Consider the following 55,175-nt stretch of genomic DNA (forward strand, 5'->3'; position numbering starts at 1 on the left):
GCTCGATCGCGTCCCTGACGATCTGGGCGGGGGCGTAGAAGCCCATAGGCTGCGAATTGAGGAGCGCCGCGCAGAACACGTCCGGGTGCCTGCATTTGAGCCAGGCCGAGGCGTAGGCGATCAGCGCGAAAGAGGCCGCGTGGCTTTCCGGAAATCCGTAACTGCCGAAGCCTTCTAGCTGCTTGAACATTCGTTCGGCGAAGTCGCGATCGTAGCCGTTGGCGACCATTCCCTCGATGAGCTTGGTCCTGAACGAACTGACGCCGCCCGTGTGCTTGAAGGTCGCCATGGACTTGCGGAGCAAGTCGGCCTCACCCGGCGTGAAGCCGGCGCATTCGATGGCGACGCGCATCGCCTGTTCCTGGAAGAGCGGCACGCCCAAGGTCTTTCCCAGCACTTTCTCCAGCTCGGGCTTGGGATAATGGACCGGCTCGAGGCCTTCGCGGCGCCGGAGATAGGGATGCACCATGTCGCCCTGGATCGGGCCGGGCCGCACGATCGCGACCTGCACGATGAGGTCGTAATAGGTCCGGGGCTCGAGGCGCGGCAGCATCGACATCTGCGCACGAGATTCGATCTGGAAGGTGCCGAGCGTGTCAGCGCGGCGGATCATCGCATAGGTTTGTGGATCCTCGGCCGGGATGGTCGCGAGATCGAGATTGATGCCCTTGTGGTCGGCGAGCATGTCGAGGCCGCGCTTCATGCAGCTCAACATCCCCAAGGCGAGGACGTCGACCTTCATCATACGGAGCGCGTCGATATCGTCCTTGTCCCATTCGATCACTTGCCGCGCGTCCATTGCGGCTGGCTCGATCGGCGCCAGTTCGTCGAGCCTATCATGCGTCAGGACGAACCCGCCGGGATGCTGCGACAGGTGACGAGGCGCACCCATGAGCTGGCGCGCGAGATCGAGCGCCAAGCATAGACGCCGGTCGCCGAGGTTGAGGTTCAGACCCTCGACATGCTTCTGCTCGACGCCTTCCTCGGACCAGCCCCAGACCTGCGAGGAGAGCGTTCCGATCAGATCCTCGGGAAGGCCCAGCGCCTTGCCGACGTCGCGCAGCGCGCCCTTGGTGCGATAGCGGATGACTGTCGAGCAGAGGGCGGCATGGTCGCGGCCGTAGGTGTCGAACACCCATTGCATGACGATCTCACGCCGCTCATGCTCGAAATCGACGTCGATATCGGGCGGCTCGCGTCTCTCCTCCGAGACGAATCGCTCGAACAGCAGGTCGTTGCGGCCGGGGTCGATCGAGGTGATGCCTAGGACGTAGCAGACCGCTGAGTTGGCGGCGGACCCGCGCCCCTGGCAAAGGATATCCTTCGAGCGGGCAAAGCGAACGATCGAGTTGACCGTCAGGAAGTACGGCGCATAGCCGAGCTTCTCGATCAGCAGCAGCTCATGGAGGAGCGTCGCGCGCACATTGTCGGGAAGCCCCTCGGGATAGCGTCGGGCCGCGGCCTCCCAGGTCAGCTTCTCCAGCGTTTCCTGTGGCGTCAGCACGGGATCGTCGCGTTCCTCGGGATATTGATAGGCCAGTTCGTCGAGCGAGAAGCGGCAACGGTCGGCGATCTCGATCGTGCGCGCGAGCGCTTCCGGATAGCGACCGAACAGGCGATGCATCTCCTCGGGCGGCTTCAAGTAGCGATCGGCGTGGCGCTCGCGCCGATCGCCGAGCGCATCGATCGTGACATTGTGGCGGATACAGGTGACGACATCCTGCAGCATGCGCCGGCTGGGTTCGTGGAACAGGACGTCATTGGTGACGACAGTCGGCACACGCGACTGCGCGGCCAGGTTCGACAGCTCATGGAGCCGCAACTGATCGTTCGGGCGGCGGCGCAGCGTCAGCGCCATGTAGGACCGGTCGCCGAACGCCTTGCGCAGGCGCCGCAGGCGGAGGCCGCACTCGTCGTCGGCGTGGTCCGGCACGAGGACTGCGATCAGCCCTTCACCATAAGCGACGAGATCGCTCCATTCGAGCTGGCACTTGCCCTTGCCGGCGCGGCCCTTGCCGAGCGACAGTAGCCGGCAGAGCCGTGAATAGGATGGCCGGTCGGTCGGATAGATGAGGACCGAAATGCCGCCGGCGAGATCCAGACGACATCCGACGACGAGGCGCACGCCCGTCACCTTCGCCGCCTCATGGGCGCGCACGACGCCGGCCAGCGAGTTGCGGTCGACCACGGCCAGCGCCTCGACGCCGAGCAGCGCGGCTTGCGAGAACAGCTCCTCGGCCGAGGAGGCGCCGCGCAAGAAGGAGAAATGCGAGGTGACCTGCAATTCGGCGTAGCGCGGACCGCTCATCCGAACACTCCGTGCAGATACCAGCGGTGCGAGCCGGTGGCGGCGTCCTCGCCGTCCCCCGCGCGATAGATCCAATAGCGTTCGCCGGCTTCGTCCTCGACCCGGAAATAGTCGCGCACGGCGACGAGCTCGGCGTCGCGCTTCCACCATTCGCCGAAGACGCGCTCCGGGCCGTCGGCCCGCTTCACGCGCCGGCGCGCGCCGCGCCAGGTGAAAGACGCCGGCGGATGGTCGGGAAGCAGCGCGACGGTCTCGATCGGTTCGGGCTGGGACAGCAATCGCGCCGGACGCGGCCAATGGCCGGGCCATGTCGCTCCCGTCTCGGGCGCCATCGCCGGGATGCGGAGGACCGATCGTTCCGGGACGTCGCTGGCGACCGGGGCGACCCGGTAGACGAAGCGCGCGCCGACGCGATTGGCGAGGGTGTCCACCAGGTCGGAGACGTCGGGGGTCGTCTCCTCGATCAGGGCGCTCGCCATCTGGCCGTTTGCGAGCGGCTCGGCGAGGGTTGCAGTGAGGCTCATCGCCTCGATTCCGAAGCCGGGGTCGATGGTCTCGATCTTGTCGCAGAGCAGCCGGGCGAGGCGTTCGGCGTCCCTGACGGGCAGCGCCGTGCCGACGCGGACGGCCTGGGTGCGGTTATCGACGCGCTGGCAGATAAGATCGAGGCGGCGCGCGCCGAGCCCGCGCTCCTCGAGCGTCGCGCAGAGGTCGGTCGCCAGCTTGCGGATGTAGCGGGCGATGGTTTCCGCCGCTCCGATCGGCTCCGGAAAGGATCGGCGCGCTTCGACGGCATCGGGCGAACGAATCGGGTCGATCGGTTCGGCGAGGTCGCCGAGCGCCTGGTCGATCCGGCGGCCGAGCTCGGGACCGAAGCGCAGGGTGAGCGGCGCCCGCGGCGGGGCGAGCAGATCGCCGATCCGCTCGAAGCCGAGGACGCGGAGGTCGGCCGGCGTCGAGCCCGGAAGACGGAGGGCGGCGAGCGGCAGGGCCGCCAGCACGGACGCGCCATGCCCGGCTGGCGCGATCGTGGTCGGGCGGGCGACGAAGCGGGCGAGGGCGTGGGCCGCGCCCCGGCTATCGGCCACGGCCGCGCGCGCGGCGATGCCGGATAGGGCGAGCCGGCTGACCAGGGCGTCGAGCATCGCCTGCTCGCCGCCATGGAGATGGTCGGCGCCGGTCGAATCGATGACGATCCCGTCCGGCGGGTCCGTAGTGACGAGGGGGGCGAAGCGCCGGAGAACCCAGAGCGCCAGCCGCTCCAGCGCGTCAGCGTCGGCGGCAGGGTCGTGGTCCTGGACGATGAGGCCGGATACGAGAATCCGAGCCTTGATCGCGAGCATGCCGACGCGAAGGCCGGAGGCCTGGGCGGCGGCGTCGGCCGCCTTCACTACCCGCCTTTGTCCTTCCCGGCCGATCAGGACGAGCGGCGCCTCAGCCGGAGGCGCCGCGTCGCCGGCCTTTCGCCGCACCCGGTCGGTGGGCCAGGTCGGCAGGAAGAGCGAGACAACCCGCTGCATCGCACGCCTCCAGAATAAACTCTGCGCTTTCGCCCGCGCGGGCGCGGATCAGCTCAACCCGCCAGCGATGCCGTCCGACGCCCGGCGCCGGCAGCGGCGTCGAGGGTAGGACCGACACGCGCCACCTTGTCATCGCCGCAGTCGGTTGCCCGAAATCGGCTGTCTCCGTCTGCCGCCGCCAGCGGCGGAGCGCGATCCCGATCGTCTCGGTCCCTTCGGCGGCAAGCTGGAGTCGCCGTGAGGCGGTCATGGACAGTCGCGCGACTTCGGCGACGACGGCTCCGAGTCCGCCATGCCGGAGGCCTTCTTCCATGCAGGCCAGCGCGGTCTTGTCGTCGCCGGCCTCGACATAGATCACCCGGTCGCTGGCGAGCCCTGCCTGCGCCAGTGCCGGAGCAAACAGATCCGGGCGCGTGACGCACCACAGCACTTTCCCCTTGGTCCTGGCCGCCACGCCGGCGGCGAACAGAGCGGCGGCGGCGGCGACCGCGCCATTCCCGCCACCGGCGATCTCATGAAGAGCGCCGCGCGCCAATCCGCCGCCAGGGAGTCGCGAGTCCATCTCGGCGATTCCGAATGGAAGCACCGATTTCGCGCGCCGGCTTCGACCTTCGATCTTCTCGATTTGCGCGCGCAAGGACTCTATGGCGGGCCGCAAGTTCCTTGTTGACCTCCGGGGATGTTCGGCGTCATGTTCTCGAATTGTTCTACAACACGTCCCACGGAGTCAAGCCGCCGTCCAATCGGGTAGTGGGTCAGTTTGAATTTTGCCGCTCTTGACGGCAGCTCGCGTCGCCCTGATCTCTCCTGCTATGCATGGCGCAAAGCAGGAGGGGCCAGTGTCAGAGCTACGGTTTGGAAGAGCGCCGGAAAACGGCACGCAGGCGCTGGTGACATCCGGACACCCTGCGCCAACTTCCTTCCATGTCGAAATTCGAATCAATGGGCTCCTAACAGAAACGCGCCGCTTCCCTACCAGAGAAGCGGCTGAGAATTTCGCTTATTCGGTGACCGTCCATGCCGACCATGCCGACCGGCCCTAAAGGCGAGAAGCGCCCCGCCGACGCCATAGCACGCGCCGTGAAGGTCATGCGCATTTTGACAGGCGAAGAGCCGGAGGATTACGGCAACGCGCCAGCCAAGAACCAAGCCGCCGCCGAACTCGGCCGCAAAGGCGGGAAGAAGCGCGCCGAGAGCATGACGCCCGAGCGGCGCGCCGAGATCGCGAAAAAGGCGGCTGCGAAGAGGTGGCGGCCCGCTGGTTGACAAAACATGCATTTCGTCTGAAATGGTTGCGTAGGCAGCGACGCAACCATGGGAGGCGATTCGTGGTCAGCCCGGAAGATTTCATCAAGGATCAGTTCCCGATCAGTCAGAGGACGATTGTTCCTACCATTCTGCGCCAAGCCTATATGGCCGCGGCAGAACTCATTGCAGACCAGCCTATCCTGCAAGTTGTAAGTGCGGACGACAACGCAGGTCGAATCATATCGTGGGCGGTCGATTTTGGATTTGAGCGAGCGGTGAAGGGGGGCTCGCTCAAATGCGATTATGCGTGGACTGACTTTGCCCAGCCTACTGGTCGCTACCTGGAGCTACGCTTCAGCCATTCCACAGCATCAATTAGCCAAGTTTCCGACCCCTATCGACAGCCAAGGAACGTCGTATTTAGAGAGAATGCTCGGCTGCTGACGGCGCAGGGCGTGTTCGATCTGAAAGAATTACAGGACGAGCGGCGAGTCCGCGGCCTACCGCATTTTCTCTTGGTTCACGGCCATCAAAAATTGAATTTTGCGCACATTGGGGTTCCGAGTGCATCGTCGAGAACTAAATGGACATGGCTGTCAGAGAACTTAATGCGGATGCCGCACGAAATGTCGGGAGACGACAGGCCGCCTCCGGAGGATACTGATACCGACTTCGAGGGCGTCAATCTGTTGAAGGAGGACATCGAAAAGTGGATGCGCGACAATGGCAAATGACAACATTCTCCCCTTTCGTAGCGCCTCCGGAGCCGCCCTACCCGGGCGGCGTTTGATTCCTGAGCGCCTAATAGAGGCGCGCTACGCAGAACGCCTGACTCAGACAGAACTTGCGATACGTATAGGTGTATCGCGGCAAGCCGTTTCCGCCTACGAATCTGGCGAGAAATCGCCTGAGCCAGCGGTTCTTTTGAAAATTTCCGCCGAGTTAAAACAGCCGATTGCACATTTTACGAAAGAAACGCGTGCCTCGTTTGGCCGGCACAGCGCCAACTTCTTCAGAAAGAAAGGAGCCGATACAAAGCGTAGAAATCAAGCATGCGCGGTAATGGCCGAATGGTTCGCGAGCACGGCGTTTTCATTCGATATGATTGCTAATTTCCCACAAGTGAACATCCCAAGATTCGAGCCCGCTAATCCAGCGTCATCGACATACGAAGATGATGAAATAGAAGAATTAGCTGAGGCTGTAAGGAAGCACTTTTGTCTAGGGCTTGGACCAATATCAAATGTCGTGCGTCTTCTTGAGACAAATGGGGTAATAATTTGCCGTTATGTAATACACAAAGAAAATGTAGATGCATTTTCTTATTGGTCTGGTGATAGGCCGTTCGTGTTTTTGTCTTCTGATAAGGAAAGCGCGGCGCGGTCTCGCTTTGATGCTGCGCATGAACTCGCGCATCTATGCCTGCATCGGTGGGTCGGAGCTGATGAAATCGAGGACGAGGCGCGCTTGAAGCAGATAGAAGCTGAAGCGGATAAATTTGCCGGGGCATTTTTGTTGCCGAGGAAGTCATTCCCTCTTGAGGTGTATTCCCCGAGGGCCGAAAGCTTCATTGATCTAAAGGCTAGATGGAAGACATCGATACAAGCTATGATATATAGGTGCAAGGAGCTTGGCCTATTTGATGATAGGCAAGTGATAAATCTATACAAACAAATTTCATACAAGAAGTGGAGAACAACGGAGCCGCTCGATAAGGGCAGCGGCGCCATTCCGCTTGAAAGCCCTATGCTTCTAGCAAAGGTCGCAGAACTGGTTTTCAAGAGTGGGCGATATGCGGTTGACGAGTTCAAGGCTGACATCGCGTTGGATGATGAAGTCTTAGAGCAGCTTATCGGCGCGAAACTCCCGGTGCCATCCGAGGGCGGCGATTTCAGCCCGACATTAAAATGAATATCTATCTTGACGCAAGCGCGTGCGCGGAACCCCATTAAGGTCGACCGCGCGCTTCCTCGAGCATGGTAAGCCTGCGGTCCAGGCCGTCCATACGGGCTTCGCCGGCCGCGAGCTGCGTCAAGATGGTCGTTTGCTTCGTCAGCTCCGCCTCGACGTTATCGAGACGGCGGGCGCTGATCCTGGCCTCGGCCCTCATGGTCGCGAAAACCATGAGGCCACCGGCGGCAATTACCGCGACCTGCAAGAGGTCGCCGAGCCGAACGCTGAGGTCGAGCGACATGGATCAGCCTCCGGCGAGCGCGACGCTGCCGGCGACGGCGGCCGATCCGACCGCAGACAGAACGGCGATTCCCATGACGACGCGGGCGGGCGGAGCGCGGCAGGCGTCCAGAATGGCCGCCACGATCCACAGCGCGCCCTCGACGACGCGCGCCGCGACGGTCGGGCCGAAGACGATCAGGGCGGCGCCGGCCAAAAAATAGGCCGAGCCGGGCGAGGGGAGAAAGAGCGCGAGCAGGATCGCGCTCACGAAAGCGGGAGCGTTTCTCATATCTAAGCCTTTCTGGAAATTGCCGGGAAGCCGCCCGGCGCGGGAAGTCAGCGGCCGATGTTGAGGCCGCTCACGGCGTCGTCGACGCGCGCCATGGTGATTTTGTCGGCGGCGCGGATGGCGCGCCACGCGAGGTAGGCGATGAGCAGCGCGAGCAGCAGGCCGGCGACGAGCGGCCAGTAGCTCTTGATCAGCTCCATTACATGCGCGCCATGCTGGAGGCCCGCATAGGCGTCCTGCGCCTGTTGCAGCGCATCGCCGGCGCGCGCCGCGCTGTCCACGATATCCGCGCCCAAGACCGTCTTGGCGACGGCCTTGATAGCGTCGGCGCCGGCGATCGTGCGCGAGCCAGCGGCGCGGAGATAATCGACAGAGATCGACTCCTCGGCCGGCGGAAAGAACGTCGGGCCGGCCGTCGTCGAATCCGGGGCCGACGTGACAGTCTGGACGATAACCGGAGCGGGCTTCGGCGGCGCGCCAGTCGCTGCGAGGAACTGATCGCGCTCGCTCTTGCGGCGGCCCACGATCTCCGGCGGCTTGTTCCACATGAGCAGCGCGTCTGCCGCGCCCTTGTAGTCGCCGGCATTGAGGCGCTTGACGACGGTCGAGCCTTTGAAACCGCCGCAGCCGATGTTGAAACAGAACGACACCAGCGCGTCGAACTGCCCTTGCGACAGCGGCACGCGCACGGCGCTGTTCACCGCGTTCTCATACTGAACGAGATCGCGCGAGAGGATTTCGTCGACCTGCGCCTTGGTAATGACGAGGCCCGACGTCACGACAGGCGGGCCGGCCGCCGACGTGTGACCAACGCCGATCGTGAGCACGCCAACGCTGTCACGATAAGCTTTCGTGCGAGAGCCCTCGCGACGGATCAATTGGGCGCGGCCGTCCGCGCTCATTCGCATAGTCATATTTCACCTTTCTGGAATTTCGCGCATGCGCGCGAAGCGCCCGCCGGGATGGCGAGCGCGGAGGATCAGCCGGGATCACGGGAATGGTCGCCTTGGCACGGCTCCGCATTGCTCGACATCAACACACTATTATGCGCACTCTTGCTTGACAGAGACCGCCTTGGTGTGTATTAATATGCGTATTGATGGAGCGAGGCGCGATGCCGAAGATCGAGACCAGCACCCGCAAGATCATCGCCCGCCTCGAGCGGGAGGGATGGAGAAACATCGGCGGCGGATCGCACGATCGTTTCATCAATGACGCCAGGCCCGGTGTGATGATCCCGGTCCCGCGCCATCGTGATCTGACCCCCGGAACCGCTCGCTCCATCGCCAAGGCGGCCGGCTGGATCTAGGAGACACAGAATGCTGCGATACGTTGCAATTCTCGATGGTGGAGACCAGAATTGGGGCGTCCGTTTCCCCGACATTCCGGGATGCGTCGGGGCTGGCGAGAGTCCGGAGGCGGCGATCGAGAGCGCCGCCTCCGCGCTGCGCGATGTCGTCACCTATAAGCGCGATGGCGGGTTCGGGATTCCAAAGGCGAGCTCGGTGTCCGAAATCCTCGCATCCGGAGAGGTTGGGGCAGGCGAGACCACTGTTCTGATCCCTTTACTGCTCGATTCCGGCCGCACGGTTCGCGCCAATGTCACTTTCGATGCCGGCCTGCTCGAGGCGATCGATGAAACGGCAAGACGAAGCGGGGTGACTCGCTCGGCCTTTCTCGCGAGTGCAGCTCGCGAGAAAATCGCCACGGCCTGATATCGAAGGCCGAAGGCGAGCACGATTATTCGGGCGTGCCAGTGCGGCGGAGTGGTGGACTTTCCGGGGTGACCCGGCCTCATTGAAGCTCCGCCGTAGCCATCACCGCGCGACACAGCCGACACAGCATTCCCGGGCCGAACGCCCGGGCCTCATTGAAGCCAAGCCTTTCCGGGACTCACGCCCCGGAAAGGCTCCTCAGCGCCGGCCCATCTGGGTTGCGCCGACCGGCCCACTCGATCCTGTGGCTGATCTGTGGCATAGTTTGAGCCATTCGACATCCGAATGGAGCGAGTAGAGACGTGCGCAAGAAGATTTATGAAAGCGATGATGTTGTTGTCATCGCGGACCTGTTTGACGGCGTCAGAGACGTGATTATTTCATTCTCGGATTGGGGAACGGTAAAACAAGCTCTCGCGTTCGGCGATGGGGCAGTACAAAAGCGCGGCTACAGCGGCGTTTTCATAATTTCCACCTCCAACCATTGGTGGCAGATCGCCGATCGCGACGTGCTCTGCCGAGCGGTCAAAGCGACGTGCGCCGGGTTCGACCAGCGCATAGCCTATGGGATCAGCATGGGCGGCTATGGCGGGCTGTCGATGGGGAGCGCTATGGGCTGCACGCGTATACTGGCCATAGCGCCCCAGACGGTCATCTCGAAGCCGAATATCCTGTACCGACATTGGCGCGAGGAAATCGCCAAGCGACCGATCCTTTGGGATGATATCCCGGCGGCGCTCACCATCGTTCCCGAGATTTTCTACGATCCACATTGCGGGGTCGACGCCGCTCACGTCGAGCATCTGCGGAGCCGAAGCACGATACGCGAGCATGCGTTTCCGTTTGCCGGGCATAAATTTCTAAGGACCATGCGTGAGAGCGGTATTCTGAGCGAGTTCGTCTCACTGATATTCTCCGGAAACTACTGTTCAGAACAATTATACGATATATACTCTCGTCACTGCTCCGTATCATCGCAATATCATTATAATTTAGGTAAATACCACGTCGAACGCCGCGATCTCGTTCTCGCGATATCGGCGCTCGATGAACTTGAGCGACGAGGCGATCAATATGCCGAGAAGCTCAGAGACATGCTGAACATGCCGCAAACTAAAACCAGCGACCCTCCGCTCGCATCGTGATGATTTTTGAAATTCCAGAAGCCGCAGAGCTCGACACGCTCGGAACGATATGAGCTACTGTATTATCGCGTGACCGGACGCTGAAGGCGCATGAGTAGACAGCGCCGCCTCGCTCGACAGCACCCGTGACGATCGGCTTCGTGCCGAACTTGAATGGCACGGGGAATGTCCATGTATAATGCGACGCTGGCGTATACATCGATCCGTCCGCGGTCGTCCAATTGACTGATGTCTGATCAATTTCGAACGTGCAGACCATAGTGCCGTTGGCGAACTTTTCGAATTCGCCGTTGGCGTTCGAGCCTTTGAGGCTGGGAATTTGGATGAACACTCCAGTAGTAGCCGCAACTGTGTGGCCGGTGCTTTCAAAGTCTTCAACCGTCGGCGCGTAATCTAAATCGGTGATGGCGCTGACAAGACCGTGCGTCATCGTCGGCGTCGCCTGTCGATCGAACGCCTTACAACCACGCATTGCCGTTCGTGCGCCAGACCCGTGCTCAGTCCCGTTTGAGTCGATCTGAAACCCAGCTCTTGCGACGACACTCTGCCCTGTCGCGCCAGTATTGATGGCCCAGCAGTTGACGAGCAGATTACGATCCGTCGAATATGTCAGACTCGAGTTACCAGAAATAATGTAACTAGCGCCACACCCGACCGCTCTACAGCTATCGAATACGCACTCCTGCGCCGCATTCGCCATTTTGAATCCGAAAACATAGATATCTTCTGACACTCCGCCATAAACAATAACGCCACGATTCGGCGTCGGATTGTCGCCGCCGGTGAGATCGACTCCCTGGTCGCAATTTTTCACATACGGGCACATAATTATTATCGACGTATTTCGGCCGCCCGCGATGCCGCGAGTCCAGCGCGGAGTCGGCGTGCCGCTGAGGACTCCTGTCAGATTTATTACCTTTGGCCCCCAAATAACCAGTCCAGTGCAGAGTTCGACGTATATGCCGCCCATCTGGTCATTGGTCGCGGCCGCGCGGGAATACTTCATGTCATGCACATACGGCCTGATTACCGTCGATGTCGCGTCCAAGAATTGCAGGGTGATCCCCATGCCCGAATCGTCGCCCCAAACCTCCAAATCCTCGAGCCAGTGACCGACACCGTGTTCCACCCAAATGGCGACATTCGTGCTGTGCGCTCCGGTAGCTGGATCAGTGCCGTCGAGGAGCCCACCGTTCGTGCCATCGCCGTTTCTGTTCACTTTGACGCGGATCAGTTTGACCCTGTTCTTACCGCTCGAATACAGCGTCTTGAGCGTGAGCGATCCAGGCGCGAGCTGCTTGAAAGTGATATCTTGCATCCACTCATTGTGATTGAGCGTGCACTGTCCACTATAGCCATATGTTTTTCCACCGCCGTCCAGTGGCACGCCGAGGGCCAGAGCCGCCGTACGCGCAGCGTCGATCGCCGCGGTGTCATTGGCCACGCCATCGCCGACAGCGTAATAAGGCGCTTGGCGAGGATCGATCTTCGGGGACGCGAGAGCGAGCACGCCGCCGACGCCGGAGCCGAGGCCGGTGAAGGCGGTCGAAAGAGACGTCATGACGCGATTGCCAGCTCCCGTCGAGGCGACGGCCACGAACAATCCGAGTTCGCGCGACCAGCAGACAGAGCCCCAGTTATTATTGGCGGCGCTGGTCCGCGTCGCCCAATTGATTCCGTCCGGACTCGTCATCACCCGGTTGCCGGAGCCTGTGAAAGCCACGGCGACGAACAGCCCGATCTCACGCGCCCAGCAGACCGATGCCCATTGATTGTCAGCCGCGCTGGTCCGCGTCGCCCAATTGATCCCGTCCAGAGACGTCATCACTCGGTTGTTGGAACCGTCTATGGACACGGCGACGAGCAGCCCGAGCCCCGGCGACCAGCAGACCGAATACCATTGATTGTCCGCTGCGCTGGTTCTCGTCGTCCAGTTAATACCATCTGGACTCGTCATGACGCGATTGCCGGAGCCGGAATACGCGACCGCGACCAGAAGTCCGATCTCGCGCGCCCAGCAGACTGACCGCCAGTTATTATCCGCGGCGCTCGATCTCGATGTCCAATTGTTTCCGTCCGGAGACGTCATGACACGATTGCCGGAGCCGCCGTCCGACACGGCGACGAACAATCCTAGCTCGCGCGTCCAGCAGACGGACCTCCAGCTATTATTTGTCGCAGGCGTTCGCGTCGTCCATGTCTCGCCATCGGGAGAGGTCATGACGCCATTGCCGGAGCCGTTCGAGGCGACGGCGACGAGCAGTCTCAACTCTGGCGACCAACAGATCGAGCGCCAGCTAATATCCGCAGTGCTGGTCCGCGTCGTCCACGCAACGCCATCGGGACTCGTCATCACGCGGTTGCCCGTGCCTGTATTGGACACGGCAACGAACAGCCCGAGTTCACGAGACCAACAGACGGCGTTCCAGTCGTTATCAGCCGCACTTCTCGCCGATAGCCACGCACCGCTCGTGACGTGGTTACGCTGCACGACGTTCGCGCCGACGATTACGTCGCGCTCGTTGAGGGGAATCGTCGGATAGCCGCCGACTACATTCGCGGCTTTCGACAGCGCCGTCGCGACATTGGAGCCGAGGCCGGTGATGGCGCCGAGCGGCACGCCGACACAGTTTTCGAGATTGCCGCCGCTCGGCGTGTCGAGCGAGCCGCCGCCGACGAGTATTCCACCGGCCGAGCCGACATCTTGCACCAGCGCCGTCGCGACGCCTTCGCCGAGGTCGGGGAAGCCGGCCCCGACGATCGAGCCGACGCCGCTCGGGAGCAGATAGCTGTCGCCGATGTAATCCATCATCGCATCGGCCGCGGCGGCGCCCGCTGTGACCGATCCCGCCGCGTCGAAATGCGTGTTGTCGGGCGTCGGAAGGAGGGTCACCGCGGAGAAATCGAGACAAGTGACGCGATCGTCGGCCGCGTCGATCGCGAGCTGATCCGTGTGCACCGACGCGCTGTAATAGGCCGAGGCGGTCGGTATCGTGCCCATGACGATCGGCAGATCGGCGACGCCGGTGAAATCGCGCACGCCGGCGAACAGGGCTTCGGTGTCGACCCTGTAATAGGTCGGCGCCGCCTTGGCGTTCTCGCCTTGGTGCCAGAACAAGCCGAGCACGTTGAGACGGATCGCATGCTCTGCGCAGAAGGCTTGAAGCGCGAGAAATTTGTTCCGCAGCGCGTCGAACAGGCTCGGCGTGCCGCCCGGAAGAGCGCTCGACGGCGTATGCCAGGAACCGTCCGGATTGGCGCCCGCGTCGACGCCCGTTCCGCCCTGCGTGACGCGGCAGACGACGAGGTTCGGAATCGTTAACGCCATCTGCGCGCAGGCGACGTCGATAAACCCGAATTTCGAAGCGCCTGCCTGCCCGTCGGTCCAACTACCACCACACTGCGTGGAACCTACAGGAAACAGCCAGTAGGTGTTCGACAGTTCCTTGCCGTTCCAGTTCCAGACACCGGGGACGATCTTGTCGTCGTTCCATCCTGCTGGGGCGGCGCCATCGGTAAGTGCGGCACGCATGTCCGCATTGCTCTGTCCAGCAGCGAAGATGACATTGATCTGCGTCGGATAGCGCACATGCGCGCGCGCGTTGGTGTAGTCGATCAGCCAATCGCGGTCCTCATCCGAGATCGTTCCGGAGATGATCGTCAGATCATAGACGCGGATCGGAGCCGCCGGCAGCGCATTGCCGCGCGCGCCGAGATAGAACGCAGTGTCATCTGTCGCAGAGCCGATCGTGACAGCCGATAGAGCGTCCTTCGTGCGTCCGCCGAGACTCGTTCCGAGTTCTCGATTCCACCACAGATATGCCGCTTTGTCGCGCAGGCCGCGATCGACGAGAACAGTCGGAGCGCCGCCGATCGTAAATCCATCGCCGGCGCCGACGAACGACCTCAGGCCAGCGGTGTTGTTGTCGCCGGAGATCAGGCTCGATGTCCAGATCCATGCCGCCTGCGGCATCAATTGCCGATAACCGATGCAGACGCCGCCCTTCCACGTCGCCGACCCCAGACCGTGAATCTGCGTGCAGACATAGCGGACGTTCGTGACGGCGCCGACATTCATCTCGACCCAGCGCTTGCCGCCGGACTCGCGATAGACGCCGAGCGCGGTCGGATCAACGGCGGACAATATCGCGCGTTCGCCGGCGCTGACGGCCACGTCATCGAAATCGACGACACCGGCGCCACCTGCGCAGGTCAAATGCAGGTAGACGGTCTCATTCGCGTCTGGGACATAGGTGAGCACGACCAATCCGCTTGCGCCGGCTGCGAGCGACTTGATTCCCTTCGACGTCGCGTTCGCGGCGGTTCCGGTGCGTAAAACGATCGAGCATTGCGCCGTCGCGCCGGAAATCCAAGTCGCTTGCGCTGTGATCGTGTAGAGCCGGCCCGCTGTGAGGGAGATCGCCTGCGAGATCGACGTCACTGTGGTCGTTCGCGTGACACGCGCCTTGCCTGCAGTCCACGCAGCTGAGCCGCCGCTCCCGGACGCGAGCGTCCAACTCGCTATGTCGGCGTCGAACCGCGCATTGGCGATGGCTACGAGCTCGGAAAACAAGCCGAGATTATCCTTCGCGACCATCGCATAGACGGGATCGCCGTCGGATGTGACCGGAGTCGTGAGAGACGCGTCCTGAAATATCGTGCTCTTGTCCGACGGATCGAACCAATAGACGCTCGTCTGGAGATCGATCGGCCGTTTGTTCGAGAGCAGCGCGCGATTCGTCGGCACAACCGCTAGGCGGGCTCCGGTGTCGTACCATCCGAGCGGAGGGTCGACATCGATGTCCATCGCGATTTCGATGCCGGGAGGTAGTGTCGAGTGGGCGCCGAGAATCGCGCGCAATCGCGCGTCTTCCTCCGCTCGCGTCGCCGCCTCCGCCGTATCTGCGCTCGATCGCGCCGCGATCTCTGCATCGAGGGCGGATTGCGAGACCGAGCCGAAGAACAGATCGGCTTGCTTCGTGCCCCAATTGCCGGAGCCGGATGCGCCCGTTTTCTTGTAGAATCCATTATACGCCGCCGTCGGATCGGCGATGACGACGCCCCATGTGCCGGCGGCGTGCGCGAGATCAGCAAAGAGCAGCGTTCGTGTCGTCTGGACGACCATGCCGGCAGCGCCGAGCGCCTGCAGGATGGCGTCCATCTCCTGATTGCATCGGGCCTCATAGGCGCGGATTTCGGACTTCGACGGCTCGTTCGGCCCGCTCGATTGCACTCCATCCACCACGAAGTCGCGATAGACCGCCTTCGCAATTTCCTGCCGAGTCGTCATTCAATGCTCCATGTCAGGGCGCGACGACACGGGCGTGCGCGCAATTGCGCGCCGCCGAGCGACGTTGCGTCGATTCAGTTGTCAGGTGATTGTGATGGTCGCCGTCGCGCTGATTGCGCTGACCTGTCCAGTTGGCGAGACGAACCAAGCCTGGACTTCGTAATCTCCGGCCGTCACGGGGCCGTATTGACGCGCCCATTGGCCGAGCACGTCGGTCATGACGACCCAAGCCGCTTCTGGGATTTCGACGTGGCGAGCTCGGAATTGAGCGATGAGCGTTTCGTTGTCGGGCGCCGTGACAGACGCCTGGATATACTCGTTGCTCGATATCGTGACCTGGGAGAGCGTCGGCGTTGCCGGCGTCGGGATGTCGCCTGGAGAGACGATCGGCGTCGAGAGGTCCGCCGCGATCGGGTCCCGCGGCGGAATGAGGTCATCGAAAGCGTCGCTCTCCAGCTCGACGACCTGCATCGTCCAGCGGTGCATCTGTTGCTCGAACCGGAGAGGGCCGTCGATCCAGAAATCGCCGACGATGCCAGCTTCGGCGCATTCGAGGCGGATGACGCGCTTACGGCGCGCCCGGAGAAACGTCCACGATCCGATCAGCGTCAGGCGACGCTTGATATTGGTCCGGCGCATCGCGCGGTGGGAGAGACGATAGCTCTGCGAGAACGATTGCACGCCATCCTGCGGAAGCTGCTTCGTGAAATCACCGATACGCGCGAATGCAGCCTCGTCGATGACTTCCGGTGCGGAGCCGCGCTGATAGTTCGATCGCGGCTCGACATAGACGCCGACGAATTTCGAGCTGGCCGCATAAGGTCCGCCGACGACATCCTCGACGATCGTGGAGATGTCGCGCAGCGTGAAGGTGACGGTCGGCGTGAGAGGCTGGAAGATCCAATAGGCGAGCTTGCCATCGGGGTCTTCGTAGGCCGTGCCGTCGCACGAGATGTCGAAGATGTCCTCGACATCGCGGCGCTCCATCGCCGTGTTCCATTGCATGCCGCAGCGCGCGAACGGCTCCGTGCCGCCACCGAACTTCTCGACGAGACGGTCGCAATAGTCGGCCGCATCCGCGAAGCTCTGCCAGTTGATCTCGTCATAGCCACGCCGGTATCCGTCCGGGTGCGTCGCATGCCATGCGCGTCCGATCGGCGGGTTCTGCGACCACGCCCAGGTCGATTTGTCGGCGAAGCTCTGTTCTTCGTCGCGAGGATCATAGACGAGCGCGGCGCGGCGCAAGACTCGGAACTTTGGCCAGCCCTCGGGGTAGACATTCAGACGATCGGTGAGGTTGAACTTCGTCGCCACCGCGTAGAGCATCGAGAGGCCGCAGGCCTTATGACTGGCGCCCCAATTGATGACAGTATCCTGATACGAAGGACGCGCGTTTAACGGATGATCGCCGAAAAACTCACGCAGCAGAGTCGACGGCCTGCCTTCTGGCGTAGCGTTGCGGAACTCGACGAATATTGCTGGTGCAAATCCGATCGGAACTTGCTGCGACGCTCCGCCGGAATAGACCCAGGAGTAGAGGTTCGCGTATTTCAGGCCAGTGTTTGGCCACTGCACCCCCTCGCCAAAATCGACGCTCACTATCGTCGTTGTCGTCGACCCCTCACCATAGTTCGCAGGGCCGGACGACAGCGCCAGAAGCTCATTGTCGGCATAGATCGCCTGGATACCATCGATGCGCCCGCAATCGATGACGATTTCGTAGCCGAGCCAGCCGTTTTCGACCTCCCAGAATTGGTAGTCGCCGCCGTCCGACACGAGCCCGAAGCCATAGAAGCGGTTCGCGATCGGGTTCGCGCGCGTCGTGAGAGTCTGGGCCTGCGGAAGCTGGGGTAGGGCGCCTTGCTGGCGGTTGCGGGAGGCCAGCGCAGCCCCGACACCGACCGTAATCCCGGTGACGAGCAGAGAGGCCCCGAGCGTCGCGAACGTCGCGCTAACGGTAATGCCGGCGGCGGTGCCAACTGCGGTAATCGCGCTGGCGATCAGCGGGACGACGACCTGAGGCACTCAGACTCTCCACGCTGCGACGATGACGGGCTCCGTCACGATCGTGAGCCGCCCGAAAGAGGCGGCGACCGCGCCGACATCCGACATCATGCCGAGCAGGGGCTCCGCGCCGTCCTGCCCGAACAGGATGACATCGCCCGTGCGCGCCTCGGCCGGCTCGATGCGCGTGGCGCCGATGATCTCGGCCGCCGCGTGCGCCCCCGCCTCCATCCCGCGCTTCCAAAGCTCGACCTGCTCATGCCGCAGGATCGGCACGGCGACGCCGCGCGCGCGCAGCACGTCCGCCACGGCCTCGCTGCAAAGCGTCCGCCGCCCCAGAGAGGCGCGGAAGGAAGCGACGATCGGGTCCATGCTCAGAACGTCAGCGGCCGAGAGAACTGCACGAGCCCCCCGCGCTCGAGCGCGAGGTCGCCCGCCTCGGGATAGCGGGCCTGCTGGTCGTCGTGCGTAAGGAGCCCATGCGCGGCGCGCCAGCGGATGGCTCCAATGGGCTCCATCGTGAGGATGATTGTCGAGGTCTGCGTCTCGTAATCGATCGTGCGGCGCATCTTGTCCATTTCGCGCGTCGCCTCGAGCGACATCGCGGCCAGCACCCATTCCTCGCCCTTGTTTCCGGTACCGAAGCCGAGGAAGTAGACTTCTGCCTTGCGACCGCGCACTTCGTCCGCTTGGTCGGCCGAGAGCGCGAAGTACTCCGGCCTCAGGCCGGAGAGTTCAATCGTCGTCGTCTGCTTCGGCATGATGAGACCGATCTCGAGGCCTTTGATCGTGCCGACAGCGTTGACCCCTTCGAATATGCGATCCGGTGCTTTGACCGGGCCTCGGCCCGGCCAGATGTGCATTGTCTGCGAAGCGAAATGCAACGTGAAGCCGATGGAGGCGCGTAGCGGGGCTTTGCGGTCCTGCCGATCGAGCCAGTCGTCGAAGTCGATCAGCGCCACGACATCAATCCCAGGCCGCCTCGACGAACTCGAAGGTTTCGATCGCATAGCGCCCGAGGCGCAATCGGCCGAGCGTTTGCCGCGCCTGCTGGACGTCGAGCTGCATTCTGATGACGGGGTTGTAGAGTTCGACCTGCGTCCCTGCGGGAACATCCGTACGCAACGGAGGCCAGATGTAATAGACCCTCGGCGAGACGTCCGTGTCGATATCCCAGATACCGTAGCCGCGTTCGCCGATCCCGATGAATGCGCCATTGCTGATCGACACTCCATCAGGGAGTGCAATCGAGACAGCGGAATAGCTCTGCAAAACATCGGCAGCAACGGTCCCTACCGGTGCGACGCCGCCGAACATCGAGCCATCGGAGAATGTGGAGTCGTCGGAAAACGGCGTTGCGGCAGATAGCCCGACCGGGGCCCTGATCCAATCCCACATCGGCATATAGATGTCGCCGCCGGTGGCGACGCAACGCAGAAGAATCGCGCGGACGGCATTGACGCGCCATTCGTAGATCGGGACGTCGATCAGACGGAATCGCCAGAGCCCCGCTTGATTTATGACGCGATCCGGCACGCCGAGGCCAGGGCGAGGCCCGAAGATGTAAGGGGCCTCGCATAGCGACTCGACATCGGCCGGAGCGATCTCTCGCGGCCATTGCAGGATTGACGGATCGATCAAAGCCGATTCCGCTGATTTTCGATCTCATCGAGCAGCATCCGGTTCCGCTCATCGAGTTTGTTGTCCATCATCTTGTCGATGGTGACGAATAGCTCGTCGCCTTTCAGCGTCGCACTCGCTTTGGTGTCTTCTCCGCGGTTGTTTACGATCGTCACCTTCAACCCGTTGCCGCCGGCGCTCTGCGTCGATCCACCCGGAGCACGTGGCGCCGCGAGATTGAGCGGCTGCTTGCCGAGCCCTGTCATCAGGCCGCCGTCGGCGAAGGCGGAGACACCCCGTCCGCCGCCCGCGGCAGAGAGCAAGGCAGGAATACCGCGCCCACCGGGAAGCTCGACGTGCGCGCCGCCTGAGCGATCCACGACGACATGCAGCCCACGAGGGTCCGTCATCGGGATATAGGCCTCCGGGACGCGGCCCTCCCCGAAGAGCGCGAGCTGCGGGCTGTTGGCGATTCCGCCGCCGGCATAGCGGCGCATCGGGATAGCGCCGGTAGACGTCATGAGTCCGCCATCGGCGAAGCCGAAGAGCCCGCCAATGCCGGAGAGCAGGCCGCCGATGATGCCGCCTGACGATTGCTGGAACGGGCCGATAGCGCCAGCCGCTTGCCCAGCAAAGTTGTCGTTCATTCCGAAGAGTCCGCCAAGCCCTCCGAGCAGACCATTCGCCCCGCCGATACCACCAACACCGCCGACATTCACGACGCCCGCCTCGACGTCCATCCGCTGCGTCTTCTTGTCCTTTTCGCCGCCGCCGAGACCGAAGAGATTGCCGAGCGGCCCGAGACTGTCCGAGCCCATGGAGCCGAGGAACATGCTCGTCAGATTGCCGATGCTCTGCTGAATCATGTTCTCGCCGAAGCGCAGCGCCGCATCCCGCAATGCTGTACCTGCGTCTTGTCCGCGGAAGGCAGCGATAGCCGGACTCGATATGATATCGTTCGCCGAGTTCCGCACGAGGTCATAGGAGGCGATGCGCTTGCGCTGCTCTTCCTGCTGCTTCGCCAGATCGCCATAGGCCTGCGCGGTAGCGTGGATTTTTCCGCGCAGATCCTCATACATTCTGGCGCCATCGGCGCCGAAGCGGTTGATGAGGCTCTGTTGCGTGACGCCATATGACTGCGCCTGGGTCAGCAGCTCGGCCTCTTTGCTCAGCGCCGCAGTCTTCTCGGCGGAGATCCCATAAACTCCGTTCTGTGCCTCAAGCAGCGCCCGCTGACGTTCGATCGACTGATTCTCTCGATTGATGGCGTCTTCGACGCCAGAAATTACTTCTTGGCGGCGTCTGTTCCTGTCGATCTCATCGATGTCTGCTGATGCTGTCGAACCCATCGCTGACAGGCTACCGCCGGGGCCGCTGTAGCTGTCGAGAAAGCGCGAGACGTAGGAGGCTCCTGTCGTCCCGAGGACATCCGACGCCGCTGCACCCCGCGCTAGCGGGCGGCCAGTAAACCAGACGGATGCGGCGTCGGAGACGTTACCGTAGCGCGCGAATGATGCGCCGAACTGCCGATCAAATACTGCATCCTGAGCCGCCGGGTTCGAGAGAAATTCCTGCGGCGTCAGTTCACGCCCGACCGCTGCCTGTGTCCAAGACGGAATATTGGCGCCCATGATCTGATAGCGGCCATAGGCGCGGTCTCCGCCGGCCGTGCGCGGACCGAGTGCGGCATAGTCCCCTGACCCTCGGCTCTCAATCGCCGCAATTGCATCGCGCGCCCGAGGAAGATCGAGGCCGCCGGTGATGAAAGCCGGGACGGGCGCGACGCGCTCTGGGGAGATGCTGGCGATCACGCCCTCGATAACTGTCGCGAAGCGCGTCGCGGCATTGCCGGCGCGATCGAACCCGAGCATCAGCGGGGTGAGCCGGACATCTTCGGCGCCAGGAACGAGACGCTGGCGGAGGTCACGGGTCTCAACATCAACGCGCCGCATCGCGCGCTCGAATTGGGTGTCCCCCTGAGCAACATAGAGCTGGTCACGAGAATCCTTGACGATCTTTCGCGCCTCAGCATTCGCCGATGCGATTGCTTCATTCATTACATTCTGTGCAGCGGTCGCCGCGGCGAGCACGCTATGCGACCGCTCGATTTCGGCCAGGAACGCACGCTGCGCCGTGACGGCGGCCATGAGCGAGAAACTCTGCCGGGACTGAGCGTCGATCTCGCGCAGCCGGAGATCGGATTCGAGGGCGATCCTGTCGACGACAGAGAGGCTCGCGAGACCCATGGCGATATTGAGCCTGGAGATCGCTTCCGCTACATTTCCGGCCCGGTCCCCGAGCGCGGCGAGGCCGTCATTGCTGTCGGTCAGTTTGCGAATGGCATCGAGGGAGTCGCGCAGCCCACGCAGCTGTGCTTCCTGCGGCATGGCGGAGTCGATTGCGGATGTGGCGCTCTGTGCGAGACGGTCGAGCAGCTCCTGCTGGCGCAGCGCGTCGATGCGGCCAGCATCTCTCAGGTCGCTTTGCTCACGCAGCCTGCCATAGCGCAGATCGACCTCGCGCAGACTGGCCTGCAACGGAGAAAGCCCGCGCAGCTGTGCCCGGTCCTGGGCCTCACGGGCCATGTCGTCGAGACGGCGCGCCGACTCGGCGAGAGCGGCGTTGCGGGCGCCTTCCTTCGCGATGTTGGCTTCAAGCTCCGTCTTCGTTTGGCGAATCGCCGCCGTATAGGCCTGCTCTGCGGCGACGCTGGCCCGTTGCTCGAACGAATAAGCGCCGATCGAGCGCACGGCGAGCTCGTTGTCCTGCCGCATCCGCTCAACTGGCGTCTGGAAATTGGCGAGCGCCGTCGTCAGCTGCGCGACGACATTCTTCGCAGCGTTCGCCCGATCACCTAGCGCCGCGAGCCCATCCGACGTCTCCGTCAACGGCTTCAAGATCGCGAGCTGGCGCTCCATCGTACGGCGCTGCACATCATCTGGGGACAGTGAATCGATGAGCGGCCCGGCGAGCTGCGACCGGCGACGGAGGTCGACATGATCGCGCTCCCGCTGCGCCTGCGTGATTTCCGGGGCGAGCCCGATCCGCTGCTCGTAAGTCGAGAGCGAGCCCATGCCAGGGGAGGGCAGGGCGGCCTGCGCCTGGCGCGGCAGCTCGGCCCGTTGGAATTTTGGCAACAGCGCATCGAGCCCGGCCCCGATCCAGTCCAGCGCCTTGCCGGGGAGCGAGGAGATCATTTCCCAGCCGCGCGCGAGCAGCCCTGTCGAGTCGTGCGCCTTCCGGACCTCTTCATCGAAGAGGCGCGTCTTCAGCGCCGCAGCCTCGGCGAAGCGCCCGGTCTGCTCCAGCGCCGTCACCATCTCCTTTGTCGCCATCGACACCGGGCCGAAGCGCTTCTCGAATGCACCGAGCCCCTGATCGCCGACAATCCTCGCGATTTCGGTATTCGCATCAGCAAGCTCGAGACCGAACGCATGTGCGAAGCGGGGCGCATCGCCGAGCAAGGTCTGATAGTTATCGACACCAATTCCGGCCTGGGCGAATTGCGCCGCCCCTGTGACGGCCTGTCCGCGCAACATCACGCCCGAGCGGACAGTCGCGTCGGCGATAGCGGAGATCTGTCCTGCCGATGCGCCGGCGGCACGGCCGACGCCATTGAGCGCGCGCTCCAGTTCTGCTTGCTGATCCCGGAACCGTATCACGGCGAATCCGGCCGTGCCGACCACGGCTGTGAGGAGCGCGAGGGGATGCGTCGCAACGCGAAGTGCGGTTGATCCAACTTCGGCGATGGCAGCCCTGGCTCCGATGCTCGACGACGAGAGAGCATCGAATATCTGCGCGCCTTGCGATGTCACAATCTGCATTGGGCTCGCACCCATCGCGCCCATGGTAATGACGTCTTGAAGCTGGCGCGATAGATTCGTCCATTCGTGGCGAGCAAGACGAGCGTTGTCATTTGCTCCGGGCGCACTTGGCGTGGCACGCGCCACGCCAACGGCCGCGACGTCACCAAGAGCACCAGATGCGCTAGGCATACTATAACCGCCTCTGGCGCGCGCCGCGTTCTTCGCCACTGCGTCCAGTGCCGATGACGCAGACGTGGCCTCCGACGTGATCTCGGCCATCGCATTCGCGAGCGCGCTCGTGCCGAGAGCGGCTTCGCGCCCTGCCTTGCTGAAGGCGCCGCCCATCTCGCGGGCGGAGCGCTCGGCCTTTGCCGCGGCATCAGCGGCAGTCTTCGCAGCGGCGGCTCCGGCGCTGATCCCAGTTGTTGCATCGGCAGCCTGCTTGCCTGCCTTGGAAGCGGCCGATCCCATCTTATCGGCCGACTGCTCGGCCTTCTTCGCCGCCGCTGCGAAATTGTCGAGCGCCAGCGCGCCCTTCTCGGCCTGCGACGAATCGATGGAGAGGCCGAGAGATGCAACATCAACCATCTCAGCCTCCTTTCTCTCTCTCGCGCTCGGCTTGATCCGCGCGCTCTTTTACCAGGGCCTCGACGAAGGCGGCGTCGATGGCCTTCAAAACAGCCATTTCATCACGCGTCACGAGATCGCCGGCAATCGCCGCCCATGCAGCCCATTCCAGAGGCGTGATGCGGCAAGGTGAGCCGTCGTCATAGCGGCGCGTGCTCGATGCGTCGGAGAACCATGCGAGGATATGTCGCCCGCGCTTCGGCTCGACGATGACGGGATTCGCATCGTCCGTGCCGAAGCGGATATTGCGCTCGCGCCGCGTCTCGCCGTGTATGTCCGGCGTCGTATAGCGAATCGTGAGCGCGACGAAGGCGCAGAGTTCCTTCGTCAGCCCACGGTAAAATTTGCGGAATCGTTCTTCGCCTTCGCGACCTGGATATAGATCCAGTCTTCGGCGAGCAGGATCTCCGCGACTTTAGCCGCAGAGAATGTGGGAGTCTCGCCATTGTAGGTGTGCTCTCCCCATTCCCAGGACGCGACATGGGCGGAGAGAATCTCCGCGTTGCGCCTCGCGGTCTCCTCGGCGCGCGGCGGCGCAGCTCCGATGATCGCCGCATCCGTCTCGTCGTCGAGGATCTTGCGCACAGCTGCTTTCGCGGCCGGGGACGAGGCCGATCGGATCTGCCAAACGATTCCGAGCGGCTTTCGCGTGATCGGGTGCCGGAGATCGAGCGCGAACGTCCGTTCGTGGGCGAAGATGTTGCCGATGTCCATCGTTCACGCCCTCACGAGTTCGTCGGTTCGATCGTGATGTTCAGCTGGTTCATATGCAGCGTGAAAACCTCGAGGATGAAGTCTTCCTTGCCCGTTCCGGGTCGTTCCGGACCAGTCACGACGCCCTTGTTATAGGTGATCGTGTTGCTATAGCCGGCGGCGGGGGCGTCCTCATATTCGACCTTGAACGCATACTCGCTGTCATTGGCCGGAGCCGCCGCCGTGCGGAGCACGATCTGCCCGGCATCGTTATAGACGCGCGCCATCTCGACACTCCAATTGCCACCATCCGCGCCGCCTTTGCCTTTCTGATCGACGGCGTCGGCGAGCGACGGATAGTTGATGACGCGCGTCGTTGTCGAGACGCCGCCGATCTTGCCGACCTTCTTGACCTCGACCCAGGTCAGGGCCGCGAATGCCGCGGCGTCGAGATCGCCGCTTTGCGCAGTGGCGCAGATATAGATCTTCGCGCCCTTCATTGTGTTTGGAGCGGCCATTATGTTGTCCTTTCATCAAGCAACCGCGCGCCACGAAATCGTGACGGGCGTTCTGGTCAATTTGTCCTCTTGGATTGCGCTCCCGACATCGGGGCGCCCATCGATATGGAGCTTGAATCTCTCGTCTCCGGGCCACAGCACTTGTGATTCGAAGTGATCGGCAATTGCGGCGCCTACTCGCGCCGGATGAAGCGCGCCGCCTCCGCGTGGCATCACAACGGCTACCTGCAAGAGACCTTGGAACAACGTCTCCGCATCCGAGGCGAGGAACGGGTCATCATTCCGGTTCGGCAGATAATCGCAGGCGAGCCATGGCCCGGCCGGCGGGTCGAACGGCACATCAGGCCAAGCGATCGGTAGGGCAGGGGCGAACGTCAGTGCCTTCAAGTGATTGAAAAGCAACGTAGGGATAGCGACTTCCGGCGCGTCTGGCATTTATGATACCCTACGGCGATGCAGCACGATGACGAGCCGCCGCTCATGACAGACCGCGAAATCCATGCGGAGTTCGCTCGGCTTATCGAGGCGATCGGCGATCGCAGCGGCGAGACAGAGCTGGGCGAGAAGACGCTGCGCGCCGTCGAGCTGTTCGTCGGCGGCTGCATGCTCGTGCTGTTCAAAGAGATTGATCGCGACGCTCATTCGCCCGAACCGCCGCCTTCGCGCGAGCCGTAGCCTCCGAGATGATCCACGGCCAGTTCTGCGCGGCGAGGCGGACCATCCCTACGCCGGCTTGATTGTAGCTGCGGCCGAGAGAATCCTTTCCAACGAAACCATACTCGAGGCGCAGCGCATAGGCGGCGACGAATCCGAGATATATCGTTCCGCCGAGCGGCACATTCGCAATCGTTAGGTTCACAGTCGCAGAGTCGAACGCATATTTCGCGCCTTCAGCCGGCTTCGCGTCGGCGCGCATTACCGGCATTTGCTCGCCGCTGGCTTGGAAGCTGTGTCGCAGGAAACCCGTATCGATCGGCGATTTCGCGACGACTTCCTCGGCGAGGTCTTCCGCGGCGATATGAAAGACCGCCTCGATGCGTTCCTTCGTTTCGAGGACCCACGCTTCGACAGCAGCGGCGAATGTCTTCTCGGCCATCAGCGGAGCCCCCGGGTATGGTTGATCTTCACTTCCTCGCGGCACCTGCACTGCACCTCGTCATAAGGCGCGTGCATCTGCGGAGACATGCCGGGCGGGACCTTGTATGGCTGACGCCAGGGAACTCCTTTGCGGTTCAGCTTTTCGACCTCTCGATGCGTCTCACGGACCCTCTCGTCACGGGCCGAGATCGGAATCTTGATCAGGTCTGCTTCGCGCACCTGGCCCTTATCGATTGCCTGCTCATAGGCTTCGACCTTCGCGGCGCCGAGAGCCTTGATCGTTTCAGTGCGCGAGATCGTGTCGGCGCGATATTTCAGGGATCGATTGCGGTATGCAGTGAGCATCTTCGCCCGCGTCGCGGCGGGGATCGGCTCGCCGGTCTTGATCGCGCGCGCGATGGCGGTGTCGAAGCGTTTATCGCGCAGTCCGCGACCGAGCGCATTGCGGAGCGCTTTCGGGTCGGTCGAGGCGAGCTCGGCGGCGTAGTTGCGCTGCCCCTGCTCCTGACCCGAGGTGAGGCCGATAATCCCGCCAGCGCGCTTCTGCGTCCGTGGATCGATGCGCCCGACGACATCGAGCGCGGTCTCGCGCGGATTGCGCCCGGCCTGTAGGCCGGCGCGCATGTTCTCGCGGATCGCGGCGCGCTGATCCTCGACGATCTCGGTGACGAGCGTAGAGGATTTCTCTCGCGCCCATGCCTCGGCCCGGGGCGCGCGGATATCGAAGAGCACCTTGATGAGCGCGCCGCCGTCGCCGCGCGCCGCCGGGATGGTCTCCACCACAGCCGACCCGCCGGCGCCGTAGGCCGCGACGACCTCGTTTCTTAGCCCGACGAAATCCCCGGGATCGAGACCGACGGCTCGGATTGCTCCCTCGATATCGCCGACACGGAGCCGATCCTCCAATTGCTTGATCGACACCTTGTCGATGATGCGCTCGATCGCAGCGTGAAAGGCATCACGGATGCGCGGCTCCCACGTCTCCGTGAGAGCTTCGATCGGATCGCGGTTCGACGCCATAGAAGCCGATCGATCAGGCCGAGCGTGCCAAGATTCCCACGAGGTACTTCGCCGCCGCTCCGGCCGAGTTGGCGACGCGAATGATATCGCCGGTTCCGGCCGTCACGGTCGCGAGGCCCGAGGCGGTTCGATTGACTTCGACGCAGAAGTCTCCGGGGCCAATCGGGCACCGCGCATTCGCGAACCCGGGTACGGTATTCGAGCCGCCGCCCGGCGTCAGCGTCGTGGTGTTCGGAGCAGCATTCGGGTCGAGCGGCTTGTTGATGATGGCGAAGGCAATCAGCTTCGCTGCGGTGAAGGCGGCGCCGAGCGCGTCCGTCAGAACACCGGCGAGGTCGATATCATCGTTGACGTTGCTCGCCACCTCGCGCTCGGTGACATAGAGCTTGTCGAATTTATTCGCGCCGGTTCCATTCGCGATCAGCAGCGATTGGGAGATATCCATCCGGATGAACGGACCGCCGAAGACGTTCGCGCCGGCCTGAGACGTGGTAAGAGAGAAGTCGAGTTTTGCGGAAACTCCCATTGTCCTTGTCCCCTATTTTCGCGCCCACTTCGGGCGACGTGCTTGCACGTAGGCGGCGCCGAGCCGCAGGATGATATCCTGAAGCGCGTAGGCTTCGAATTCGATGGACGGCTCACGCTCGTCCATTTCCTTGCGGATCATCTGCCAGACGTGGACAGCCTCATGCGCGATCAGCGCCATGCTCGGCAACGCTGGCTTCCCGTCATGTCGCTCATTCACGCAAACAATGACCGCGACCTCGCCCGTCTTCTTATGCTCGAACGTAACGGCCCGAGCATCGGACTGCGGATAGGGCTCGCCTCTCACGCCGCGGCGCTTCATCTCGCGCGCCCATGCTGCCTCGGACGGACAGAATCCGTAGGTGATCGGGAAGAATCCAGGTGGGCACCATATGATGCGATCTGCGGCCTTGCGCTTCGTCACCGGCGCGCCTGAATTTCCCAAAAAATGATCGTCCCGGCCGGGGAGAGCAGAGAGACTCGCACGATCTCGTGAGGGATACCGCCGATGATGATCTGGTCTTGCTCGGTCGGCGCGATCGTCAGCCCTGCGGTCGAAACGAACAGCCGCTTGTCGCCGGCCCTGATGCGCGTCCCGTCGATCTGCCGAATCGCGTAGCCGACTTCGACGAGGAGACAGTCGTAATCCGTCGTCGTCGTGATCGGGTCATAGGCGGGGCCGGAGCGCGTCATTCGGCGGATTTTTGCGGCTTGCCCGGCTTCCGCGATAGCGACTTCGGCCTCGGCTCTGATCTCGGCGTAGTCGATGGCGGTCATCAGATCACGTCCGGAACGCGCCCGGTTTCGACCATGACGGGAGGGTGCTGCGTCCCCAAGATTGTAAGCACCACGGGCGCGCCAGCCACGATAGCATCGATTTCTTGAGGCGTCGGAAACCAAGCAGTCTGCATGGCTGGAGTTCCTTCGCCGCCGACCTTGCAGTTGACCTCGACGTCGCGAAGCGGAAGGCCGAGATACCCCTGCGATTTTCCGAGGACGCGCGTAGCGCCTTCGATATGTCCGATCAGCATTCGTCGAAGACTCCTATCTCATGCCCGATACAGCATTCCGACGACTGAAGAGCCGCGGCCGCAGACGAACGGCGCGATCAAGTCTCGCACCATTGCTGAGACCGCCCTATGCTCTTCGGCTCCGGCGAGCGGGTTCGCGTATTCGGTCTCGATAGGCCCGATGACGCGGCGCTTGACCGCCTTGCTCGGCGTGACGACCGGCGACAGCGCGCCAGGGTTTTGCTTTTCGATCAGCGACAGCTCGGCGCAGGCGTCGACGATCTCGCCCGGGATTTCGTTCGATGCGATTCCATTGCCCTCGCTGTCGACGCAGCCAGAGCGCGGCCAAGCGAGCGCTTGTGCCCGGCCATGCGTCCGGACGCCCGCCCAGGTGACAGAGCGCGACAGGTAAGCGGTCGCGCGCCGGATCGCGGATTCCTTATCAGCGTCATCTCCGGTCCACGCCGCGGAGCCACGCGTAGCATGATAGGCGTCGCAATCTGCTACGGAGATCAACGCGTCGGCGTCGGGCAGTCCGGAGCCGTCCTCGACAATCAGCATCGGCTACTCCGCCCAATCGCTGGAGATGACGCCGCAGCGCCGGCATTGGGCGCCCTTCGGCGTCAGCCAAAACAGGAACTCGCCGCACTTGCAGCGCCAGTGCATTTCCGGTTCGACGGCGTGCTTCGGAGCACCCCAGTTGCGACCGCATTTCGGGCATTCCACATGTGTCACGCCGACCGGGACGACACCGGTCCATTCATGCTCACAAGCGCCGCAGACGAACTTTCCCGCCATGTGAGGGCCGTCGCCGGCGTCGCCTTTCGCCGGTCGGAGATCGATGACGTTGCTCATTACTGCCGAGCACTCACTTCTGATCGCCGGCGCCGATCTCGGCCATAGCGGCCGCGGCCTCTTCCTCGGTCTGGAAGCCCTTAGATACATGCGCGTCGCCAGCTTTCACGAACCATCTGCCTCCAGGGCCTTTCGCGATGGTCATAGACTGCGAGAGGGCAGGGGAGGGAGCATTGGCGCTCTTGTCGCCCGCACCAGCGATGCTCTCTTCCGGCCCTGCGCCTTGCCCGGCGCCCGCGGCGTCGCCTTCATTCCACGGAGGCGGCTCCTGCTCGCCGGCGCCTGGCTGTTGCTCTCCTTGCTGCGGCGCGGGCGCGCCGTCGGCCTCGCCGTCGACTTGCCGGCGCGAGGCCGCAGCGGCGTCCGCCTCGGCCTTGCGAAGAGCCTGCTCTTCGGCCTCCCTCCGCTCGGCTTCGGCGTGAGCTTCCTCGGCGGCCTCGCGCAGCGATCGACCGGACTCATCGACGAGCTCGTAATCCGCCGGCGCAGCCTCATACTTCTCCCGCGCGATCAGATGCCAGCCACGCGGGCCGTCACGCTTTACGCGAACAAGATTCTCCGTGCTCATTATGAGCTCGCTCCGCTGGTCTTCAGGACGCCTTCATCGTTCCAAATCGTCACGCCGTCGTCGGCCGGATCGGTCGTCGGAATGGCGTCGAGCATGGCCTTCTGATCGGCACTCGGAACCTGCGCCACGAAATCTGCCTCAGCTATGACAACAGAGAGCATACCCTGCGTCTCGAAATGCCGCGGCAGCGCGTAAGGCCCGAACGCTGCGGCGGCGGCGTTGGTGACGCGCCGACCGATGCTACGGTCCTCGACCTGCCGGACATACCCGGAGCCGTCGACGATCGTCGCCGTGAGCGTGTGGCCCGCCGGAAGCGGGTGAAGGGACCATGCCATGGCGTTGCCCTCGAATTGGTCCGGCGGGCCGTAGTCCGCCGGCGCCGGTCAGCCGTGGAGCACGGCGATGTGATCTTGCTTGATCGCCTTGAATCCCCAGGCAAGCCGGACATGGTAGACGACCTGTAAAAACTGCCGATAGACCGCGATCTCGAACGAGAGCCCGGTGCGCGGGTCCGTGATTGTCATCACGTCGTCGGCATTGTCGCCGCCCTTCGGCATTGCCGGGGCGCGGGTCGCCAGCACAATGGCTGAACGCGCGAAGGCGACATTCGGCGTATGCGAAGCGACTATCGTCATCTCCACCGCATCGGCGAGGGTCTGCCTGAGGCCGGGGCCGCCGATGACGATATCGGCTTCGATTTCCGTCGTGCCGGTGACAACGTTATACTTGTTCGTGTCGCCAGCGAACGTGACGAGATCGCCGGCCTTGATGCCCGTCGTATTCACGGTGCCGCCGTCGAGATGGATCGTCTTGTCGCCGATCGCATAGCCAGCGGTGAGGTCGCAGTCGTAACCGGCGCCAGCGCCGGCGGTATGCACGGAGATTGCGTTGGAATGCCGCAGCGCCATGTTCATGACGCGGTCGGTCATGCCGTTGCGCAGCATGTCGGAGGAGCCGGCCTCGTTGACCTTGGAAAGCACGGTCTGCTTGCCGCGCAGGTTCATCATAGCAGCGTGGCCGAGAACGAGTTGGAGATCGTTCGTCGGCGCACCATTCTGTTCCAGAATGCCGAGGACGCCAGCAAAATCGGAGAGGTCTCCGGCGGTTCCGAATGGGGCCGTTCCAGCCGTGGCGCCGTAGCCGCGCGAGGCGCTCTTGTATGCTTCCAGCCAGAGGTCCAGTTCGATCTCGTTCACCGCGGCGCGCATCGCCTGATAGAAGCGATCCGCCTGAATCGTCGAGAACGTCCCGGCGTTCTCGAGGCCCTTGGTCTCCTCGCCGTTCCAGCGAACCGGCCAATGCTTGGACTTCGAGATCGCCACAGGAACGTTGTCGACCTGGGAGTCGCCTGTGTCCGGCGCAGTGACGCCAGGGGTATTGTTCGCTCCCGTTACAGCAGACGTGACGGGAACGAGCACGTTCTCATTGAGCGCGGCGCGCGCGATGCTGGAAGAACGCGAGACTGCTGGGATGAACCCGGTCAGCTCGCGGGAGACGACATCCAGGGCCTCATAGAGGTCTGGAACGAGATCGGTGAGCGTATTCGCCATAGGATAGCCCTTTCAGTGCTGTTGATTGGTTGGGCCATCCGACCCGAGGCGTTGCCTCATCCGAGGCGATGGTTGTTAGTTCTGATTGTCGACAAGCTTTATCTTGTCGATGACGATCGCCTTGTGCTGCGCCGTCGCGTCGAGGCGGGCGAATTCCGTGCGCGTCATGGTCCTTGCGCCGCCGGCGCCCCCCGCGCTGGGGCGCGCTCCGGTGCCGTTGGCGCCCGCTCCCTTGAGGATGTGATCTTTTTGCGAATAGGCGTTGACGAGGAACGCAATCGACTCCTCGAAATCGGCGGGCTCGCCAGGGCGGGAGGCGGAATAGATCATCTTCCCGGCGTCGTCGTAGCCGATGACATTCCCATCATCGAGCTTGTAGTTCTTGCCGAAATAGGCCTGCGCGATATCCGGAGGGATGACGAGCTTGTCGCGGATGAACGGCGAACGCGCGAAGGATCCGCCTATCTTTTCCGAATGGATCGCGCCTTCTAGCTTGGCGACCTTCGCGTTCGCCTCCGCGAGCTGCGTCTCGAACGCCTTCTGCGCTTCGGCCATCTTGCCTTCGAGAGCGCGCGAAATGCCTTCCTTGACCTTTTCGACCTCGCCGGCGTCGATCAGCTTCTTGGCGTCGATGTTGACGATCTTGTCGAGCGCGTCGCGCGCCGCAACCGGATCGATTCCTTCGAACGCCTTCAGCTTTTCGAGAGCGGCCTCTTTGGCGACCCGATGGTCACGGGCCTCGCCGTTGAGTCGTGAGATCGTCGCCGCCGTACCGGGCAGATCGATCGCGGCCTCGACGCCATCGTCATTCACGTAGACCGGCTTGCCGTCCTTCACCTCGGCGTATGTGATCCCGTCCTTTTCGATCATCTTCAATTTCATCTTCTGTCCTTTGGCCTATCCTGGCCTCTCTAGGGCGCATCCGCGCCGGGCGCTGCCGGCGACCTGCCGCCAGCCGGGGTTGCGGAGCCGGGGACGACCCCCGCCGCCGCTTCTTCTTCCTCCGCAGTCGGCTCGCCGGGTGCTTCGTCGAGAAGGCGCTGGCGCTCCTGTTCCGCGTCGAAATTCGATGAGAGCTTTCCGCGGCGCTTGAACTCGCTCCACAGTGTTTCTTGGCTGATGTCGCCGTTCTCGCGCATCTTGATGAGATCGCCGCTGCCGTCGTCATCACGAAGATCGAGCGAGTCGTCGGACGCCATCTCGACCTCGATCGAGTCCGCTTCGCGGATCCATCTCGCGGTCAAGGCGAGCGCGTTCTCCAGCGTGTCCTTGAAATTCAGCTTCAGCGCTTCGATGACGCTGATCGCTTTGTAGCCCGCAAAGGCGGCCGTGACCGTCGTGATGTTTCCGCTCTGCGCCGTGAGAGGTTGGCGCCCGAGCTCGCGGAGCGCTTCCTCCGTCGTCTTCACTTCGCCAGCGAGAAAGCGGAGCGACTCGGCGCTTGGCTCGATGAACCGCCATTCGCCATGGTTTCCGTCTTGGTCCATCGGCGCATAGAGGACTGTCTTCGGCCCGACCGGCACCGCGAGTGGCTTGCCGGCGGCGTCGGCAGGCGGCGTCACGCCATTGCCGGCGAGCATCGGAAACGCTGTCAGCTCGCGCGCATATTTGAGCGCCGACTCCTGTTGGAAATGCTCGACCTGCAATTCCGCGGCGGCTTTTAGGACCGGTTTGATACGCCACGATGCGCCGATGCGGCGCCCGGCGATGAAGGGGACGATCGGGATGACGCCTATGCTGATCGGCCCGCCATCGCGAGGAACCCATTCCTTCCCGCCAGCGCCGCCTGTCTTCTCGACTTGCTCCCAAAGCTCCCACGTCGCCGGCGCGGCGGAGATCGCGTTACCGAGTTCATCGCGCTCGACCTCTCGGTCCAGAACGCGGACAAACTCGCGCTTCGTCTCCCCCCAGCCGTCGCGCTCAATCGAGCATTCGGCGATGCGGGCGTGCACGAAGGTCTCAACGCCGCCGATCATCTCCGAATAGACGGCGAGCATCTGTTGGGCCGGGACGCGAACCCAGTAAGGACGTGCGCCCATCTCGGCCTCTTGCGCGACCGTCGCGCCTGCCGGGACACCCTTAGTGTAGTCGACGAAAAGCCAGTCCAGCGCGTAGGCGACGCCGGCATAGAATGACTGCGCCGCGAATTGATGCAGGTGCGAGCCGTGTCCGTCGATATTTTCGACGAAGGATTCGACCCGCGCGCTGGCGCCAGTGACCGTGATCTCACCCCCGAACGGCCTCGACGCCAGTGTCTCGACGATATCGCCGAAGATGTTCGTGAACTTCGCATTCGCGAGACGGAACGCATAATCCGCGTCGGTCTCGTTCGGGAATTTCGGCAGATATGCGCCGGCCTTGCGCATCGTCTCGACGCCGCCGAGAAGCGCGTCGACCAAGCGCCAATAGCGGCCCATCTCCTCGAAGTCGGAGGAGCGCGAATCTGGGGTCTTGTCCATGGCTCAGCGCTGGCCGGCGTAAGTGCCGAAGATCGGGGAGGGCGCGACGCTGCCGAGCATCAATTCCGAGATCGCCCAGACCAGCGCGTCGGCGCGGTCTGGCGATCCGTCGCCCGCATAGCCGTCGCCGGTCATCATACAGAGCTGATCCTCGAGCGCTGGGAACGACCCGACGTGAGAGACGCGATTCTGCTCATAGAGTGCGGCAACAGGCTCCGCGCGGGCGACCTTGCCACGACTTGCGGTCACTTCCTTGTAGGAGATGACCCGATCCACGGCACGAATGACGTGCTCGACCATTGCGCCGCCGAAATTGCGCTCGGCGATGATCCGATCGGCATTGAACTCGCTGTAAGCCGTCGCTGCGCGCCGCCCCCAGCCGTCTGGTGAGAGCTTGCAGGAACGATCGGCGAGCACGTAAGCGCGGCCGTCGACTCCCTTGCCCGCGACGATGATCCCGATTTCGTCGCCATCGTCGCTGGCGCCCCTGGTCCCGCTCGGGTCGACGGCGACAACGACGCGCTGCATCTGCGGCGCCGATTGCACCCTGGAACCGTCGATCGCGTCACGCGCCCAGAGCGCGCCCGGGACGTCATCGAGCAACTCGGCGTTCAGCTCCTGGCGACCGAGGCGGCTTCCCTCATAGCGGCTGATGATCTGCCTGAAGAAGCCCTCGGCGAGGTTGGCGCGGTTATCGTAGGTCGAGCCCCGCGTGACCACAGCGGCCGGGTTCGCCAACAGCGATTTCAGGACCTGAAGCGGTTTCGGCGTCGTGGTGACGACGCATTGCGGGTTTTGGCCGAGGCGCAGGCCGAATTGCAGCATATCCCATGTCTCCTGCGCATACTGCCAAGCGCACAGCTCGTCAGCCCAAGCCGCCCCGAACTGAGGGCCGCGAAGCGCCTCGGGGTCCTCCCCCGAATAGAGCGTTGCGATTGCGCCGTTCCGCCACGTCAAGCGGCGTTTCGAGGGCTCATAGGTCGGCCGATCCCATGGCGGGGAGCATGCGAGGATCCCGGAAACACCCTCGACCATGACGTCGCGGCCGTCGGCCGCGGTCGGCGCGACGAGCGCGATGCGACCGCAGGACTCTTTCAGTTCGCGCACCCATTCGGCGCCCGTTCGGCTCTTGCCGAAGCCTCTGCCCGCAAGAACCAGCCAGAACGCCCAGTTACCGGACGGCGCAAGCTGCTCCGGCCTGGCCCAAAAGCGCCAGTCATATTCGAGCGCAGCAAGCTCGCTATCCGTCAGATCGGCCAGTATCTCCTTCCGCTCCGCCTCGGGGAGCGAGGCCAGCGAGGCGGCGAGCGATTCTGTCACGCGGGCTCACCTGAGCAGTTTCGATCGGGCCTCCGTTCGGCCCGGAATGCTCGACCGATGCGAGTCGGGGGTGGAGGTAAGGAGCCGCCGCCTTCGCAGCGTCCAGGGCCATGGCGTCGTCTTTCTTCCGGCGGGCTCGACGCATCACCTCGAGCATCACCTCCAGCGGGGTCATCTCGCCACTGGCGGCGAGCTTTTCGGCGACCGCTCTGGTGCGCTTTGTCAGCGCACCCTTCTTGCGCCCGGAGCCGGGGCGAGCGCCGCCATGGCCTGCATTTGCCATCTTGAAAACCTTGATTCTGGGCGGGCGATTTTGATTTACCGCCGGGGCCATCTGACCCTTTCAGCGATCATGCCGCGGGAGGCGCTGGGGATGAGCCGCAGGACTTGGTTCCGGCGGCAGGCTGAGGCGAGAAGGCCCCGAATCCAATCGGTCGAGGCTGCTCGAACGCGATCTCGGAGATTGTTCGAACAAGCCCTGGGGCGGGTGGGATGTCGGCCTACCCGGAAAGATCACTTCGGGTGGGCCCTATGGAGCCGCTGCTTGCCGAGCCATAGCGGCAATGGGACACGAGATGTTCCGAGAACGGAAAGGAGTTTCCATGTTCCGGCAACTCCTTTCACAGGAGAACGTCCTGCCTGCGTCGCGGCTCGGTGAGTATGGCGGCTCCACCGATCGCCGAAGCCATGATGCGTTAATTCGCCGGCTCTCGCCGTGGCCGCAGGCATTGTCAGAATTCTCGCGCTTGTGGCCTCCTGTGGGAGCGCCGTGCGCGCTGGCGTTCGTTCTTCGCCTCCCACTCGCAAGGCCAGCAATCGAGTGGCGCTATCGCCGGCCTTTAATCCGGCATTACGCTCCGAGCGGCTACACGCCGGGAATCGAACCGCGGAAACCTCCCGCAAAGCGGGGCTCGCCACGAGCTCCATCGCCGCTCGAAACTCTCCCCGCGGGGCGCTCCGCGCCCGGAGGGCTTTGGTCGTCTCTTCCTCGCCAGTGTCTCGGGCATAGGGGTGACCGTAGCTCGGGCGCGAAAATGGCGGTTTTTGTCTCGTTCTGGCAAGTGCGATGATCGATCGCCTTATACTTTTGCGTCGCGTCTCGTCGCATCGTATGCCCGGGTGCGCCGGGGTTTGCGGCTGTTTTTGCCTTGCACTTTTTGGTGTGCCGCACACGCGGTTTTTTCCCGCGGCACTTTTCGGTGGCGGGTCGGCCTTTCGGCGAGACGACAGAACGGGCGCGAACTCTGTCAGAAATGTCAGCGGATTTCGGGGCACTCTGTCATATTTGGAGAATTGCGTTTCACGCCAGTGGCTTGGCTTCGAGAATTCTGACATTGCGGGGATTGCGGGGAATTCGGCGTGCTTCCCCGTAGGATGATGTCTAAGTTTTTTCCCTACCTTGCTCCAGGTTCGCACCGCCTCCATTCCCTGATGTGCTTTGCGGGAAGTTAGGAGGCGGCTGTGGCAGAGATAGAGGTTCCTTTCGTTGATCTCACCGCATGGTGCCAGAACCAACGCGCGCATCTGGTTCGGACCACGGAGGTGATGAAATCTGGGAGGATGCGGATTGGATCGTCGTCCGACGGAAATATCTTGATCGATGAGACGCAAGAATGCATCGAAGAGTGCGAGCGCGTAATCGCTGAACTAGACAAGACGTTGGCTTTTATAGCTTCGAGGCGTCCTTGATCCCGCCCGACACCCGACGGCAAGAACGCGCCGGCGACGCTCTTTTCCGCCGCTCAAAGGAGCCGCGACCGCGCTGGCGGAGCGGACCGAGTAGGCGCGCCGCCGAACGATGAAAATGGCGAGCCCGGGGAGACAGCGAGCGTTTCGCGTCGCCTCACGCCGAGCCGCTCGGATCGACGTGTTCGGGATCCGGGGCCATGGCCGGAGACGACTTCGCTTCGCGCGCCGGCGTCGGCGCGAAATCCTTGTTCTGGTCTGACGGCTTCGAGTCGAGCTTTTCCGCCGCAGGCTTCCCGCCGGTCGCCCACCCCCAGGCGGCTCCGCCGAGCGGAAACAGCACCACGGCCCAGATCCACGAAGCGTTCTTGCCGGCCTTCGCGATGAATTCTAGCCACTCGGGAACAGTCTCGGGCCACGCCACGTCAACGTCGATCTCGCGCTTGAAAGTGTTCACGGTCCTCCGGTTCTCCTTGCCGTCGATGCTGACGATCGCGTCGAAATTGAGGACGAGGATCTGCTTGCCGGCGGTCTTTGGCGTCACGGTCCAAGTCCATCGCGTCGGCTCGCGATCCGATATCCACTGCTCTTGAGGACCAGAGGGAGAGATGTCGAACGCTCCGCCGACAAGGGTCGCCGCCATGCGATTGGACATTTTCAGAGTGGCGACTTCCACCTTGCCGAGCTCCCGCACCGCGCGTTCGAGGCCTTCGGCCGGAATCGCCACCGACAGCTTAGCGTCGAACAGGAAGGTCTTGGTCGCGCGCCCGCGTTCGGGAACGTCGAACTTCACCGTCCCGGTTTTCAGGCTCGCCAGCGCCTCGTCGACGGTCGGCGTGTCGACGAGAGCGAGACGTTCTTTTGTTTTCTCCAGGCGCGCAATGGCCTCCCAGAGGGCATCTCTGTCGGACTCGTCAGGGTCGGGTTCGGGCGTCGCCGGACGTTCGGCTTTTTGGCCTGGCGATTTCGGGCGATGCCGAGACTCTGGTTTAGAACTCGAAGCGTGCGCTAAATTTATGGTGTTCCGGCTCCCGCCCGTCAGCTCGGAAGGCTCCAACGGGGGGAATATGAATTCTGATCGACTCTGGGAGAATACGCTGTCTGGTTGAGCCTTCGCTTCGGCGCGAGCGGACGCCGCCGCCAATGCGTCCAACGCCTCTGGCTCCATGCCGATCTTCTTTGCACGGAGATACGCCAAGTTCAGACCCGCAGCCTCGAACCGTGCGCGCGCCAACTCGCGTTCCATCGCGGCGATCTTGGCGGGTCGCGCGCCGGCGTCCTGCGAGGAAGACGGCAGCGGCTTCTCGACGAGGCGCGATTGACTCCACCAGACGAGAACGGCGACGGGGCCCGCCAGAGCGCTGCCGACGAAGATCGCGCGAGCAAGGCGGTCATCGGGCAACCGGAGCATGGGGAATCGGACCATAGGGAAACTCTCCGACAAAAACACGGGCGGCGAGAAAAATGGGCAAAGTGTCGCCGACGCGTGACGCCGCGACGGGATCGCGACGACGCCGTATTCTGCCGCGCGCGGCGCGGCGGAGCAATCGCGTTTCGCGTCGATTGGTTCGGTTTCGGAGCGGCTCCGGCGAAATCCCTGGTCGGGCCCCGCCTCTGATAGGGTCGGCACCGCAAAGGTAGCCCCGCCGGGTCGCCTGCCCCCATTCAATTGCAAGTGATTGATTTACCATCGGTGGATCGGCTGCTCGGAGGCTTTCCGCCTCTCTTCGTAGAGTCAGCGACCAATCGCGGGGATCGTCGGGGCACCCATGATGCTCGCTGTTGCCGGCGCAATCGAGGATGGAGCAATGATTTCGGTCAATCCTTTTCGATCGAGACCAATGCCCGGCTCGGGTCGCAATCCATGACGCGATCGGGGATCCGATAGACCGCCGCGAGCCTGCCGCCGCGCCAGAAGGTGACGGCGCGCTCCGAAGCCGCTTGCGTCGGGAGGGAGCGCGCCGCGCTTTCGCAAGATGGCGGTGGCGTAGAGACAGGCGTGCAGCGCCATGAGATCGCCGGCGGCGACGCGCGGGTCTCCGCGCATCCTATCGTCGAGGCGGGATTCCCGGATGACGGCGGGGAGGGCGCTCACCTCTTCTCGCCTCTCTCGCGCCCATAGGCCGCCCTGACACGGCGATTGATCTCGATGTAAAGCATGGCCTCTCTGAGCGAACCCGCGAAGCGCCGGTGCTCCATCGCGTCGAGAGCGACCTTCAGCCATCCCCGGACAAAGACGTCGCCCTCCTTTTCGAGCGCCGCGGAGACGATGCGCTTCGCTTTCGCGAGCCCTTGGCCTTCCCGGCCGAAGCAGAACCCGTCCTTTGCGCATTCCCCGGCGGCTGAGCATTCCGGCGGATAGCCCTGGCAGCGCACCATTGCCTCGCCGTAGGCCTCAGAATCGGCGTCATGGGAGATATCGGGACGCGCGCTCATCCGTGCCGGTTCCTCCAAGGCGGGTCTTTGATCGTCCGCAGCACGATTCCGTCGCTCTCGATGCAGACACGGCAGGCCGGGCATTCGGCCACAGCGTCGAACTGCGCAGCGTACCAGACGCCGGCGTCGTCCTGCTCAACGCATTCGATCGCTATTTCGACGCCGCACATGGGGCACTCGACGCCCCAGGTCAGAGGCCGGAGCTCGCCCTTCACGATCGGCATTTCGTCGTCGGCGCTCACGGCCTCACTCCGTCTCTGATCACGCCCTCGATGATGACGCGCATCGCTGCGTCGACACGGCGGTTCGCCGCTGCGCGCGAACAGTCGAGCGTCAGATATTCCCGGCTAAAGGACCAGTTGCGGGCCTCGCACTCGATCCAGAGGCGGAGCGCTGCTCTCACGCTGTCGTGCTCCGGTGCGCCGAGATAGCGCATCGGCCAATAGATCGCCTCTTCGATGCGGGATATCTCCCGATCGCCGCCGGCGCCCATGTGCGTCAGCGGCGCGCCTCCGCGCGCCTTCTTTGCCCCGACCTGCAGTGCCGTCACCTGATCCGAGAACTCGACCTCCGTCGCGAAGAGCGCGGGGTCTGGCCAGAAGCTGCGCATCCCTCCAGGCCAGACATGGCGCACCAAGCGCTCGCATCCACGCGCGGCCTCCCGCAGCCGGACCCGGACATGCTCGACCGTCCATTGGATCTCCGCCGTTCGGAGCACGGACGAGGCCAGCAACCGCGCCGCGCGTTCGGGGCTGAAGCGGCCGTCAGCGTCTTCCGAAAATTCTGACAGCCGTGTTCTATCGGATGACATTTCTGACAGAGCGCTGTCACCGCGCTTTCCGCGTAATGCCGATTTCGCTTTTCCTGCCATCGCTTAGCTCGCAGTCCCCTGGATCGGATCAAAACTAGAAATCTGACATCGGCATTTCGACGTGTGTCAGAACAGCGGCTCGTCCGTCGGGATCGGCGGCGGCTCCTCGCGCCGCTCCGATTTCTGCTCCACCGCGCTGTCCGGCCGGCGCGCGAAGCCGCGCACCTTGCGGCCAGTGAGCCAAACGTAAGGGTTCTCGCGCATGATGATGTTGAGCTGCATCAGCCGCTCCCCGTGTCGCTTCATGGCCTGCGACAGCTTGTCCTGCCGCTTCTTCGGGTCCGCCTCGTCGGCGCCGTCGAACGCCATGCCGGCGAAGACCTCGCCGAGCAGCTTCCATCTCACGACGCGTGTCTGGGCTGGCAAGCCGAGCGCCAGCGGCGCGTCCTCTCCGTGATCCGTGAGCGCGCGGTAGACCGCGCGCAGGAACACCTCGCATTGCGGGGTCAGTCGCATGCCGGCGTCGGTCGGTTTCGATGTCTCGCCCGGCTCGCCGTCGGCGTTCGGTTCCCTGATGACGCAGCTCGTCACCGCCTCGCCATCGGAGTCCTTCCCGATCTCGACTGCCGGTAGGACGAAGCGCCATTTCCGGCCCGACTCGCCGTCCTTCTGCTTCGCCAGCTCGACTTCACGAATAGCGCGGCGGTCGACGTCCATCTCGTCCAGCTTCTCGACCTTCAAGACGGAATCGAGGTTGGCGAGGATCGAAGTATGGCCGCGGGGCTTCTGCCCGCCTGAGTTCATGTGGTGGACCAGCATCACGGCGCACGCGCATTCCTGGGCGATCCGCTCGCAGCGCGCCAGCACGGGCCCGACGTCCTTGCTGCTGTTCTCGTCGGCGCCGGGCGTCGCCGTCGAGAGCGTGTCGATGACGACGAGTTCCAAGGGGCAGTCGAAGGTTGAAGCCCAATGTTTTGCCTCGGCGATCAGCGCCGTAGTCGCGTCGTCGCCGGCGTAGAGGTCGACCGGCGCCGGTAGAAGCACGAAGGGGAGCCCAATCTGCGGATCGAGCCCATGCTCGATCCGATAGGCCCTGAGGCGCTTCTTGATTCCGCGGCCGCCCTCTCCGGCCTGATAGACGACGCCGCCGCGTCGCACCTTTGCGCCGAACCAGGGAACGCCTCTGACGATCGACATCGCGAGATCGATTGCGAGAAAGCTCTTTCCAGATTGCGAGGCGCCGACCATCATCGTGCGCTCTCCGCGCGTGATGACGCCTTTGACGAGCCATTCGTGCTCCGGGCCCGGCAGGTCCAACTCCGTCCAGCGAACAGCGCGGAACTTCGAGATGTAAGGCGGAGGCCTCAGATAGGGCTCGCTCTCCCGGAGGAAGTCCTCATAGGAGAGAGGCTGCGGTAGCACATCGACATCTGGGGGAGGTGCGCTCATTGCGCCCGATCTCCCGTCCTATTGCCCCGCCACCCACGGGCCAACTCGGCCTTTAACGCGCGCAGTGCATCGGCATGGGCGCGCAGCGCACCCTCGAGCGCATCGATATTGGCTGCTGCCTCGGCGAGGAGACGCGTAGGCAGAGCCGCGAGCATCGTCGCCGCGCGCGCCGCCGTCTCGGCGTCGGCCGGCGCATGGCCTCGCCGATTGTTGCAGGCCGCATGAGCTGGGAAAACAAGCCCATGATCGTCGCAGACCCGCGTCGTGCCAAAAGCGCGCGGCACGTAGTGGTCCGAGGAGAGATCGCCGATGGCGATCTCCTCGCCGCACAGGACGCAGCGCGTTCCGTAGGCGGCCGTGAGTCGCCAGGGCCGTCCGCCCGGCCCGCTCATGCCGCGACCCCTTCCGCCGCGTCCGCCCCGCGCGTCTCAATCGCCGTCCCATCGTTGGGCAGACCCGCCATCAGAGCAGCACCCCTGTCTTCGCAGGAACGGGACGTGCCGGCGGTTCCCACTTCTCTTTGTCGGCGAGGATCTGCTCCCATGCTGTGGGATGCGCGGCTTTAAAATCCGGAATGCCTGGGCCGGCGACATAGCCGCCGTCGCCTTTCACCAGCCATCCCGTGTAAGGGTCGGTCCAGCGCGAAGGAGAAAGACGCAGTGCCTTGAAGTCGTGCCGTGTCACCGGCCGCTCGGCGAGTAGGATGGCGAGCTTGATCGCTTGGATTTTCCACGACGTCAGAGCAACCGGCGCTGGAGCGCCGGCGACGACATCAGGGACATATTCGGGTAGTGGGAGACGCGTCGCCGGACACCAGTCATGCCAGCGATCGTGCGCCCATTCTTTCTTGGCGTCGGGCAAGTCCGGTGACATGACGGACAATTGAACCGAATATCCTCTTCCCCTTTGCTGTTCCCGTGGCCTGCACGAAATCACTGTGACGCCGAGCGCAGCGCAGATCGGCGCCAGCCCTCTGGTCGCATCCGCCGGCACCAGCACCGCGCGATAGTCCGGGCCGTCGACGCGCCAGCTCTCCGTCACGCCGTCCAAAGCCTGGCAAAGCACGGTTGCATTGAGGGCGAGCTTCGCCTCGATTCCGATTTGCGCACCGTCCGAGGCGCGAACCAGAACGATATCGAAGCCGCACGTCTCGTTGTAGGCGACCCAGCCCTTCTCGCGCCGCGCCACTTCCTCGAGGAAAGTAGCGCACAGTTCGGTCTCTTTGGAGAAGAGCTTACTCACGCGCTCTCCTTCGATCTGACGCGACGCTCGTTCCGCAGCGCATGCAGGACTCGCACAACACGGCGCTCGTGAATTTCTAATTCGAAGGCGATCTCGCACGTATCTAGCCCGCGATCGAAGAAGCCTTTTTCAATCGCGGCCACAATGGCGCTGCGCCGGGCCTCAGGCATGAGCCGATAGGAGTCATCGAGCGCCGTCATTCCGCTGCTGCCCTCCACTGCCGGCGCGCGGCCTTGGCGCGCGCTCTGGCGCGCCGAAGCATCTTTGAAGGGACCCGCACCACGACGACCTCCCGAGTGAATGACCGCCCGTCACGCCGGAACTGAAACCTGACGCGCTGAATCATCAGAATTTCCGCTCGCGCTCCATGCGCCGCAGACATTCCTCGGGCGTTTCATTCGGAAGAAGATCGTAGCCGCAGCCGACGCAGCCGCCCTTCCACGATCCCGTGCGCTCGCCGAGTTCGCGATCGAAGCTGACCTTGATGCTGCGACTGACTCTGCGCGGGAACGCGAGCCACATGAACCAGCGCCAGCGGCATTCGTATTCGTCGACCGCGACAGTCGCGATGCGCTCTTGCACTTCGCCGGAGTTCATGACGTAGCGATAGGGGAGCTCGACCCGCCAGCGCGGCAATTCGCTGATACGGAACCAGCGGTCCTGATCATTCGCGGGGAGCGCCACCGGCGGCTCTCCACGCTTCATCCGCAAAGTGGCGAGCTCGCTGATCCATGACCGGCCATCAGCAGCAAGGATGGAATGCCGATAGAACTCCCACGCCCATGGGAAATGAACGATCTTCGTTCTCGCACCCCAGTGCAGGTGAACGCAGGACAGATTGTCCTTGTCGAGAGAGAAGCCCCAGGAATCCGCCATGTCGTCAATGGGCTGGCGTGGCGCGATCGGAAGTCTGATGAAGATGTTCGGCCAGCCGAGATGGATATGCAGGTTCCAGTGGCGGTCGTCGTATTCCCAATTGACGAGATCGAGCGCAAGACCGAAGCCACCTGAGACCTCGACATTGCGCGACTTCAGCCGCCACTCCCGTCCTCTGTCTACGAGGCGGAAGCCGGACGCCTTCAAAACCGTGTCGACGAATGCCATTTCGAGTCTCCCTCACTTGAATTATGTGCGCGACGCCCCGCGGCCACGGGGCTGATCGCCCAAGTCCTCTAACGTCGCGCGCATCGCTTGGACGATTTGCGGCTTGCGCGTTTCGAAGAGCACGATGAGGCGCGTGAGGATATCGAGGCGGCGATCGCGCCAGGGTCCGAGCACGAAGCCGCATTTAGCTGCGTCCTCGTGCATGCGCTCCAATTCCTCGCGAATCTCGTCGTAGCTGTAGCGCCTCGGCGAGGTCGCAACCTCGTGCGCTCTTTCCGCCGCACTGCCGTTCATGGCGCCGATCTCCGCATTGTCAGAATGACTGTGTTGACGTTCGTTCCGCTCTCGCGAAACGACCCCGGCGGGAGATCGCGGAACGACCCGCCGTTGGCCTCGACGAACGCGCGGAACGCGATGGCCTTCTTGGTCTCACGGAACTCGGTTCCGGCCGACATGATTGCGAACAGCTGCCCGCCCGGCTTCAGGAACTCCAGCGCGTGCGTCACGTGATCGATGTCGCGCTCCCGATCGAATGGCGGGTTCATGACAATGAGATCGTAGGACTCGAACGTGTTCGCCCGCAGCGATAGGAAATCGGCGCAGACGACGCGATTGTAGATTCCTTCCGCTTCGAGATCGGCAGCAAGCTCGGGCTGGATCTCTACGCAGTCGACGAGGTTGTCGAAACGATATTCGCCGACGTAGCTCCTCCCTCGGCCAGACCACACGTTCATTTCTACCGCTGAGTGGACGCACCGCCGCGCCAAATTTCCCGACCCAGCCGACGGCTCCAGGATGCGGAGCGCTGGCTCATCCTTCCGTCGCAGGATCGGAATGCCTGAGACGCACCCGCGCCCACGGAACAGCTCTTCCACGGCCTCCAGCGGCGTCGGGAAGAATCCGAAGCGTCTGGCCGGCGTCAACTTGCGGTCCTGCAGCGGGTCGGCTTCCTGCGTCTCGCCGTCCGCAATGACCTCGCCGTAGTATTCGGCGAGCAGCTTGTTCACCGTCAGAACGAGATCGTCGCGCCGGAACCATAGATGCGCGTTCCCGTTCTTGAAGCAGCGAACCCGGAAATATTGATTCTCGTGATAGCTCTGACGCGCATTCCAACTCTGCCCGCGTTCGCGCTCGAGCATATAGAGCGTCGACTGGAACGAGCCTTCAGGATGACCGTCCAGGATCGAGAACACGCGCTCCACGTCGATCAGCGTGTCACGGCGTTCGCCCCAGCGTAGCCTTCCGCTCTCATCGAACATCCACGTCAGAATGATCCGCGAGCCGACCTTGAAGCCGTCATGGGATTTGAAGCGCCGATCGAGATCGGAGAACACGTTCGCGATCCCGCGGCGGAATATCATGCCGGCGTCGGCGCGGAATCTCTCGAGCGTCGCATAGATATTGCCGACGGAGATAGGCGGCATTCCGCGCGCCGCCTCTTCTTCCGTGATGATCTCGCCATCGCGATTCACGCGATCTGGCACATATTTCATCTGGTCGCGAAGCTGCTCCTTCGCCTGCTTGTCCATTAGGCGCTCGAGATCGGTGATCTTGACGAGATAGCCCCAGCATTGGAGGTCCGTCAGCTTGCGCGCCGTCCTCAGAAATTGCTCGCGCTCCGGCAGTCGCACGGCTTTGGTGAACGCGCTGATTTCGTCGACGCGATCGTGTGTATAGGAATTGACTTCGAACGGCGCCGCCCTATGCGCCATCGCATGGGCCTCTTGGATTGCCTCGTCCGCGGCCGCTATGGCGGCATAGGCGCGCTCATAGAGTTCGAGCGCCTTGTCACGATGCTCGACGATTTGCTCCACGGTTGCTCGCGGAATCGGAAGATTGGAGCCCACGCTCATGCCGCGAGCCTCATTCGACGTGCGAGCAGGACGTCGTTCCAATCATGGCCGTCCGGCGCGAAGTGCACTAGCACCTCGCGCCCAAGACGCCGGAGCCGCTCGGCGCCAGTCATGAGCATCGCGCGCGTCGTCGCCGGATCGCTGTCGCCGTCACCGAGCAGGATGACGCGTTTTGCCCATGGCGGAATCCATATCGCTCCGCTGGCCATGTCCGGGTCACCGTTCGGGATCGTGGCGCCGGAATGCCCGCGCGGTGGGTTCGGATGTGGTTTGGTGCCGGTCGCGCCGCCGCACATATTTCCCAGCGAATAGGCGGCCGCTATGGCGGCGCCGGCCGGCAGATCGCCGAACTCTCCGTCGCGCGCCAGGACGCGCCAGCTGCACGCGGTCTCGATCCCCTCGGCGATCGCGAGCGTTTCCGACGGCTCGCTGAGCAGGATTAGGCCACCGCCCATCCTGAAGGTGCCCTTTTTCGCGGCGTTGCGCCGATTGTCGCCAGGCGGGCGCAGCTTCATCGGGCCCGTCGGATCGAGGTAGGTGCGGTGCACGCCCTGCAGCGAGCCGTCGGCGCCGCGCATCGCCGCCAGCATGCAATCGTAGGCTCCCAGCTCGATCTCCTCTTTGGAATCGCGATCGGCGAATCCGCGATAGGAGAGGTTGTGGACGAAGCGGAGGTTGGCCGGCGAGAACGTGTGCAGGCCGATGCCGCGCCGTTCGAGATAGTCGTCGGCCGCGGTCAGCTCGATCGGGCGCCCCTCCGCGAAAAGCTTCTCGGCGCGTTCATCCGTCTTCCGCTTCTCTGCGGCGTCCCGCTCGCGTCGCGCGATCTCTTCGTCTCTGCGCTCCTCCTTCCGCTCTTTTTCGATCGCGGGGTCTCGCGGGCGCGCGGGCTCACTGCGAGGCGGCGGGGTCTCATTGATGAACTCGCAGGCCTCGACGAATTCACAGGCCCGAATGTGCTGGACCATGGCGATGGCGTCTCCGGCGGCGCCGGATTTCCGGCACAGGAAGACACCCTTCTTCGGATTGACCGAGAAGCCGTCATGCTCGCAACAGCCGATCGGGCACGGCCCTTGGTACTCTCCGCGCGCCGGCATGCGGATACCGAGCACAGAGGCGACGTCTTCGATCTTGGCGTCGCGTGCCTTGTCGACCCATTCCTGGAAGGCATCCGCGTTCATCGTAGCGCGGCCTCCCACCCATTCCAGGCATGCCGGACCAGGGGAACGATTTCGAGCCGCTCGCCGGCTCGAACCGCCTGCCAGCCCCGAAGCATCCTCTCAGCGGCGCGCCAGGAATCACGCTCTGCGCGCTCATTGCGCGCATCAAACAGCACCGTCGATAGGAGCGCGGCTCCGCCGACGACTATCCCGAGATGCGTGACACCTTCCATATTCGCGCTCATGACTTTCGGAACCCCAATGCTTTGAGCGAACGCTCCGGCACGTCGTGGCCGGCGCCGACCCTGTAGACGCGCTCTCCGGTGCTGCGGATGTAAGAAACAGGCCAGGGACCTTTCCATCGAACCGGACCTCCCCCGTCCTCAAAGGCGATACGATCTCGTGCGAGGCTGATGAGCTGCGCCGCATTGGCTGCGTCTGCCTTGTTCCCGCGGTGCAATTGCTTCGCAATCTCGGCTTCAGAGACTCCCTCGCGCAGCATCCGGTAGACCCTATCGCGGGCAGGGCTCATGATTGAGTCAGCCATGGTTGGCAGCCTCCTCCACGACTTCGCGAATTTTGGCGCTGTCACGCACCGCGCGCTCGATAAGGCGTGCCGCAATCACCTGCGGGTCGACTCCACGCGGCTCGCATACCCGCTCGATCTCCGACATTGCAGCCCGGGAGATCACCATTGGCGGTAGCGTCACCTGATCGTGATTTCTGCCGACAAGACGCAGGCCATGACGACGGACGAGCGCATAGACACGCTGGACCGTAACCTTCCCGCCGAGCGCGTCGGCGATCTCAACGGCAGACGCGCCGGAGCCGGCCAGAAACGCCGACCGCACCACGTCACTGAACGAATATCGATGCCAGCGCGTGTGCTTCAATTTTGCGCTCCGTCGAACTTGCCGGCTTCCCGGCCTGGACGGGATTGCCGAGAAAAAAGATCGATGCGCCGCGCGTCGGGCGCGAAGGATTCGACCAAGCGATAGAACTCGGCGGGCTTTCTGGAATGCTCCCGCGCCACGCCGTCGAACAGCGAGTCGAGCGCCCCCGAATAATTCGGATGTCCAATCGCGCCGATCAGCACGTCTTCATGATACGATCGGACGATGTAGCCGGGGCCCGGCCGAGGACGGCTATTCCGGGTAACTTTCCGCCACCCGACGCGCGAGCAATACTTGAAGCCCCAAGCGCGCAGCACTTCGAATCCGCAGTCGAGCATCGGCGCCGACGTGTAGAGAAATAGCCATGCGTTCCGCGCCGCGAGCGCGCCCACCGGCAGCGCCATGATCGCCTCTATCGACATCAGCTCGTAATGCGCTGCTGCCGACTTCGGCGAAATGTCGTCGTTATATGTCTTGAAGGCCCACGGCGGATCCGCGACGATCACATCGAAGGCCCGCTGGCGATGCGGCTTGAAGGGCCAGATCATCCGACGCCTCCGCCGGCGCGCTTTGCGGCCTGCTGCCTGATGATCTCGGCTTCGACCTGGGTCCGCAAATGGGGCGTCGCGGCGATCAGATTGAGCGTGACGCGCGCAGCGGAGATCGCTCTGGAGAATTCGAGAAAGTCCATGCCGCCCCGCTCGACGTCTCGTCTTGCACGCATGCCACCGGCGTCGACGGCCCAGACCGCGAGAGCTTGATCAGCGAGAGACGGACCAGCTGTACACGTCTTCGTCATTGCACGCCTCGGGACAGCTCGAAGAGTGCGAACGATGCCGGCGTGCAGCGCGCGTGATAGGCGCATGCCCAGTCCCATAGAGCCAAAGAGTCGGCGCGATTATCATTTCTGTCGTCGCGCGGCATATAGCCGAGAACATGACATCGCTCGATCACCGCCCGTTTCGGATCCGGTGGACGCGCGACCCCGAGAAAGTGTTTGCGCACGGTCTGCACATTCGCTGATACACAACGTATGCCGTACGGACCGCAGATCGTCTCGACACCTCCGACGAGCCGATGCAGCAGCGAAATTGTCTGTGGGTTCGACCGAAACGTCGGGCGCCCGCCTTCGGCTCCGTCCTTCCAATCGATCATGGCTCCGATGTTCACGGGGGACTCGATCACAACGAGATTCGGAAGCTCGACAGAGAACTGATCGCGCAGCCAGATTCCGAGCGCGCGGCACGCGCGCTGCGGATCATCGACAGGACGCTTCAGACGCTCGACACCAGACCTCGGCCGATTGCCGGCGCGGCCGATCGCAAAGCCCATATTCGTCGCGATATCGAGCGCCATGATCAGCATCAGGCTTCACCCGCCTTCTTCACGACGACGAGTTCCGCCGGGTGAAAATCCGCGACGAGAAGATCGCCGGACGAGTCGAACCAGCGGCATTCGATAGAGCCGCCATGTTCGTCTCCCGGGTCGATCGCATGGACCGTCATCCTGTCAGCCGATGAGCGCAGTCGCACAATGGCGCCAATGGCGAAATCCTCGATGGCCGCACCGCGGTCTTCCTGAGTCGCCATGGTCAGCGCTCCGGCTCGTAGGGTTGGGGATTGGCGAGTTGCACCATGCCGACATAGCCCAGGCCGAGCGAGATACGTTCTCGGCCCGTTACGACCTTGCGGCCGGCGCCGTCGGGCATTGTGAATACCTTATCGCAGGCAACGAGACCGTCGCTGACGAAGCGCTCTGTCAGCGCGTCGACCGTCGCGTCTGGCACGCCGATCTGAAAGCGCACATAATCTCCGGCGTTATTTATAATCTTCGTCTGCACCCAGAAGTACGCCATGATTCATCCTCCCATAACTGAACCTTGGAATTGCGGTCCTTCACGCATCGGCCGCGTCCGCGCCGGGAAGGCCGATGACGTTGCCGCCAAGCGGCTTGATGCCCCTTTCGATCTTCTCGGCGTTCTCGCGCGCCACACGGTCCGCTTCCTTGTCGCGGAGATGACGAGGCCGAACGTCTTTGTCGTCGTCACTGGCCTCGTGCGCCTTCACGGCCGCGTCGAAGAGATCGCCGGCTTCGGCGATCGAGCGAAGCGCCTCATAGGCCTCACGATCGTCATCGTCTTCCGGGAGCGCCTTCGCGAGAGCGCGGTCGTATTTGATCTTCGCCAGTTCAGCCTTGATGTGGCTCTTGAACGGCTTCTTGCCGAGCCCAGCGTTCGCCGCCGCTTCGTAGAGATCGTTCAGCGGCGCGCGAATCTCTTTGCAGATACGCATATTCTCCATGCGCTGGTCTTCCAGCTTTGCGTGGATTGCGAGGATTTCCTTCGTCCACCGCTTCAATGCGACGGTGTCCACGCCATTGTGACCGATGCTCATACGGCTGCTCCTTTCGACTCGGCCTCGCGCTTGATCCTCCGCACCAGCGCCGCCGCGTCCTGCTCGCAGGTCCGCGCAGCCTTCTCTCGATAGGTGTCGACGAGATCAGCCGGCACCCATGCCGGAACGGGAACTCGATTCATCTTTTCAACGAACGGAGCGCCATGACTGCCTGAGTATCCGGTGATGCGCTTCGCTCTCACTTCTGGATCAGCCCATTCCTTCTTCCGCGCTTCGCTCATTCTTGCTCTCGCTTCCGAACTCTCGACAGCGCGTTTGGACGACTGACGCGCCCGCTCTCTCTCGGCAGGGTTTGCCCAACGTCGCTCCGCCGCCTCTTTCATTCGGCGTTTGGTATCGTCGCTATGCCGTCTCCCCATGATCGTCTTTCGCAGGAAGGCGCCGGCACGCTGAACCTGAGACCGGCGGAGCGCTACACGCTCAATTCTGTTGCGGGCTCACGAGCAGCCGGTCGTCGCTCCACAGCTGTCGCATTTCAGGCATGTTCCGTTGCGCACCATCGTCATGGCGCCGCAGTCCGGGCACGGGTCGCCCTCATAGCCTCTGTCTAGATCGTTCATTGCCGCCTCATCCCTCGATCAGCGAACGAAGAGCTTCCAATTCAGCCGCAGCCGCGCCCACTTCGCCCTCGCGAGAGTCCAAGCCGCAGTGGCGAGCCATTTCCAAAACATGAGCGAGCCTTTGAATTTCGGTTTCGATCTCACGCACGAACGCAGCCTGCAGCTTCTCGACCAGCCATGCCCGCATGCCCTTCCCACGCCCTCGCCGGATGCTTTCCAGCGTGCCCGGCGCGATGTTGAGGCGGCGAGCGACCGTTTGTCTCGCGACCGCGAGAGGCACGCCGGAGCGCGCCCTTTCACGGTCTTCCAGCTCGATCGCCCACTGGCGGGCGGAAATGTCGATCGAACTCATGGACGTTTTTTCCTTCGACGATGGAAACACTGTCCAGCGCTCCTATGGTGTGTTGAGACCATGGAACGCGAGGACAAACGCAATCACGAAATCCCTGACGATGACGCGTGGCGCTCGGTTGGCGCTGAGGACGCCCGCATCATCGAAAGATCGAAACCGGCCTCCAAAAGAACCGGCGAGCGCGGGAACGCCCGCCGGCAGTTTTGGGAGGAAACGCCCAAAGAGGGCTCCTTCGCGCGGCGAGAGAGCAGAACAACCACGCGAAGCTCTGGCGCTCTTGCGAGCGAATTGGTGGGGGAGGGCGGCCTTCCATTCGTTCCCGCCGCTCCCCCAACCCACGCATGCCCGGCGCGGAAAGAGGTGGAACCGCGTGGTGCATGGGAGGGCTTTTCGATTGCGCTCTCGCGCGAATTCACATGCGCGCCGCCGTTGCGCGCGGCCGGATCCGCTATGTCTCGCGCGCGGAGCGACGACGGCATGTCACGCTGCCTGCTTCTGCTCGGCGACGGCGTGTTCGGTCTCGCCCACAACAGCCGGCAGGCCGAGCGTCTTCAGCGCTTCGTCGAGCGGAGTCGACGCGCCGATACGGCCGATCTTCCGGAGATAGGCGTAGACCCGCGTCGTCTTGGCGCCGACATAGGCCGCGATCTGCGGCACCTCGACCTTCGCGTCGAACAATTTCTCCACAGCCGCGGTGTCGAACCTCGGCTTTCCGCCGGCGCCGGACATGCGCTTCGTGGCGATGTCGGCGCCGGCCTTGCGCAATACGCTCAGCGCGTTTGCGAGGACGCCTTCGCTGACGCCGAGTTCCGCTGCGGCCTCGGCCCGCGTCTTGCCTTCCACGGCTTCTCTGATCTTCGCCATAGCGCTGGCGTCGTCGATGCTCGTCATATCGTGACCGACCTCCAATGGAATGGCGCGCTTCTCGCCGGGCGCCGGCAGCGAAGTTCACGGCGAAACCGGCGCGAAGTGCCGCGCGCCAGCCATCCCGACGATGAACATGACCGCCGCGAGCGCGGCGAAGAGTCGGATAAACGGCGGGACATCATTCATCGATCGGTCCTTCTGCGATTTCGCGTGCGTGGCATTCGGTCGCGCGGCGCCGTCTCTCGCTCTGCTGCGCCCAGGAATCGACGTCCTGGAACACCGCGCGCTCGAGCGCCGTCACATCGTCCGCCATGCCCGCGGCGAAATAGGCCAGCAAGCGCTCGCTCGGATCGGCGAACTGCTCCTCGTCGAGACCGGCGAGCGCGTCCGCCATGCGCTGTTTGAGGCTCGGCAGATACGCCACGATCAATCCTTCCCGAGCGCGAATGCGGTGACCATCAGCGCGATGATGACGAGATGCGCGAGCGCGATCGCGAGACGCGGCGGCCGGGAGAACTTGCCAATCCACCCGACCGCCGCCACCATCGCGGTCGTCACACCCACGACGGAGTTTTTGAGATGACGAAAATATCGAAGGGAAAGCGAAGGACGCCGAACCCGCTCGCCGTCAAGCTCGCCGGAACGCGGCTCTTGCTGCGCGCTCTGATCGATTACATTCTCGTCGACGACCCCCACGAGGCCGACCACGCGGTCGGCGCCTTGATCATCAAAATCGACCGGATGGCCGCTGCGGCCGTCATAGCGAGCGACCCCGCCGGCGCGGCGAGCAATGCGATCCGCGACAGCGCTCTCGCGCTGATCGCCGATTTGAGGAAGTCGCGAGGCAGCGTCCAGTGACGTGAGGGGGATGTCGGTCGAGAAAATATGGAACGGCTTCACCGCGTCGAGCGGCGCCCATGTCACGTTCCGAAACTCCGAGACATAGTAGGGCCGCAGCCGCTTTCGGAAACCGTAGCCGAGCGCTTCCGCGGTCTGCGCGCCCGATCGCTGCGCAACGCTGGCAGCGGAGAGTGCGACGGGCGCGAAGAGAACGGATCGACGGGAAAGGGTCATTGCGCGCGCTCTCCGTCTTGCGCGCCGAACTCCATCCGGAACGGCGCAGCGGCGCGCATGCCCAACATGCGCGAGAGCTTGTCCGCTTCCTCCGGAGACAGCCGCAGCGCATCGAACTCGCCGCCGGCTGATCTGAACTCGAGGATCAGAGAACCGTCGGGCCCGGCCTCCACGGCAGCGATCTCGCTACTTAATGGCGCATCGGCGCGGGGCATCAGGCCGGCTCCGAAGTGAAAGGGGAGGGGGCAGTCGCGATAGTAGGAATGGGGGTGTCTTGCGGCGCTGACACAGGGCGCGTGACGCCGGCGGGCCATTCGGCTCCTTCCGGCCAATTCTCGGAGAACCAGCGGAGCGACTGCTCGTAGCGCGCAGTGGTCAAATCGGCCCCGCGCTCTCGGATGGCGCTGAGCTTGATCCCGTCGCCGAAGACGAGCGTTGAAACGCGGGACACGGAGATCCTGCGGGCCTGGCGGTAGGTCTCTGCAATGAGGCAGAGCTGTTCGATCAGGGTCATGAACGCATGATGGGCTAAAAGTAGCCCGTCGTCAACGCTAAAAATAGCGCTCACACCACCCGCGCAGCGCGTGCGAATTATCTTGCGATGGTGACGAAGAAGAAATTCTCCCCGCTCGCGCAGCGTATCCAAAGCCGGTTGGCTGCGGTGAATAAAAGCGCGCGCGCCGCGTCACTCGAGGCAGGGCTGAGTCCTTCCGCCATCAAGAACATCTTCGCCGGAGATTCGGAGTCGCCTCGTGGAAAGACGTTGAGCGCCTTGGCCCCTGTCCTGGAAACCACTGAGGAATGGCTGCTTCTGGGCGACGAAGCGTCGCGCCGAAGGCTTCGAATCGTAGGCAGTTTCGACCCAGACCAAGCCGAGCAGCATCCGCCAGGGGAAGCGGCTGCGGAAAGCGCAAAGAGAACGTCGCCAGCGCCAGGGGCGGTCCGAGAGTTCGACCTCCGCGCCGGCGCCTCCTATGGCGGCGGCTATGCGCTCCCAGGTAACGAGGAAGACGCCGGCAAGATCCGGGTCAAGGCAGAATGGGTGCTTCCCGAGTCATGGCTCAAGGGCGAGATGCGCCTCTCGACGGCTTTCACAGACATCATCGCGATCGACGGCCCCTCGATGCTTCCCGACCTCGTTCCAGGCGATCGCGTTCTGATCGACCGATCGAACAGAGACCCGAAACAAGACGCTATTTTCGCGATCCGTGACGGCGACAGCATCATTGTGAAGCATGTCCAGCTCATCAGGAATAGCGACCCGCCAAGAATCGTCTGCCGATCATCGAACCCGAAGTATGAACCGTTTGAGCTAATCCTAGATGGCGATCAGGTGGAGATAATTGGGCGCGTCGCTGGAAGGATAACAAAATTATAGAAAAAGCGAGGGTCTCATGCTTCCAAGAGTATCTGCGCGTGTTTTGTGCGTAGTTCTTTCTGTTTCTGCGCTTGGCGCGTGCAGACGCACGGAAAACAATTTGCCAACAGTCACGCTACGGCCAACCAAACTATCTCCAGCGCAACTTGATCGTCTCAAAAAGGACGTTGCGAACGGCCTCAAGGACCCGGAGTCGGCGAGGTTTGGGGAGTCGCTCGCGGCAACCACCGATGGCATTACCATTCACGCATGTGGATTCGTGAATGCGAAGAATTCCTATGGCGGATATGTCGGCGCGGAACCATTCTACGCGGTCGCGGATTCTCCGACGGGGGCCTTCAAGCTCGTTTCCATTGGCGGTAGTTGGTATCGTGCAACAAACATTGGCCGCGACGTCACCGTGGAAATGTGCTCGAAAGTCGGGCTGACTTTCTCATGAGCGTGCTGGCGGCACACGGCATTACGGTGCCGCAACCAATCATCGTCGCCTCCGACAATAACCTGAAAAAAGCGCAAGTAGGCCGCGACTATTC

The 55,175-nt window shown here is 63.2% G+C and carries 66 protein-coding genes (2 of these 66 running past the window's edge); 9 read left to right on the forward strand and 57 right to left on the reverse strand.

Annotated features, from left to right (window positions below):
• The 3 genes in view from AC6IW9_RS14745 to AC6IW9_RS14755 are tightly spaced (each overlapping or abutting the next) and all read right to left on the reverse strand, a layout consistent with a single transcriptional unit that may run on beyond the window.
• Positions 1–2,308, reverse strand: the 5' portion of a protein-coding gene (locus tag AC6IW9_RS14745) for an error-prone DNA polymerase (protein WP_497764656.1). Its footprint begins 962 nt before the window's first position; the window shows 2,308 of its 3,270 coding nt (coding positions 1–2,308); the start codon lies at positions 2,306–2,308; the stop codon falls past the left edge of the window.
• Entirely contained in the window at positions 2,305–3,828 is a 1,524-nt protein-coding gene (locus AC6IW9_RS14750; RefSeq protein WP_497764658.1) for a DUF6504 family protein, read from the reverse strand. The genes AC6IW9_RS14745 and AC6IW9_RS14750 overlap by 4 nt, the downstream gene beginning before the upstream one ends.
• Positions 3,743–4,465, reverse strand: coding sequence for an ImuA family protein (locus tag AC6IW9_RS14755; protein ID WP_497764660.1), 723 nt, complete (start codon positions 4,463–4,465; stop codon positions 3,743–3,745). The genes AC6IW9_RS14750 and AC6IW9_RS14755 overlap by 86 nt, the downstream gene beginning before the upstream one ends.
• A 380-nt stretch (positions 4,466–4,845) precedes the next feature.
• On the opposite strand from AC6IW9_RS14755, the gene AC6IW9_RS14760 reads away from it, so the two are divergent.
• From AC6IW9_RS14760 to AC6IW9_RS14770, 3 genes are all read left to right on the forward strand, one after another.
• Positions 4,846–5,094 carry an RNA-binding protein gene (locus tag AC6IW9_RS14760; RefSeq protein ID WP_497764663.1) on the forward strand — a complete coding sequence of 83 codons (249 nt, stop codon included), beginning with the start codon at positions 4,846–4,848 and terminating at the stop codon, positions 5,092–5,094.
• Positions 5,095–5,156: 62 nt separating this feature from the next.
• On the forward strand, positions 5,157–5,810 hold the full coding sequence (locus tag AC6IW9_RS14765; RefSeq protein WP_497764665.1) for a hypothetical protein: 654 nt from the start codon (positions 5,157–5,159) through the stop codon (positions 5,808–5,810).
• The gene (locus AC6IW9_RS14770) at positions 5,800–6,987 is read left to right on the forward strand and encodes an ImmA/IrrE family metallo-endopeptidase (RefSeq protein ID WP_497764666.1); all 1,188 of its coding nucleotides are present in this window, start codon (positions 5,800–5,802) and stop codon (positions 6,985–6,987) included. The genes AC6IW9_RS14765 and AC6IW9_RS14770 overlap by 11 nt, the downstream gene beginning before the upstream one ends.
• Positions 6,988–7,024: 37 nt before the next feature.
• On the opposite strand, the gene AC6IW9_RS14775 is transcribed toward AC6IW9_RS14770, so the two are convergent.
• Genes AC6IW9_RS14775 through AC6IW9_RS14785 form a run of 3 tightly spaced genes read right to left on the reverse strand, consistent with a single transcriptional unit; the run spans position 7,025 to position 8,367 of the window.
• Positions 7,025–7,270 (reverse strand): hypothetical protein, encoded by a 246-nt coding sequence (locus tag AC6IW9_RS14775; protein WP_497764667.1) that lies wholly within the window; start codon positions 7,268–7,270, stop codon positions 7,025–7,027.
• Positions 7,271–7,273: 3 nt separating this feature from the next.
• Complete coding sequence (locus AC6IW9_RS14780) at positions 7,274–7,540, reverse strand: hypothetical protein (RefSeq protein WP_497764668.1); 267 nt, start codon at positions 7,538–7,540, stop codon at positions 7,274–7,276.
• A 47-nt stretch (positions 7,541–7,587) separates the two neighbouring features.
• Entirely contained in the window at positions 7,588–8,367 is a 780-nt protein-coding gene (locus AC6IW9_RS14785; protein WP_497764669.1) for a lysozyme, read from the reverse strand.
• A 287-nt stretch (positions 8,368–8,654) separates the two neighbouring features.
• Here AC6IW9_RS14785 and AC6IW9_RS14790 point away from each other — a divergent pair, with 287 nt between their 5' ends.
• From AC6IW9_RS14790 to AC6IW9_RS14800, 3 genes are all read left to right on the forward strand, one after another.
• Positions 8,655–8,849: a type II toxin-antitoxin system HicA family toxin gene (locus AC6IW9_RS14790; RefSeq protein WP_497764671.1), complete on the forward strand. Its 195-nt coding sequence runs from the start codon at positions 8,655–8,657 to the stop codon at positions 8,847–8,849.
• A gap of 10 nt (positions 8,850–8,859) precedes the next feature.
• On the forward strand, positions 8,860–9,255 hold the full coding sequence (locus AC6IW9_RS14795; RefSeq protein ID WP_497764673.1) for a type II toxin-antitoxin system HicB family antitoxin: 396 nt from the start codon (positions 8,860–8,862) through the stop codon (positions 9,253–9,255).
• Positions 9,256–9,557: 302 nt separating this feature from the next.
• The gene (locus tag AC6IW9_RS14800) at positions 9,558–10,400 is read left to right on the forward strand and encodes a hypothetical protein (RefSeq protein ID WP_497764674.1); all 843 of its coding nucleotides are present in this window, start codon (positions 9,558–9,560) and stop codon (positions 10,398–10,400) included.
• Here AC6IW9_RS14800 and AC6IW9_RS14805 read toward each other — a convergent pair.
• From AC6IW9_RS14805 to AC6IW9_RS15055, 51 genes are all read right to left on the reverse strand, one after another.
• Positions 10,369–15,690 (reverse strand): sialate O-acetylesterase, encoded by a 5,322-nt coding sequence (locus tag AC6IW9_RS14805; protein ID WP_497764675.1) that lies wholly within the window; start codon positions 15,688–15,690, stop codon positions 10,369–10,371. The two genes, AC6IW9_RS14800 and AC6IW9_RS14805, sit on opposite strands and share 32 nt — an antisense overlap.
• An 81-nt stretch (positions 15,691–15,771) precedes the next feature.
• Positions 15,772–17,715 carry a hypothetical protein gene (locus AC6IW9_RS14810; RefSeq protein WP_497764677.1) on the reverse strand — a complete coding sequence of 648 codons (1,944 nt, stop codon included), beginning with the start codon at positions 17,713–17,715 and terminating at the stop codon, positions 15,772–15,774.
• Positions 17,716–18,066, reverse strand: coding sequence for a hypothetical protein (locus AC6IW9_RS14815; protein WP_497764678.1), 351 nt, complete (start codon positions 18,064–18,066; stop codon positions 17,716–17,718).
• 2 nt (positions 18,067–18,068) lie between these two features.
• Complete coding sequence (locus AC6IW9_RS14820) at positions 18,069–18,656, reverse strand: hypothetical protein (protein ID WP_497764679.1); 588 nt, start codon at positions 18,654–18,656, stop codon at positions 18,069–18,071.
• Between the two features lie 4 nt (positions 18,657–18,660).
• A complete protein-coding gene (locus AC6IW9_RS14825; protein ID WP_497764680.1) occupies positions 18,661–19,335 on the reverse strand; it encodes a hypothetical protein in 675 nt (224 codons plus the stop codon).
• Positions 19,332–23,708: a phage tail length tape measure family protein gene (locus AC6IW9_RS14830; protein WP_497764681.1), complete on the reverse strand. Its 4,377-nt coding sequence runs from the start codon at positions 23,706–23,708 to the stop codon at positions 19,332–19,334. Before AC6IW9_RS14830 ends, AC6IW9_RS14825 begins: the two co-directional genes overlap by 4 nt.
• Positions 23,709–24,074: 366 nt before the next feature.
• Positions 24,075–24,332, reverse strand: a complete 258-nt coding sequence (locus tag AC6IW9_RS14835) for a hypothetical protein (RefSeq protein ID WP_497764683.1) — start codon at positions 24,330–24,332, stop codon at positions 24,075–24,077.
• Between the two features lie 140 nt (positions 24,333–24,472).
• Positions 24,473–24,958 carry a hypothetical protein gene (locus tag AC6IW9_RS14840; RefSeq protein WP_497764685.1) on the reverse strand — a complete coding sequence of 162 codons (486 nt, stop codon included), beginning with the start codon at positions 24,956–24,958 and terminating at the stop codon, positions 24,473–24,475.
• Between the two features lie 15 nt (positions 24,959–24,973).
• Positions 24,974–25,393 carry a phage tail terminator-like protein gene (locus tag AC6IW9_RS14845; protein ID WP_497764686.1) on the reverse strand — a complete coding sequence of 140 codons (420 nt, stop codon included), beginning with the start codon at positions 25,391–25,393 and terminating at the stop codon, positions 24,974–24,976.
• The gene (locus AC6IW9_RS14850) at positions 25,394–25,600 is read right to left on the reverse strand and encodes a hypothetical protein (protein ID WP_497764688.1); all 207 of its coding nucleotides are present in this window, start codon (positions 25,598–25,600) and stop codon (positions 25,394–25,396) included.
• Positions 25,575–26,054: an HK97 gp10 family phage protein gene (locus AC6IW9_RS14855; RefSeq protein WP_497764690.1), complete on the reverse strand. Its 480-nt coding sequence runs from the start codon at positions 26,052–26,054 to the stop codon at positions 25,575–25,577. Before AC6IW9_RS14855 ends, AC6IW9_RS14850 begins: the two co-directional genes overlap by 26 nt.
• The gene (locus AC6IW9_RS14860; protein WP_497764692.1) at positions 26,054–27,076 is read right to left on the reverse strand and encodes a structural protein; all 1,023 of its coding nucleotides are present in this window, start codon (positions 27,074–27,076) and stop codon (positions 26,054–26,056) included. The genes AC6IW9_RS14855 and AC6IW9_RS14860 overlap by 1 nt, the downstream gene beginning before the upstream one ends.
• 13 nt (positions 27,077–27,089) lie before the next feature.
• Positions 27,090–27,602 carry a hypothetical protein gene (locus tag AC6IW9_RS14865; RefSeq protein WP_497764693.1) on the reverse strand — a complete coding sequence of 171 codons (513 nt, stop codon included), beginning with the start codon at positions 27,600–27,602 and terminating at the stop codon, positions 27,090–27,092.
• Between the two features lie 12 nt (positions 27,603–27,614).
• Positions 27,615–28,025 (reverse strand): hypothetical protein, encoded by a 411-nt coding sequence (locus AC6IW9_RS14870; RefSeq protein WP_497764695.1) that lies wholly within the window; start codon positions 28,023–28,025, stop codon positions 27,615–27,617.
• A complete protein-coding gene (locus tag AC6IW9_RS14875; protein WP_497764697.1) occupies positions 28,022–28,378 on the reverse strand; it encodes a hypothetical protein in 357 nt (118 codons plus the stop codon). Before AC6IW9_RS14875 ends, AC6IW9_RS14870 begins: the two co-directional genes overlap by 4 nt.
• Positions 28,378–28,632, reverse strand: coding sequence for a hypothetical protein (locus AC6IW9_RS14880; RefSeq protein ID WP_497764699.1), 255 nt, complete (start codon positions 28,630–28,632; stop codon positions 28,378–28,380). Before AC6IW9_RS14880 ends, AC6IW9_RS14875 begins: the two co-directional genes overlap by 1 nt.
• 18 nt (positions 28,633–28,650) lie before the next feature.
• Positions 28,651–29,172 carry a DnaT-like ssDNA-binding protein gene (locus tag AC6IW9_RS14885; protein WP_497764701.1) on the reverse strand — a complete coding sequence of 174 codons (522 nt, stop codon included), beginning with the start codon at positions 29,170–29,172 and terminating at the stop codon, positions 28,651–28,653.
• 3 nt (positions 29,173–29,175) lie between these two features.
• Positions 29,176–29,466 carry a hypothetical protein gene (locus AC6IW9_RS14890; protein ID WP_497764702.1) on the reverse strand — a complete coding sequence of 97 codons (291 nt, stop codon included), beginning with the start codon at positions 29,464–29,466 and terminating at the stop codon, positions 29,176–29,178.
• Between the two features lie 13 nt (positions 29,467–29,479).
• Positions 29,480–30,034, reverse strand: a complete 555-nt coding sequence (locus AC6IW9_RS14895) for a hypothetical protein (RefSeq protein WP_497764704.1) — start codon at positions 30,032–30,034, stop codon at positions 29,480–29,482.
• Positions 30,034–30,369 (reverse strand): hypothetical protein, encoded by a 336-nt coding sequence (locus tag AC6IW9_RS14900; RefSeq protein WP_497764706.1) that lies wholly within the window; start codon positions 30,367–30,369, stop codon positions 30,034–30,036. Before AC6IW9_RS14900 ends, AC6IW9_RS14895 begins: the two co-directional genes overlap by 1 nt.
• Before the next feature lie 48 nt (positions 30,370–30,417).
• Positions 30,418–31,584 carry a major capsid protein gene (locus AC6IW9_RS14905; RefSeq protein ID WP_497764708.1) on the reverse strand — a complete coding sequence of 389 codons (1,167 nt, stop codon included), beginning with the start codon at positions 31,582–31,584 and terminating at the stop codon, positions 30,418–30,420.
• A gap of 75 nt (positions 31,585–31,659) precedes the next feature.
• Complete coding sequence (locus AC6IW9_RS14910) at positions 31,660–32,466, reverse strand: DUF6651 domain-containing protein (RefSeq protein WP_497764709.1); 807 nt, start codon at positions 32,464–32,466, stop codon at positions 31,660–31,662.
• A 29-nt stretch (positions 32,467–32,495) separates the two neighbouring features.
• The gene (locus AC6IW9_RS14915; RefSeq protein ID WP_497764710.1) at positions 32,496–34,043 is read right to left on the reverse strand and encodes a DUF4055 domain-containing protein; all 1,548 of its coding nucleotides are present in this window, start codon (positions 34,041–34,043) and stop codon (positions 32,496–32,498) included.
• A gap of 3 nt (positions 34,044–34,046) precedes the next feature.
• Complete coding sequence (locus AC6IW9_RS14920) at positions 34,047–35,363, reverse strand: DNA-packaging protein (protein WP_497764711.1); 1,317 nt, start codon at positions 35,361–35,363, stop codon at positions 34,047–34,049.
• Between the two features lie 1,843 nt (positions 35,364–37,206).
• The gene (locus tag AC6IW9_RS14925) at positions 37,207–38,724 is read right to left on the reverse strand and encodes a hypothetical protein (protein WP_497764712.1); all 1,518 of its coding nucleotides are present in this window, start codon (positions 38,722–38,724) and stop codon (positions 37,207–37,209) included.
• Between the two features lie 416 nt (positions 38,725–39,140).
• Positions 39,141–39,485 (reverse strand): hypothetical protein, encoded by a 345-nt coding sequence (locus AC6IW9_RS14930; RefSeq protein ID WP_497764714.1) that lies wholly within the window; start codon positions 39,483–39,485, stop codon positions 39,141–39,143.
• Complete coding sequence (locus AC6IW9_RS14935) at positions 39,482–39,727, reverse strand: hypothetical protein (protein ID WP_497764716.1); 246 nt, start codon at positions 39,725–39,727, stop codon at positions 39,482–39,484. The genes AC6IW9_RS14930 and AC6IW9_RS14935 overlap by 4 nt, the downstream gene beginning before the upstream one ends.
• Positions 39,724–40,218: a hypothetical protein gene (locus AC6IW9_RS14940; protein ID WP_497764717.1), complete on the reverse strand. Its 495-nt coding sequence runs from the start codon at positions 40,216–40,218 to the stop codon at positions 39,724–39,726. The genes AC6IW9_RS14935 and AC6IW9_RS14940 overlap by 4 nt, the downstream gene beginning before the upstream one ends.
• Before the next feature lie 204 nt (positions 40,219–40,422).
• Positions 40,423–41,745, reverse strand: coding sequence for an AAA family ATPase (locus tag AC6IW9_RS14945; protein WP_497764718.1), 1,323 nt, complete (start codon positions 41,743–41,745; stop codon positions 40,423–40,425).
• Complete coding sequence (locus AC6IW9_RS14950) at positions 41,742–42,137, reverse strand: hypothetical protein (RefSeq protein WP_497764720.1); 396 nt, start codon at positions 42,135–42,137, stop codon at positions 41,742–41,744. The genes AC6IW9_RS14945 and AC6IW9_RS14950 overlap by 4 nt, the downstream gene beginning before the upstream one ends.
• Positions 42,138–42,207: 70 nt before the next feature.
• A complete protein-coding gene (locus AC6IW9_RS14955; protein WP_497764722.1) occupies positions 42,208–42,987 on the reverse strand; it encodes a hypothetical protein in 780 nt (259 codons plus the stop codon).
• Positions 42,984–43,187: a hypothetical protein gene (locus tag AC6IW9_RS14960; RefSeq protein ID WP_497764723.1), complete on the reverse strand. Its 204-nt coding sequence runs from the start codon at positions 43,185–43,187 to the stop codon at positions 42,984–42,986. The genes AC6IW9_RS14955 and AC6IW9_RS14960 overlap by 4 nt, the downstream gene beginning before the upstream one ends.
• A gap of 145 nt (positions 43,188–43,332) precedes the next feature.
• Positions 43,333–44,091: a hypothetical protein gene (locus AC6IW9_RS14965; RefSeq protein ID WP_497764725.1), complete on the reverse strand. Its 759-nt coding sequence runs from the start codon at positions 44,089–44,091 to the stop codon at positions 43,333–43,335.
• A 21-nt stretch (positions 44,092–44,112) separates the two neighbouring features.
• Positions 44,113–44,385 carry a hypothetical protein gene (locus AC6IW9_RS14970; protein ID WP_497764726.1) on the reverse strand — a complete coding sequence of 91 codons (273 nt, stop codon included), beginning with the start codon at positions 44,383–44,385 and terminating at the stop codon, positions 44,113–44,115.
• Positions 44,382–45,905: a DUF4942 domain-containing protein gene (locus AC6IW9_RS14975; RefSeq protein WP_497764728.1), complete on the reverse strand. Its 1,524-nt coding sequence runs from the start codon at positions 45,903–45,905 to the stop codon at positions 44,382–44,384. The genes AC6IW9_RS14970 and AC6IW9_RS14975 overlap by 4 nt, the downstream gene beginning before the upstream one ends.
• A gap of 35 nt (positions 45,906–45,940) precedes the next feature.
• Positions 45,941–47,125, reverse strand: a complete 1,185-nt coding sequence (locus AC6IW9_RS14980) for a DUF7146 domain-containing protein (protein ID WP_497764730.1) — start codon at positions 47,123–47,125, stop codon at positions 45,941–45,943.
• 220 nt (positions 47,126–47,345) lie between these two features.
• Positions 47,346–47,651 carry a hypothetical protein gene (locus AC6IW9_RS14985; RefSeq protein WP_497764731.1) on the reverse strand — a complete coding sequence of 102 codons (306 nt, stop codon included), beginning with the start codon at positions 47,649–47,651 and terminating at the stop codon, positions 47,346–47,348.
• Entirely contained in the window at positions 47,644–47,997 is a 354-nt protein-coding gene (locus tag AC6IW9_RS14990) for a hypothetical protein (protein ID WP_497764734.1), read from the reverse strand. The genes AC6IW9_RS14985 and AC6IW9_RS14990 overlap by 8 nt, the downstream gene beginning before the upstream one ends.
• The gene (locus tag AC6IW9_RS14995) at positions 47,994–48,545 is read right to left on the reverse strand and encodes an MT-A70 family methyltransferase (protein WP_497764737.1); all 552 of its coding nucleotides are present in this window, start codon (positions 48,543–48,545) and stop codon (positions 47,994–47,996) included. Before AC6IW9_RS14995 ends, AC6IW9_RS14990 begins: the two co-directional genes overlap by 4 nt.
• Complete coding sequence (locus AC6IW9_RS15000) at positions 48,542–48,688, reverse strand: hypothetical protein (protein ID WP_497764738.1); 147 nt, start codon at positions 48,686–48,688, stop codon at positions 48,542–48,544. The genes AC6IW9_RS14995 and AC6IW9_RS15000 overlap by 4 nt, the downstream gene beginning before the upstream one ends.
• Positions 48,689–48,792: 104 nt before the next feature.
• On the reverse strand, positions 48,793–49,362 hold the full coding sequence (locus tag AC6IW9_RS15005) for a hypothetical protein (RefSeq protein ID WP_497764739.1): 570 nt from the start codon (positions 49,360–49,362) through the stop codon (positions 48,793–48,795).
• Complete coding sequence (locus tag AC6IW9_RS15010) at positions 49,362–49,586, reverse strand: DUF2158 domain-containing protein (protein ID WP_497764740.1); 225 nt, start codon at positions 49,584–49,586, stop codon at positions 49,362–49,364. The genes AC6IW9_RS15005 and AC6IW9_RS15010 overlap by 1 nt, the downstream gene beginning before the upstream one ends.
• 2 nt (positions 49,587–49,588) lie before the next feature.
• Positions 49,589–49,852, reverse strand: coding sequence for a hypothetical protein (locus tag AC6IW9_RS15015; protein ID WP_497764742.1), 264 nt, complete (start codon positions 49,850–49,852; stop codon positions 49,589–49,591).
• A gap of 40 nt (positions 49,853–49,892) precedes the next feature.
• Complete coding sequence (locus tag AC6IW9_RS15020) at positions 49,893–50,390, reverse strand: hypothetical protein (protein ID WP_497764743.1); 498 nt, start codon at positions 50,388–50,390, stop codon at positions 49,893–49,895.
• On the reverse strand, positions 50,387–50,632 hold the full coding sequence (locus tag AC6IW9_RS15025; RefSeq protein WP_497764745.1) for a hypothetical protein: 246 nt from the start codon (positions 50,630–50,632) through the stop codon (positions 50,387–50,389). Before AC6IW9_RS15025 ends, AC6IW9_RS15020 begins: the two co-directional genes overlap by 4 nt.
• Before the next feature lie 216 nt (positions 50,633–50,848).
• The gene (locus tag AC6IW9_RS15030) at positions 50,849–50,971 is read right to left on the reverse strand and encodes a hypothetical protein (RefSeq protein WP_497772596.1); all 123 of its coding nucleotides are present in this window, start codon (positions 50,969–50,971) and stop codon (positions 50,849–50,851) included.
• Positions 50,972–50,978: 7 nt separating this feature from the next.
• Positions 50,979–51,323, reverse strand: coding sequence for a hypothetical protein (locus AC6IW9_RS15035; RefSeq protein WP_497764747.1), 345 nt, complete (start codon positions 51,321–51,323; stop codon positions 50,979–50,981).
• A gap of 480 nt (positions 51,324–51,803) precedes the next feature.
• Positions 51,804–52,214, reverse strand: coding sequence for a hypothetical protein (locus AC6IW9_RS15040; protein WP_497764749.1), 411 nt, complete (start codon positions 52,212–52,214; stop codon positions 51,804–51,806).
• 154 nt (positions 52,215–52,368) lie between these two features.
• On the reverse strand, positions 52,369–52,614 hold the full coding sequence (locus tag AC6IW9_RS15045; protein ID WP_497764752.1) for a hypothetical protein: 246 nt from the start codon (positions 52,612–52,614) through the stop codon (positions 52,369–52,371).
• 2 nt (positions 52,615–52,616) lie between these two features.
• A complete protein-coding gene (locus AC6IW9_RS15050) occupies positions 52,617–53,114 on the reverse strand; it encodes a hypothetical protein (protein ID WP_497764754.1) in 498 nt (165 codons plus the stop codon).
• A 146-nt stretch (positions 53,115–53,260) separates the two neighbouring features.
• Complete coding sequence (locus AC6IW9_RS15055; protein WP_497764757.1) at positions 53,261–53,479, reverse strand: hypothetical protein; 219 nt, start codon at positions 53,477–53,479, stop codon at positions 53,261–53,263.
• A 386-nt stretch (positions 53,480–53,865) separates the two neighbouring features.
• Here AC6IW9_RS15055 and AC6IW9_RS15060 point away from each other — a divergent pair, with 386 nt between their 5' ends.
• The 3 genes from AC6IW9_RS15060 to AC6IW9_RS15070 all read left to right on the forward strand — a co-directional run.
• Positions 53,866–54,642, forward strand: coding sequence for a S24 family peptidase (locus AC6IW9_RS15060; RefSeq protein ID WP_497764759.1), 777 nt, complete (start codon positions 53,866–53,868; stop codon positions 54,640–54,642).
• A gap of 100 nt (positions 54,643–54,742) precedes the next feature.
• Positions 54,743–55,081, forward strand: a complete 339-nt coding sequence (locus tag AC6IW9_RS15065) for a hypothetical protein (protein WP_497764761.1) — start codon at positions 54,743–54,745, stop codon at positions 55,079–55,081.
• Positions 55,078–55,175: the 5' portion of a hypothetical protein gene (locus AC6IW9_RS15070; protein WP_497764763.1), read on the forward strand. 58 nt of this gene lie beyond the right edge of the window; 98 of the gene's 156 nt are visible here — the first part of the coding sequence; the start codon lies at positions 55,078–55,080; its stop codon lies beyond the right edge, outside the window. Before AC6IW9_RS15065 ends, AC6IW9_RS15070 begins: the two co-directional genes overlap by 4 nt.

This window comes from Methylosinus sp. shoA, assembly GCF_059718125.1.

Excerpts from the sequence above, each read along its gene's own strand:
- AC6IW9_RS14970 (WP_497764726.1), bottom strand. The coding sequence starts at position 44,385 with ATGAACGGCAGTGCGGCGGAAAGAGCGCACGAGGTTGCGACCTCGCCG.
- AC6IW9_RS14945 (WP_497764718.1), bottom strand. The coding sequence starts at position 41,745 with ATGAGCGCACCTCCCCCAGATGTCGATGTGCTACCGCAGCCTCTCTCC.
- AC6IW9_RS14950 (WP_497764720.1), bottom strand. The coding sequence starts at position 42,137 with ATGAGCGGGCCGGGCGGACGGCCCTGGCGACTCACGGCCGCCTACGGA.
- AC6IW9_RS15015 (WP_497764742.1), bottom strand. The coding sequence starts at position 49,852 with ATGGCGTACTTCTGGGTGCAGACGAAGATTATAAATAACGCCGGAGAT.
- AC6IW9_RS15020 (WP_497764743.1), bottom strand. The coding sequence starts at position 50,390 with ATGAGCATCGGTCACAATGGCGTGGACACCGTCGCATTGAAGCGGTGG.
- AC6IW9_RS15025 (WP_497764745.1), bottom strand. The coding sequence starts at position 50,632 with ATGAGCGAAGCGCGGAAGAAGGAATGGGCTGATCCAGAAGTGAGAGCG.
- AC6IW9_RS14885 (WP_497764701.1), bottom strand. The coding sequence starts at position 29,172 with ATGCTGATTGTCGAGGACGGCTCCGGACTGCCCGACGCCGACGCGTTG.
- AC6IW9_RS15060 (WP_497764759.1), top strand. The coding sequence starts at position 53,866 with ATGGTGACGAAGAAGAAATTCTCCCCGCTCGCGCAGCGTATCCAAAGC.
- AC6IW9_RS14850 (WP_497764688.1), bottom strand. The coding sequence starts at position 25,600 with ATGAGCGTCGCGATCAATCTCTTTGAACAGCACGAGCATGCAGCCGCC.
- AC6IW9_RS14775 (WP_497764667.1), bottom strand. The coding sequence starts at position 7,270 with ATGTCGCTCGACCTCAGCGTTCGGCTCGGCGACCTCTTGCAGGTCGCG.
- AC6IW9_RS14985 (WP_497764731.1), bottom strand. The coding sequence starts at position 47,651 with ATGGCTGACTCAATCATGAGCCCTGCCCGCGATAGGGTCTACCGGATG.
- AC6IW9_RS14790 (WP_497764671.1), top strand. The coding sequence starts at position 8,655 with ATGCCGAAGATCGAGACCAGCACCCGCAAGATCATCGCCCGCCTCGAG.
- AC6IW9_RS15010 (WP_497764740.1), bottom strand. The coding sequence starts at position 49,586 with ATGGCGACTCAGGAAGACCGCGGTGCGGCCATCGAGGATTTCGCCATT.
- AC6IW9_RS14795 (WP_497764673.1), top strand. The coding sequence starts at position 8,860 with ATGCTGCGATACGTTGCAATTCTCGATGGTGGAGACCAGAATTGGGGC.
- AC6IW9_RS15000 (WP_497764738.1), bottom strand. The coding sequence starts at position 48,688 with ATGGACTTTCTCGAATTCTCCAGAGCGATCTCCGCTGCGCGCGTCACG.
- AC6IW9_RS14780 (WP_497764668.1), bottom strand. The coding sequence starts at position 7,540 with ATGAGAAACGCTCCCGCTTTCGTGAGCGCGATCCTGCTCGCGCTCTTT.
- AC6IW9_RS14875 (WP_497764697.1), bottom strand. The coding sequence starts at position 28,378 with ATGACCGCCATCGACTACGCCGAGATCAGAGCCGAGGCCGAAGTCGCT.
- AC6IW9_RS14805 (WP_497764675.1), bottom strand. The coding sequence starts at position 15,690 with ATGACGACTCGGCAGGAAATTGCGAAGGCGGTCTATCGCGACTTCGTG.
- AC6IW9_RS14815 (WP_497764678.1), bottom strand. The coding sequence starts at position 18,066 with ATGGACCCGATCGTCGCTTCCTTCCGCGCCTCTCTGGGGCGGCGGACG.
- AC6IW9_RS15035 (WP_497764747.1), bottom strand. The coding sequence starts at position 51,323 with ATGAGTTCGATCGACATTTCCGCCCGCCAGTGGGCGATCGAGCTGGAA.
- AC6IW9_RS14760 (WP_497764663.1), top strand. The coding sequence starts at position 4,846 with ATGCCGACCATGCCGACCGGCCCTAAAGGCGAGAAGCGCCCCGCCGAC.
- AC6IW9_RS15055 (WP_497764757.1), bottom strand. The coding sequence starts at position 53,479 with ATGCCCCGCGCCGATGCGCCATTAAGTAGCGAGATCGCTGCCGTGGAG.
- AC6IW9_RS14855 (WP_497764690.1), bottom strand. The coding sequence starts at position 26,054 with ATGGCCGAGAAGACATTCGCCGCTGCTGTCGAAGCGTGGGTCCTCGAA.
- AC6IW9_RS14890 (WP_497764702.1), bottom strand. The coding sequence starts at position 29,466 with ATGAGCAACGTCATCGATCTCCGACCGGCGAAAGGCGACGCCGGCGAC.
- AC6IW9_RS14980 (WP_497764730.1), bottom strand. The coding sequence starts at position 47,125 with ATGAACGCGGATGCCTTCCAGGAATGGGTCGACAAGGCACGCGACGCC.
- AC6IW9_RS14910 (WP_497764709.1), bottom strand. The coding sequence starts at position 32,466 with ATGAAATTGAAGATGATCGAAAAGGACGGGATCACATACGCCGAGGTG.
- AC6IW9_RS14770 (WP_497764666.1), top strand. The coding sequence starts at position 5,800 with ATGGCAAATGACAACATTCTCCCCTTTCGTAGCGCCTCCGGAGCCGCC.
- AC6IW9_RS14880 (WP_497764699.1), bottom strand. The coding sequence starts at position 28,632 with ATGCTGATCGGACATATCGAAGGCGCTACGCGCGTCCTCGGAAAATCG.
- AC6IW9_RS14895 (WP_497764704.1), bottom strand. The coding sequence starts at position 30,034 with ATGAGCACGGAGAATCTTGTTCGCGTAAAGCGTGACGGCCCGCGTGGC.
- AC6IW9_RS14860 (WP_497764692.1), bottom strand. The coding sequence starts at position 27,076 with ATGGCGTCGAACCGCGATCCGATCGAAGCTCTCACGGAGACGTGGGAG.
- AC6IW9_RS14750 (WP_497764658.1), bottom strand. The coding sequence starts at position 3,828 with ATGCAGCGGGTTGTCTCGCTCTTCCTGCCGACCTGGCCCACCGACCGG.
- AC6IW9_RS14905 (WP_497764708.1), bottom strand. The coding sequence starts at position 31,584 with ATGGCGAATACGCTCACCGATCTCGTTCCAGACCTCTATGAGGCCCTG.
- AC6IW9_RS14865 (WP_497764693.1), bottom strand. The coding sequence starts at position 27,602 with ATGGGAGTTTCCGCAAAACTCGACTTCTCTCTTACCACGTCTCAGGCC.
- AC6IW9_RS15005 (WP_497764739.1), bottom strand. The coding sequence starts at position 49,362 with ATGCTGATCATGGCGCTCGATATCGCGACGAATATGGGCTTTGCGATC.
- AC6IW9_RS15040 (WP_497764749.1), bottom strand. The coding sequence starts at position 52,214 with ATGACGAGCATCGACGACGCCAGCGCTATGGCGAAGATCAGAGAAGCC.
- AC6IW9_RS14845 (WP_497764686.1), bottom strand. The coding sequence starts at position 25,393 with ATGCCAGACGCGCCGGAAGTCGCTATCCCTACGTTGCTTTTCAATCAC.
- AC6IW9_RS14965 (WP_497764725.1), bottom strand. The coding sequence starts at position 44,091 with ATGGCATTCGTCGACACGGTTTTGAAGGCGTCCGGCTTCCGCCTCGTA.
- AC6IW9_RS14930 (WP_497764714.1), bottom strand. The coding sequence starts at position 39,485 with ATGAGCGCGCGTCCCGATATCTCCCATGACGCCGATTCTGAGGCCTAC.
- AC6IW9_RS14830 (WP_497764681.1), bottom strand. The coding sequence starts at position 23,708 with ATGGTTGATGTTGCATCTCTCGGCCTCTCCATCGATTCGTCGCAGGCC.
- AC6IW9_RS14900 (WP_497764706.1), bottom strand. The coding sequence starts at position 30,369 with ATGGCATGGTCCCTTCACCCGCTTCCGGCGGGCCACACGCTCACGGCG.
- AC6IW9_RS14915 (WP_497764710.1), bottom strand. The coding sequence starts at position 34,043 with ATGGACAAGACCCCAGATTCGCGCTCCTCCGACTTCGAGGAGATGGGC.
- AC6IW9_RS14840 (WP_497764685.1), bottom strand. The coding sequence starts at position 24,958 with ATGGCCGCTCCAAACACAATGAAGGGCGCGAAGATCTATATCTGCGCC.
- AC6IW9_RS15030 (WP_497772596.1), bottom strand. The coding sequence starts at position 50,971 with ATGAACGATCTAGACAGAGGCTATGAGGGCGACCCGTGCCCGGACTGC.
- AC6IW9_RS14960 (WP_497764723.1), bottom strand. The coding sequence starts at position 43,187 with ATGACGGCGCTCGATGACTCCTATCGGCTCATGCCTGAGGCCCGGCGC.
- AC6IW9_RS14995 (WP_497764737.1), bottom strand. The coding sequence starts at position 48,545 with ATGATCTGGCCCTTCAAGCCGCATCGCCAGCGGGCCTTCGATGTGATC.